Here is a 53478-nt window from a genome sequence, read left to right on the forward strand (position 1 = left end):
AGATGTGTATAAGAGACAGCTTTAATAGAGCGCCATGCAGCGGAGGGACCACAATCTTTTCATCACTACTAAATAGAGCCTGCGGCGGGATATCTTCTGCTAATAGCAGTTTTAGCCAATCGATGAGTTCAGAGGTAGAAGGTTTTTTCTTGAGGCCTGGCAAAGAGCGTATCTGGTAGAAGGCTTTTAGAGCAGACTCTAAAAGGTCTTGTTTGATATGGGGGTGGTGCACATCAACAATGCTTTGCATCGTTTTTGCATCAGGGAAGGTAATGTAATGAAAGAAGCAGCGCCGTAAAAAAGCATCAGGCAACTCTTTTTCATTGTTGGATGTGATGATGACTAAAGGACGATGTTTTGCTTTAATCAGTTCCCGCGTTTCATATACATAAAACTCCATACGATCAATTTCACGTAGGAGATCATTAGGAAACTCTATATCAGCCTTGTCGATTTCATCAATCAGCAATACAGTAGGCTCATCTGCTTCAAAGGCTTGCCACAATACTCCTTTGACAATGTAATTACGAATGTCTTTTACTTTCTCGTCGCCAAGTTGCGAATCACGCAAGCGACTCACAGCATCGTATTCATAAAGACCTTGTTGCGCTTTTGTAGTTGATTTGATGTGCCACTGCAATAAAGGCATTTTGAGGGCGGACGCAACTTCCTCGGCCAACATGGTCTTGCCAGTACCGGGTTCGCCTTTAATCAAAAGAGGGCGCTGTAACGCCATCGCAGCATTCACTGCTAATTTCAGATCATCTGTCGCGACATAGCTTTGACTCCCCTCAAAGCGGTTGGAGGATGCTGGTGGGGAATGGTTTGCTGAAGTGGACATAGGCAGAATCAGATGATGATTTATGAGACGTTTAAGTATAGGTAAATAGGGCTAGTTTTTCAGTATTTATACTGATTTTGAGGTCAAAAAGGGGTAAATCATGGTGGAGAGGGCTTCAGTCCGCTATACTCTCCCGAGTTGATCTAAATCAAACTCATAAAACTGATTTCTATGAAAAAACTCTCATTTATTTCGCGCCTACTATTGTGTGCTGGTGTAGTTTTCACAGCATATACAGCCCATGCTGAAGAAGTTAAAGGCAATGCAGCTGCGGGTAACGGTAAAGTCTGGCTTTGTGTAGGCTGCCATTCCATTCCTGATTACAGGGCCGATTATCCCTTGGTTTATCGTGTACCTATGTTGGGTGGCCAAAACGCTGCTTACATTGCTTCTTCTCTGTCTGAATATAAAAAGGGCAACAGAAAGCATCCAACCATGCGTTCAATTGCAGCAAGCCTATCTGATCAAGATATGGCAGATATTGCTGAGTACTATGCTGCGCAAACTGCCAGCTCACCTAACAATCCTTTGAAGTGATAGAGGCACGTTCATGAAATTCGCACTCATTACAACGGCATTACTCTCTAGCATTGGTCTTGTAAATATTGCCAATGCAGCCAATCTTGAAAAGGGCAAAGCTTTAGTAGAAAAAGCCAATTGCGCTTCTTGTCATGGCGCAGGTCTAAATGCCCCCATTCTTCCAGCCTATCCAAAGTTAGCTGGTCAGTATCCTGATTATTTGTACTACGCCTTAAAGGCCTACAAAGTAGGTAACGGAAACGCCCAGTACGGACGTAATAATGCCGTGATGGGTTCTCAAGTTCAGTCGTTTAGCGACGCCGATTTGCAAGACATGGCTGCTTATATTGCATCCTTGCCTGGAAACTTTGTTATCAAGAAGTAATTCATACGTGCTGTAAAGCAAAGCTTCGCTGAAATAATGGCTTAGATGAATCATCTAGGCCATTATTTTTTAGAGGAAATGAACTTTATTTGAGAGCCTCCAGACCTCTTGTTAGGTGCTTGCGCATCGCCGTCTCGGCTCCGGCCTGATCGCGTTTTAAGAGGGCATTCAGAATAGCCCGATGCTCAATGAGTGAGTTTTGCAACCTTCCGGTACTCATGAGCGAATCCTTGCGATGCAATTTAAGAACTTTTCGCAGGTCAGCGATGACGCCATTCATCCAGCGATTGCCCGCAATTTCTTGTATGAGCTCATGAAATTTGCCATTAATTTCAAAGAATTGCTCAATATCTCTATCCGCGGCGGCCTTCTCAAGACGGTGGTGCCAGTAGTCCAATTGATTAAGCTCTTCTTCCGTGGCTTTGGAAGCCGTTTCTCTTGCCGCTTCGCCTTCTAAGAGGGTAAGAACACAAAATATCTGCTCCAAATCCTTTTTTGCTACCTCAGTGACATAGGCGCCGCGACGCATTTTGATGGTTACCAGACCTTCAGACGCTAAAACCTTGATGGCTTCACGCATTGGGGTTCTACTAATGCCAAACTGTTCAGCCAAGCTTTGTTCGTCTAGCCAGCTTCCTGGGGCTAATTGTTTGGCAAAAATCTGCTCTCGCAGACGATCTGCGACATCTTCATAAAGAGGTCGATTATTCAATTTTGTATTCATAATTATGAATACATGATATCTAGACAAAATAGAAATAGTCAAGCAGAATTAACAAATCTTATATGCAACGCAACATAAATACGGGAGTGCCTTGTGAGTTCAGAAAAGAAAAATCTATCTAGTTCATGGCCATTATTTCCAGAAGCCAATTTGGAGGCTTGGAAAAAGTCTGCACAAAAATCTGCTCCTAATGGAGATGTAGATAAATTAGGATGGAAAACTCCCGATGGCATTCAGCTTAAAGCGCTGTACACCTCTGCCGATACCAAAGGGTTGAACTACATAGATACACTTCCAGGTTTTGAGCCGTTTGTGCGCGGTCCCCAAGCCACGATGTATTCCGTTCGTCCATGGACGATTCGTCAATATGCAGGTTTTTCGACTGCCGAAGAATCCAATGCGTTTTATCGAAAAGCGCTTGAAGCTGGTGGTCAGGGTGTATCTGTAGCGTTCGATTTGGCGACACATCGTGGTTATGACTCTGATCATCCACGCGTCACTGGAGATGTTGGTAAAGCGGGTGTTGCAATTGATTCTGTCGAAGACATGAAAATTTTGTTTGACGGTATTCCGCTTGACAAGGTTTCCGTATCAATGACGATGAATGGAGCCGTTTTACCTGTATTGGCAGGCTACATCGTAGCGGGTGAAGAGCAAGGCGTGAAGCAAGAGCAGTTATCTGGAACTATTCAGAATGACATTCTCAAAGAGTTCATGGTGCGAAACACCTACATTTATCCGCCAGAGCCTTCCATGCGCATTATTGGTGACATTATTGAGTACACCGCTAAGCATATGCCGAAATTTAACTCGATCTCTATTTCGGGTTATCACATGCAAGAAGCAGGTGCCAATCAGGTTTTAGAACTGGCATTTACCTTGGCTGACGGTAAGGAGTATGTGAAAACGGCCTTAGCAAAAGGGTTGGACGTAGATGGCTTTGCTGGGCGACTTTCGTTCTTCTTTGCAATTGGCATGAATTTTTATCTTGAAGTTGCAAAGTTGCGCGCAGCCCGCTTGCTCTGGTGGCGCATCATGAAGTCGTTTGAACCAAAAAATCCAAAGTCTTTGATGTTGCGTACACATTGCCAAACTTCAGGCTGGTCTTTGACAGAGCAAGATCCTTATAACAACGTTGTGAGAACCACTGTAGAAGCAATGGCAGCAGTCTTTGGTGGTACACAGTCGTTGCATACCAACTCTTTAGATGAAGCGATTGCATTGCCTTCAGAGTTTTCAAGTCGTATCGCCCGTAACACTCAGTTGATTCTCCAAGAAGAAACCCATATTACGAGTGTGATAGACCCGTGGGCGGGTTCTTACATGATGGAAAACCTCACCCAAGAAATGGCAGATAAAGCTTGGGAAATCATACAAGAAGTTGATGCCATGGGCGGCATGACTAAGGCGGTGGAAAGTGGCTGGGCAAAGCTCAAAATTGAAGCTGCAGCTGCTGAAAAACAAGCAAAAATTGACTCTGGTGCAGATGTCATTGTGGGCGTTAATAAATACAAGCTTGGCAAAGAAGATCTTGTTGATGTATTGATGATTGACAACGACAAGGTGCGCGAAGGTCAGGTTGCACGCTTGAAAGACATTAAGGCAAAGCGTGATAGTAAGAAGGTAGAGGCAGCATTAGAGGCGCTCACCAAGGCTGCAGAGGATAACTCCGGTAACTTATTAGAGTTATCTGTCAATGCAATTCGTTTGCGTGCTACCGTTGGTGAAGTATCAGATGCATTGGAAAAAGTTTACGGGCGCCACCGCGCCGATACTCAAAAGGTGACCGGAGTGTATGCAGCCGCTTACGACTCAGCAGAGGGCTGGGCAAAGTTACAAACAGAGATTGCTGATTTTGCTAAAGAATTTGGTCGTCGTCCACGGGTGATGATCGCCAAGTTAGGACAGGATGGGCATGATCGTGGCGCAAAAGTGGTAGCAACTGCATATGCAGATTTGGGCTTTGATGTTGACATCGGTCCTTTGTTCCAAACTCCTGAAGAATGTGCGCGTCAAGCGATTGAGAATGACGTGCATGCATTAGGAATTTCAACTTTAGCTGCTGGTCACAAAACCTTAGTGCCTGCGATCATTGCTGAATTGAAGAAGCAAGGATCTGATGACATTATCGTGTTTGTTGGTGGTGTCATTCCACGACAAGACTACGAGTTCCTCTATGAAGCTGGCGTAAAAGGGATTTATGGTCCCGGCACACCAATTCCAGCTTCGGCCAAAGATGTTCTGGAGCAAATTCGCAAGTCAGTTAAGCCAGTTTAATTAAGATTGAGCTCTTGAGAATGCTTGAAGCTGCTGATCTTGCTTTGGTAAGTGATCTAGCTGATGCGCCATCGCTAAAACAGCGTCGCGCATTAGCTAAAGTCATTACCTTACTTGAATCTACGCGCTTAGATCACCGCAAGCGTGCGGATGATGTTCTTAATACTTTGCTCCCTAGAACTGGTAATTCATTTCGTTTAGGAATTTCGGGTGTACCGGGTGTGGGTAAGTCCACTCTCATTGAAACGCTTGGGCTTTATTTGATTGAAAAGGGGCATCGTGTTGCTGTTTTAGCAATTGATCCCTCATCAAGTTTGTCTGGAGGATCCATTTTGGGGGATAAAACCCGAATGGAACGTTTATCGGTACTGGAAAATGCTTTCATTCGTCCAAGCCCATCTTCATTGACATTGGGTGGGGTCGCTGAAAAAACGCGCGAAGCCATGTTGGTCGCTGAAGCTGCCGGGTTTGACATCATCATTGTTGAAACAGTTGGTGTTGGCCAGAGTGAGATCGCCGTTGCCGGTATGACTGATATGTTTTTACTCTTGCAGTTGCCTAATGCGGGTGATGATTTGCAAGCAATCAAAAAAGGCGTAATGGAAATTGCCGACTTAATTGTGATCAATAAAGTTGACCTTGATCCTGATGCGGCAATGCGCGCACAGCTCTTTATTACAAGTTCCTTGAGATTGCTAGGTTTTCAGGGGAATCCAGATCACGCATCACATGATCAATCTCACTGGCATCCTACTGTCATGACGCTCAGCGCGCTTGAGGGGAGGGGCATCCCAGAGCTTTGGGAAAAAATTTCACACTTTCAAACTCTTCAAAAAGCCAATGGCAAATTTGAAGCGCGGCGCAAACAACAAGCTGGCGCCTGGATGTGGGATCGGATTGATGCGGGTTTAAAAAATGCTTTTAGAAGTAATGAAGCTGTTCAAGCATTGTTACCAAATTTAGTAGCACAAGTAAATCAGGGAACCATGGCGCCTTCAGTGGCAGCAAGACGCTTATTGGAGACCATGGGTCATGAATTTTTCTAAGGAGTAGGTAATGAAGGAAATCATTCAGCAACTTGAAGCAAAGCGCGAGCTTGCTCGGCTAGGCGGCGGGCAAAAGCGTATTCAGGCGCAACACTCAAAAGGCAAGTTAACAGCGCGTGAGCGTATTGAGCTCTTGCTTGATGCTGGCACTTTCGAAGAATGGGATATGTTTGTTGAGCACCGCTGCCATGATTTTGGTATGGGCGATCAAACAGTTCCAGGTGACGGCGTTGTAACTGGGTATGGAATGATTAATGGCCGCTTAGTTTTTGTTTTCTCTCAGGACTTTACTGTGCTTGGAGGTTCATTATCTGAAGCGCATGCAGAGAAAATTTGCAAAATCATGGACCAAGCACTTAAAGTTGGTGCTCCTGTCATTGGGTTGAATGACTCTGGTGGTGCGCGTATTCAAGAAGGCGTTGCATCACTAGGTGGCTATGCAGAAATATTCCAGCGTAACGTCACTGCTTCCGGCGTGATCCCACAGATTTCCTTGATCATGGGTCCATCAGCAGGTGGCGCTGTGTATTCACCGGCGTTAACGGACTTTATCTTCATGGTGAAAGATAGTTCATATATGTTTGTTACGGGTCCTGAGGTCGTCAAAACTGTGACGCACGAGGATGTAACTTCTGAAGAGTTGGGTGGCGCGGTTACCCATTCAACTATCTCTGGTGTTTGTGATTTAGCTTTTGAGAATGATGTAGACGCGATCATGATGTTGCGTCGCTTCTTCAATTACTTACCACTTTCTAATCGTGAAAAACCACCTCTTATTAAAGGTGCCAATCGTACCGAGGAGCCTGATTACTCATTAGACACATTGGTACCGTCAAATCCAAATCAGCCATATGACATGAAGGAGTTGATTGAGAAGATTGTGGATGATGGGGAGTTTTTTGAGCTCCAACCTGATTACGCTAAAAATATTGTTATCGGTTTTGCGCGTATAGAGGGCCGCTCCATAGGTATTGTGGCAAATCAGCCGCTAGTTCTAGCAGGTTGCTTAGATATCAAAGCATCTATTAAAGCGGCCCGTTTTGTGCGTTTCTGCGATGCATTTAATATTCCAGTGGTCACCTTGGTTGACGTGCCAGGCTTTATGCCAGGTACTGCTCAGGAATACGGAGGCATTATTAAGCATGGTGCTAAGTTGTTGTATGCCTATGCAGATTGCACCGTACCAAAAGTGACTTTAATTACTCGTAAAGCCTACGGCGGTGCTTATGACGTGATGGCGTCGAAACATTTGCGTGGCGACGTGAACTTTGCTTGGCCTTCAGCTGAAATTGCTGTTATGGGTCCAAAAGGCGCTGTTGAAATTATCTTCCGTGAAGAAAAATCTGATCCAGAAAAAATTGCTGCACGTGAGGCTGAGTACAAATCTAAGTTTGCCAATCCATTTGTAGCAGGACGCCGTGGATATATTGATGACGTGATCCTGCCTCATGAGACTCGCAAACGCATTGCACGCTCTTTAGCCATGCTCAAAGATAAAGACTTAAAGAATCCTGCGCGTAAACACGGCAACATTCCTCTGTAAAGGCGCTGACACATTATGACTACGAAAATGTTTAAGAAAATTTTGATTGCTAACCGCGGTGAAATTGCTTGCCGTGTGATTAAAACAGCCCAAAAAATGGGAATTAAGACTGTTGCAGTTTATTCCGAGGCAGATAAGGAAGCGCGTCATGTGCAGTTAGCTGATGAGGCGGTATGCATTGGGCCAGCACCTTCGCGTGAATCGTATCTTGTCATGGACCGCATTATTGCTGCTTGCAAAGATACTGGCGCTGAAGCAGTTCACCCTGGGTATGGATTTTTATCTGAAAATGAACAATTTGCTAAGCGCTGTGAAGACGAGGGCATTGTTTTTATTGGTCCAAAATACCAATCGATTGCCGCAATGGGCGATAAGATTGCCTCTAAAAAGCTTGCTTTAGAGGCCAAAGTAAATACGATTCCTGGCTACAACGAGGCAATTGAAACGACTGAAAAAGCGGTCAAGATTGCACAGGACATTGGCTATCCAGTGATGATCAAGGCATCAGCAGGAGGCGGCGGCAAAGGTCTACGTGTTGCGTTTAATGACAAAGAAGCTGCCGAAGGTTTTGCGGCTTGTAAGACTGAGGCAATGAATAGCTTTGGTGACGATCGCATCTTTATCGAAAAGTTTGTTGAGGGTCCAAGACATATTGAGATTCAGGTATTGGGCGATTCTCATGGAAATGTGGTCTATCTCAATGAACGAGATTGCTCGATTCAACGCCGTCATCAAAAAGTGATTGAAGAAGCTCCATCACCATTTATTGATCCAGCCACTCGCAAAGCAATGGGCGAACAAGCGGTTGCCTTAGCAAAAGCGGTCAATTATCAATCCGCTGGTACTGTTGAATTTGTGGTTGGCAAGGATAAATCATTCTATTTCCTTGAAATGAATACTCGCTTGCAGGTTGAACACCCTGTAACTGAATGTATTACGGGTCTTGATTTAGTTGAGCAAATGATTCGAGTAGCTGCTGGTGAAAAGCTAGCATTTAAGCAAGAGGATGTAAAACTTGACGGTTGGTCAATGGAGTGCCGTATTAATGCAGATGACCCATTCCGTAACTTCTTGCCTTCGACAGGTCGTTTGGTTAAGTATCGTCCACCAGAATCTGTTAATGGAGTTCGTGTAGATACTGGCGTATATGAGGGTGGTGAGATCCCGATGTACTACGACTCTATGATTGCTAAATTAATTGTTCATGGTAAAGATCGCGCTGAAGCAATCGAAAAGATGCGTTCTGCCTTGAATGATTTTGTCATTCGTGGCATTCACTCAAATGTCCCCTTCCAGGCGGCATTGTTACAGCATCCTCGCTTTGTGAATGGTGATTTCACAACAGGCTTTATTGCAGAGGAGTATCCAGAAGGCTTTAAGAAGGATTCTGTACAGCCCGCTGATCCTAAGCGTTTAGCAGCATTGGCAGCTTTCATGCGTTATCGCTATCTTGAGCATATCAAGATGATTGATGGTCAGCTTGCTGGCCATGAAATGGTGATTGCTAAGAAGTTTGTGGTGGTTACTGGCAAGAAATCAGGATCCATGACAGATCCTCATGAAGTGCCCATTCGTGTAGAGCTAAAAGAAGGCGTTTACTCTGTCTATATTGATGAAAAAGATGGCGTGAGTCGTTACGATATTGTTAGCGATTGGCGTCCAGGACAGATTTGTTTGCACGCCACAATTAACGGCACTCAAAAAATAACGGCTCAGGTCGAGCGTAAGGGCGTTAAGTTTTACTTGGTCTTAGATGGCGCTCATTACGAGTGCATGGTGCTCAGCCCCTTAGGCGCTGAATTGCAGCGTCGCATGCCGGTGAAGCTTCCTCCCGATACCTCTAAGTTGGTGATGTCTCCAATGCCAGGTCTTTTAACAAAGATTGCTGTAAAAGTTGGTGAATCAGTCACTGCTGGTCAAAAACTGGCTTCCATTGAGGCAATGAAAATGGAAAATACCCTTTCTGCGTCGCAGGATGGTGTAGTTGCTGAAATTTGTGCCAAGGAAGGTGATAGCTTGGCGGTCGATCAACTCATTATTCGATTTGAGTAGAAAGGTATTTATGAGCGCAAAGCCATTCAAAATCCTTGGCATTCAACAAATTGCCATTGGCGGTGAAAGTAAAGATCGTCTGAGAAAGCTCTGGGTTGATATGCTAGGGTTTGACTATAAAAGTACTTTTGTTTCTGAGCGAGAGAACGTTGACGAGGACATTTGTGCTATTGGCAATGGAGCTCATGAGATTGAAGTTGACCTCATGCAGCCTTTTGATATCAATAAAAAGCCAGCAGTGCATCAGACACCGCTCAATCATATTGGTTTGTGGGTAGATGACTTGCCTAAGGCGGTCGAATGGCTATCTGCGAATGGGTTACGATTTGCGCCTGGCGGCATTCGTAAAGGCGCAGCTGGATACGACATTACTTTTGTGCATCCCAAAGGTAATGATGAGTTTCCCATTAGCGGTGAGGGGGCATTAATTGAATTGGTTCAGGCTCCACCAGAGGTCATTGCTGGTTTGAGTTCATAATCGGGTTTACAGCCAATGAATCACTAGAAGCGATTAACCAATGCCGCAATTATTAGCCATCGACACCTCATCCGCTTGGTGTTCGGTGGCTTTATCTTTAGATCATCAGGATCCGATACTTCGACACGAAGAGGTATCGGCAGGCGCAAGTCGGTTATTGCTTCCTTGGATTGATGAGGTTTTGGCGCAAGCTAATCAATCGCTTGCATCGTTAGATGCGATTGCCATTGGTATAGGACCCGGAGCCTTTACAGGAGTCCGTTTAGGGATTGCTGCAGTTCAAGGTTTAGCTTTATCAACTGATTTGCCGGTGATCCCTGTTGTAAGTCTAGATGCAATTGCGGCGCAAGCAACAAAGAGTGCGCAATTTAAAGAGCATGATCCTCAGCATTTTGTTGTAGCCATTGATGCACGTATGGAAGAAATTTACTGGGCAAAATACCGTTCTAACGGAATGGATTGTTTGCCTATCCGCATTAGTGAAATTCAACTTTCAAAACCAGAGGATATCGATCTTGATCAAGTAGATTATCTCGCTGGAAGTGCATTGAAGGCATATGAGAGTAGGCTTTTTGGTCGCTATTCGCTACCTGCGCAAGCTTGTGATGGAGATATTGCGATTTCAGCTTTGGGTATATTGGATTATGCAAAGCAATTGTGGGCCGAGGGTAAGCAAATCCCGGTGACTAACTTAGAGCCTTTATACATTCGGAATAAAGTAGCTCTAACAACTGCCGAGCGTGAAGCAATCTTTAGCCAAGGGGTCGATGGTGGCTGAGCATGAACATGTGGCAGAGCTCTCATTCATGCCAATGCAGGCCTCTGATTTAGATCAAGTGCTTTCGATTGAAAATATCTCACACATTCATCCTTGGACACGGGGTAATTTTTCCGATTCTTTATCAGCTGGTCACTGGGCTTATTGCATTCGGCCGGCAGGAGCCCAATTGGATTTTGCGCCTGGAAGCTATTTAGATGAAGGTGTCTTGTGGGCATACTGCATTCTTTATCCAGCAGTCGATGAATTACATCTGCTCAATATCACAGTCGATCCAAAATTACGTAAACTCGGACTTGGCGCACGAATTATGTCTGCAATCGAGGGTGTTGCGTTTGAGCAAAATATGGCACGCGTGATATTAGAGGTAAGGCCTTCTAATAACCCAGCATTGGCCCTATATAAAAAATTGGGTTACGAGCAGATCGGTATGCGTAAAAATTACTATCCTGCAAGTGATATTGACGGCAATCGGGAGGATGCTATCGTGATGGCTAAATCGATTAAGCTAGAGCCATGAGTACACATACAGACTTCCTCCGGGAGATGGGCGTCACAGAGTGGATTTCCAGAGATTCATCTGTTTCACAGTTAACCCAGCCAAACTCCGTCAAGATGCAGATATCTACTGCATCCGAAACGCCTATGGATAACGAAGTTAAAGCAAGTCCTAAAGCCTTTTGGATGTTCTTTGGAAGCGAGCCAAAAGGCGATGCGCAGCAGTTGTTTCAAAACATTGTTCGAGCACTTGGTTTAAATCGCGATGAATGGGTTTGGAAAAGTCCTAATGACTCCGATAATAAAAATTTGCCAACCGAAATAAATGTGCCCATGGTTGCTATGGCGTTCGGTGGGCCGGCTGCGCAAAAAATCACTGGTGAACGTGACCCATTGCCACAATTACGTGAAACCATATTGGCACTTCATACAGAAGAGGATATTCCTGTGGTTGCTACATTCGATTTAAATCAATTAGTCAGAAAACCAATAGACAAGGCCTTGTTATGGCAAGACCTTTTACTTGCAAAATCTGTACTCCAAAATAGTTAGGATCTAAAGCAGATTAGTGCTTGTGTTCGCCAATAAGATGCATGGAGTCATACTCGGCTTGGTTTCGTTCATGACGTTTAATCACCAGCCACATGATGATGCTGACCGCTAAACCAAAGCCAATGATCACATATTGAATAGAGAAGTCTAACCATATGAGCAATGAGTAAATTGCCAGCATCGCTAATACAGAAATATTTTCATTAAAGTTTTGAACGGCAATGGAGTGGCCAGCGGACATTAGGACGTGGCCGCGATGTTGTAAAAGCGCATTCATAGGAACTACAAAATAGCCCGCTAGCCAGCCCACTAGGATAAGCAATCCATAGGCTGGCAATAAATTTAAGGTAATTTGCATTTTGCCAATCGACATTAGTGGTGTATTGGGCAAAAGATCTGCGTTATACAGTGCCATCAAGCAGACTATGAGACCCATTGCGACGCCATATGGCAAGACATTTAAAGACTTGCGGAGTGGAATTCGCCACGCTGCCCAGACTGCCCCACCAGCAACGCCAAATGCAGATATTGCCTGCAAAATAGCGCCCTGTGAGAGGTTCATGTGAAGAGCGACTTGCGCCCACTTAATCACAATAAACTGAAGCGTAGCACCAGCCCCCCAGAATAAAGTGGTTACCGCCAAAGAAATTTGACCCAAGCGATCATTCCAGAGGGTTCTGAAACACACTGCAAAATCTTTTATGAGTTCAATCGGATTGGTTTTCTGAGAAACATACCGAGCGCCAGTGTCTGGAATTTTGAGATTAATTAAAGCAGCAACCACATAAATCATCATGATGATCATGATGGCCGATTCAGCTGGGGTATCTATTCCGGTATCCATGCTAGGAAGGTCTAGCGCTAGAAGGCTTTGAGAAACAGTTGTGCTAATTAAGACGCCACCAAGAACGGTGCCCAAAATGATGGATCCTACCGTCAGGCCCTCAATCCAACCATTGGCAGCTACCAGTTTTTCAGGCGGGAGTAATTCAGTCAAAATCCCGTACTTTGCAGGTGAGTATGCTGCCGCTCCCAGTCCAACAATGGCGTAAGAAAGTAGGGGGTGTCCACCAAAGAGCATGGCAACACAGCCAACAAACTTGATGGTGTTTGTAATGAACATGACATTCCCTTTTGGTCGGGAATCAGCAAAAGCGCCCACAAATGCAGCAAGTAGTACATAAGACAATACGAAGAACAATTTGAGCAATGGGGTCATCCAGGCCGGAGCATTGAGCTGGACCAATAGGGCTATTGCCGCAATTAGGAGGGCATTATCGGCAAGCGACGAAAAAAATTGCGCCGCCATAATGATGTAAAAACTACGGTTCATTCGTACAATCTAGTCATTTATATTATTAAAGCATGAAAGGAGGGGCGGAAATGGGTGGGTCAGCTAATAGCTTGATAAATAGGCCAATTTTGGCCTCTATCCATACACAGGCCTTTCAGCATAACTTAAATCGCGTTCGTGAGCTTGCGCCAGAGTCCAAGATTTGGTCTGTTATCAAAGCGCGTTCATATGGCCATTCCTTGGCTGCTGCCCTTGAGGGCTTAGCCGCAACCGATGGGTTTGCGCTCTTGGATATCCAAGATGCGGCTTGGTTGCGAGAGCATGGATGGCAAGGCCGCATCTTACTCTTGGAGGGTTTATTTCATGAAAATGAATTGGATCTTGCTCAAGAATTGCATTGTGATCTGGTAGTTCATTGTGACGCCCAAATTGAGTGGTTAGAGCGTTATGCGGATAAAGTCCACAAGCCAATCAGTGTTTTTCTAAAAATGAATACGGGCATGAATCGCCTAGGGATGAAGCCTGCAGTATATCGCTCCGCTTTTCATCGACTACATGCGGCTGGGTATCGCATGCATCATATGACCCATTTTGCAAATGCAGATCAAATAGATCGTCAACCAACTGTCGGTAGTCAAGTTGAGTTATTTAATCAAACGATAGAGGGTCTTGATGGACCAACCTCTCTAGCCAACTCAGCGGCTGTTTTATGGCACCGAAACGCACTTGGTGACTGGGTGAGACCTGGAATTATGCTCTATGGGGCATCACCAACGGGTCTACATGAAGATATTGCGCACGCACATCTCAAAGCAGTGATGCAACTTCATAGCGAAATAATTGATATACAAGATGTACTTGCTGGTGATCGTATAGGGTATGGTGGTCGCTATGAGGCTCCTGAATCAATGCGAATTGGTATTGTTGCGTGTGGGTATGCGGATGGTTATCCCCGCCACGCCAAAGATGGCACTCCTGTATACGTCAGAGGTGGCAATGAGGGCGGCGTTGTATGTCCAATAGTGGGTCGAGTATCTATGGATATGCTGACCATCGATCTGCGTAATGCGCCATTTGCAAAGATTGGTAGTGTTGTAGAGCTTTGGGGTGATCAGGTACCAGTAGATCAAGTGGCTCAAATGAGCGACACGATTGGATATGAATTGCTTTGTGCGGTAGCTCCACGCGTACCAGTCAAAATTATTTGATTTAGAAAATAAAAATCCTCATTTAACGAGGATTTTTATTAGATGCACATAACAGGTCGAAAGAAGTTTTCTATTTATTCCAGATTTGCCACCATCTACGTTCTTTTTGAGAGCGCTGACCGGTTTCAAATACTTGGCTATCTGGGAAGTTCAACTTGAAAACTCGAATAGTGTCTTGGCTTAATTGCGTCATACCTAATTTCTCATAAGACTTTGCCAGGATATAAAGTGCTTCCTCAACGGCAGGTGCGCGATCATAATCGCGGATGACCAATTGCGCCCGGTTTGCAGAGGCAAGATATGCACCACGCTGATAATAAAAGCGGGCCACGATGACATCGGCTTCCGCAAGCGAATTGACGATATAACGCATACGGTCTAAAGAGTCAGGCGCGTATTTACTATTTGGAAAACGCTCAACAACTGTCTTAAATGATTCAAACGCTTCCTTAGCTGCCTTGGGATCGCGTTCACTCAGATCTTGCCCAGTGAATTTCCCTAGCCAGCCTAAATCATCATTAAAGGTAATGAGTCCCTTTAGGTAGTATGCGTAATCTAAGGTCGGGCTACCCTGGTGTAATTTAATAAAGCGATCGATCGCTACAAGAGCTTGAGTAGTTTCTTGGGCTTTCCAATAGCAATAAGCTGCATTAATTTGAGCTTGTTGAGAATAAGGACCAAATGGAAAGCGGGCTTCTAGCTTTTCAAAATATTTACCGCATTTTGCAAAGTCACCATCATTTAATTTATCTGTTGCTTCTGAGTAAAGTCTAGATTCCGACCAAATATCTGAATCGTCTTTTTGACCATCTCCACCTGCGCAGCCATTTAAGATTAGTAGCGCACAAATAAGGGTCAATCCAATAAAAAAGAGGCGATATGGTGTGTAGGGATGAGAATTTTGAGCAAAATTTGACCCAGCAAGCCTTAAACTGGCATCTGAAACTACTTTGGATATAACTGAAAGGCTTTTTAAGCGTGGCATTGCCGCAAACTCCGGATTCGAATCCTATTGATTATATCGATGAAGAGGATTTCATTTCCTTGGAAATTCCCATGGAATTGGCAGGCGAACGCCTTGATAAGGTGTTGGCGATGACTTTGCCCGATTTTTCCCGTAACCGACTCAAGGCCTGGGTTGAGGCGGGCGCCGTGATGGTTGATGGCAAGGTTACCAAGGCGCGGTATTTGCTTAAGGGTGGCGAGAGTGTCAAGGTCTTTCCTCAAGAGATGCCCGAGCAGTTTGCTTTTAGCCCAGAAGATATACCCCTTGATGTTGTTTATGAGGATGAATCCATCATTGTCTTAAATAAGCCACCAGGATTAGTCGTTCATCCTGCAGCTGGTAACTGGTCCGGGACCTTATTAAATGGGCTTCTTTATCGTTTCCCAGAGCTAAAGTCATTGCCTCGTGCTGGTATTGTCCACCGTTTAGATAAAAATACTTCAGGCTTAATGGTTGTGGCACGCACTGCGCAGTCTCAAACTGCCTTAGTTCGACAACTTCAAGATAGGACGGTAGGTCGACGCTACCTTGCGTGGGTCTGGGGAGATGCGCCAAGTCAAGGCAGGGTGTTAGCCAATATTGGTCGGGATCAACGAGATCGCTTAAAAATGGCAGCTAGCAGTTCTCAAGGTAAACCAGCTGCAACCCAATTTCGCCGTTTAGTGAAAGGCGCATTTAATGATGCACCAGTAGCACTACTAGAATGCCGCCTAGAAACCGGCCGTACCCATCAAATTCGGGTACACCTAGAATCACTGGGATTCCCATTATTAGGGGATCCTGTGTACCGCAAAAAAACGCCTGGTGCTGCAAAATCCCTGCCATTTAGTCGTCAGGCGTTGCATGCTTTTGCGCTTAGCCTGAGGCATCCTATCTCCCAAGAATGGGTTAGTTGGTTTCGTCTTCCTCCCTCAGACATTATTGAGTTATTACCCCAAGTCGGCATGAATGAAGCTGACTTACCAGACGAGGCTGCTGTTATAGAGTCAATTCATCAAGGGCGTACCAATGACACATCAAATACCTGAGGGTGCGTTGTTGTTTATTCGGCCTCAATGGGCTGCCCCTTCTTTCGTTCAATCCCTAGTAACAACACGAGAGGGTGGTATAAGTGAATTTCCATACCATTCTCTAAATCTAGGTGATCACGTTGGAGATTTGCCAGAAGATGTTGTCTTCAATAGAGCTTTATTGCACAAGCATTTACCCACAGAACCTATTTGGTTAAAGCAGGTACATGGAACGATCGTGAGCACCCCTTCAAGCCGAACCTGTGAGGCGGATGGGATTGTGAGCAATATTCCAGGAGAAGTGCTCGCCATCATGACGGCAGACTGTCTTCCAGTACTATTTGCTACTCAATCCGGCGGTGTAATAGGAGCTGCACATGCGGGTTGGCGTGGCTTATGTCAGGGCGTTTTAGAAAAAACGGCGCAATCCATGCGCGCGCTAGCCAATGACCCTAATGAGCCTATTCTTGCATGGCTTGGGCCAGCTATTGGTCCAACTGCTTTTGAAGTGGGTCTTGATGTAAAAGAGGCCTTTGAGGTATCTAATATTCCGTATCCATCAAATGCATTTATTCCCATCATAGAGAAACCAGGTAAATATTTTGCCAATTTGTATTTGTTGGCTCAATCTAGACTCAAGACAGTAGGTATAGAGAAAATTACTGGTGGTGATTTTTGCACTGTAAATCAGTCAAACCATTTTTTCTCTTATCGACGTGATGGTGTAACAGGTAGATTTGCTAGCTTAATTTGGATCGAACCTAAAAAAATACGTGCATAGTGTTTTTATTAACATCGTGCGGTGTGAGGGTTAGTACTAGATTGGGCCCTCATTTAGGGTTATTGCGTATAACTCTATAGGTCTTATGGATGGAGAATGATCTCTCACCATTTAAGAGACAATTATGTTTGCAGGAATGAATCCGAGTGCTACGCCATCTTTGGCACCGCACCATATGGCATTAATCCCCCAAGAGCGCCTCGCAGAAATTCAGAAAGAATATTTCACAGAGCTTGCCCACATCGCAACAAATCCAGAGGCGATTGAGGTAAAAGATCGCCGTTTCGCAGGAAAGGCATGGCATTCATCTTGGAGTAAGGTGATTGCTGCGACCTATCTACTCAATTCCAAGCATTTAATGTCATTGGCTAAGGCAGTTGAAACGGATGAGAAAACCCGTCAAAAGATTTTGTTTGCAACAGAGCAGATGATAGATGCCTTATCGCCGTCCAATTTCATGGCAACCAACCCTGAGGTCATTGAAAATATCATCAGCACCCAAGGCCAATCCATTCAAAAAGGTATCGTGAATCTGCTTGGTGATATGAAGAAGGGTAAAGTTTCTATTACCGACGAAAGTGCCTTTGAGGTTGGAAAAAATATTGCTACAACAGAAGGGCATGTCGTTTTCCGTAACGAGTTATTTGAGCTCATTCAATACACGCCATTAACAGAAACGGTTTTTGAGCGTCCTTACTTAATGGTGCCACCATGTATCAATAAGTATTACATCTTGGATTTACAACCTGATAATTCAGTGGTGCGCCATATGGTTGCCCAGGGACACACTGTTTTCCTGGTGTCCTGGAAAAATCCTGATGCCTCTATGGCAAAGGTGAGTTGGGACGATTATGTTGGTAAGGGCGTAATTAAAGCCATTGAGGTAGTTCAAGATATTAGCGAATCAAAACAAATCAATATTTTGGGTTTCTGCGTCGGTGGAACATTAACGACTTCTGCGCTGGCAGTATTGGCTGCCCGTGATGAACATCCCGCAGCTAGTCTGACGCTATTCACTACCTTACTTGATTTCACCAACACCGGCATCTTAGATGTATTTATTGATGAAGCGATGGTGGAGTTACGTGAAAACACCATTGGCGGTAAAACAGGTACTTATGGAATGATGTCTGGTTTGGATCTGGGCAATACGTTTTCCTTTTTGCGACCGAATGATCTTGTTTGGAATTATGTTGTTGATAATTACCTCAAAGGAAATTCACCACCCCCCTTTGATTTACTGTATTGGAATGGTGACTCAACAAATCTGCCTGGCAATATGTATTGCTGGTATCTGCGTCACACTTATTTACAAAACGATTTGGTCAAGCCTGGAAAGGTCACTATTTGTGGCGAGAAAATTGACCTAGGTAAGATTAAATGTCCTGCCTATTTATATGCATCCCAGGAAGATCACATCGTTCCGTGGCAATCTGCTTATGAGTCAACCCACATCCTCAAAGGTAAAAACCGCTTTGTGCTTGGTGCGTCTGGCCATATTGCTGGTGTTATAAACCCACCGGCCAAGAATAAGCGCTATTACTTTGAAAATAACAAGATTGCGCCAACCGCCGAAGAGTGGTTGGCAGATGCAAAGCAAATCCCAGGAAGTTGGTGGCCAAACTACACCAAATGGCTCGAGCAATTTGGCGGAGAACAAAAACCAGCCCCATCCAACTTTGGTAATGCAAAGTATAAAAAGATGGAAGCTGCACCAGGGGTTTATGTAAAAGAGAAAGCAGCCTGATTTAACAATAAACAAATTCATTCATCACAAAAGTTTTTTACAAGGGGAAAGTAATGTCTCAAAAAGTTGCATATGTAACAGGTGGTATGGGTGGCATTGGAACCGCTATTTGCCAGCGCTTAGCTAAAGATGGCTTTAAGGTGATTGCGGGTTGTGGCCCCAATTCACCGCGTAAAGACCGTTGGCTTGCCGAACAAAAAGCTCTTGGGTTTGACTTTATTGCCTCCGAAGGTAATGTCTCTGACTGGGATAGCACTGTTGCCGCCTTTGATAAGGTAAAGGCTGAGGTAGGTCGTGTTGATGTATTAGTCAATAATGCTGGCATAACCCGCGATAGCGTATTTCGCAAAATGACGCCTGATGCATGGAAGGCTGTTATCGACACCAACTTGAACTCATTGTTTAACGTCACCAAGCAAGTTATTGATGGTATGGTCGACAACAACTGGGGCCGCATCATCAATATTTCATCCGTGAACGGTCAAAAAGGTCAATTTGGACAATGTAACTATTCCACGGCAAAAGCAGGTTTGCATGGTTTCACAATGGCATTAGCGCAAGAGGTTGCCACCAAGGGCGTTACTGTGAACACCGTTTCTCCTGGTTATATCGGAACGGATATGGTCAAGGCCATTCGTGAGGATGTGCTCGAGAAGATCGTGGCCGGTATTCCTGTAAAGCGCTTAGGTACACCAGAAGAAATCGCATCCATTTGCTGTTGGATTGCCTCTGATGATGGTGGTTATGCTACCGGAGCTGACTTCTCCTTAAATGGTGGTATCCATACTGGTTAATTAAGTCAAAAAAGCAGTATTGTTGGGGCGCAACACAGCTAATTTTCCTTTTGTTCTGACTAGGGATACACTATGCTGATGTTGCGTTGCAGTATTTAGTAAGGAAAAAAATGGCTACCCGTGCAAAAAAAGCTGGTGAAGATCGGCTCATCAAGAAGTACCCCAATCGTCGTCTTTATGACACCCAAAGCAGTACTTACGTTACCTTGACTGATATCAAAGGTTTAGTGATGGGTAACGAGAGTTTTAAGGTCTTGGACGCAAAAACTGATGAAGATCTCACGCGCAATATCCTATTGCAAATCATCTTGGAGGAAGAGGCTGGTGGTGCACCTGTGTTTTCCACCCAAATGCTGTCTCAAATTATTCGTTTTTACGGTAATTCCATGCAGGGCTTGATGGGCAATTATCTAGAAAAGACAATGCAGTCTTTTGTTGATATTCACAATAAATTAGGCGATCAAACTAAGGGCTTGGGTGCTGGCAGCACTCCAGAGGCTTGGTCGCAAATGCTGAATCTTCAAAATCCTCTGATGCAAAATCTCATGGGAAACTATATGGAGCAAAGCAAGGATTTGTTTCTTAAAATGCAAGAGCAGATGCAGGGTTCGCAAAACATGTTTGGCGGCTTCCCATTTACCCCACAGCAAAATAAGACTGAAAAAGAATAGTTGTGGCTGGAAAGATTGGTTTTGTATCCTTGGGTTGCCCCAAGGCGTTAGTAGATTCTGAACTTATTCTTACTCAACTGAGTGCCGAAGGCTATGAAACAGCCAAGGATTATTCTGGCGCAGATCTTGTGGTGGTCAATACCTGTGGTTTTATAGATTCTGCTGTTGAAGAAAGTCTATCCGCTATTGGCGAGGCGCTTGCAGAAAATGGCAAGGTCATTGTCACAGGATGCTTGGGTGCTCGTAAGAATGCCGATGGCAGCGATCTCATTCAAAGCATTCATCCTAAGGTGCTGGCTGTTACAGGTCCTCATGCGACCAATGAGGTAATGCAAGCAATACATACGCATTTACCAAAACCGCACGATCCATTTACCGATTTAGTCCCACCTACAGGCGTAAAGCTGACGCCCAAGCACTATGCTTACCTCAAAATATCTGAAGGGTGCAACCATCGCTGTACTTTTTGCATTATTCCTAATCTGCGTGGTGATTTGGTCTCTCGACCTATTGGTGAAGTATTGCAAGAGGCAAAACGTCTATTTGAATCTGGTGTTAAAGAGTTGCTTGTGGTATCCCAGGATACAAGTGCTTATGGTGTCGATATTCAATATCGAACTGGATTTTGGGATGGCAAGCCAATTAAAACTAGAATGTTTGATTTGGTCAACGCCTTAAATCAGATTGCTCGTGAACACCAAGCCTGGGTGCGTTTGCATTATGTTTACCCATACCCCCATGTGGATGACATTCTCCCTCTGATGGCAGAGTTTTCTGAATATGGGTATGGTGTATTACCTTATTTGGATATCCCTTTGCAACATGCGCATCCCGATGTTCTTAAGCGAATGAAGCGTCCAGCCAGTGGCGAAAAAAATATAGAGCGCATTTTGGCTTGGCGAAATATATGCCCAGACCTGGTGATACGCAGTACGTTTATTGCAGGATTTCCGGGTGAGACAGAGGGTGAGTTTGAGTATTTACTCAATTTCCTGAATGAGGCCCAAATTGATCGTGCTGGTTGCTTTGCTTACTCGCCGGTTGAGGGGGCTATTGCAAACCAATTAGATAGTCCCATACCAGACGCGATTCGAGAGGCCCGTCGTGCCAAATTTATGGCCAAAGCCGAAGATATCTCTATAAAACGCTTAGCCAAAAAGGTGGGTAAGCGCATTCAGGTCATCATTGACCGCGTGGATGAAACAGGCGGCATTGGGCGCTCTATCGGTGACGCCCCAGAAATTGATGGTTTGGTACGGGTTTTGCCCCCCAATAAGCCATCTAAGCGCTATCGTTTGGGCGAAATCATCCGGGTCACGGTGATCGATGCCCAAGGGCATGACCTAATAGCGCAGACTTGACGATTGTTATAAAACTGATGTTTGTGTCTTTAAGTATGTACCAATTTAGCCTAATTTTTAGGCATAGCTAAGGGGATTGATATGAGTCGTGATGTCGTTGTCTTAAGTGCTGTACGTTCCGCAATTGGCAGCTTTAATGGTTCGCTTTCGAGTTTTGAGCCTTCAGAGCTTGGCGGAATCGTAATGAAAGAAGCGGTTGCGCGCTCTGGTGTAGATCCTGCATTGATTAATTACGTGACTGTTGGTAACACGATTCCAACAGATAGTCGTTATGCGTATGTCGCTCGTGTTGCTGCTATCCAGGCTGGTTTACCTATGGAGTCTGTAGCTATGGCCCTCAATCGTTTGTGCAGCTCAGGTTTGCAGGCGATTGTGACTACCGCTCAACAAATCATGTTGGGTGATTGTGACTACGGTATTGGTGGTGGTGTTGAAGTAATGTCTCGTGGAATGTATGGCTCACCTGCAATGCGCAGTGGTGCTCGTATGGGCGATACCAAAATGCTTGATTTAATGGTAGCTGTATTGACTGACCCATTTGGCGTCGGCCATATGGGTGTTACTGCAGAAAATCTTGTTGAGAAGTGGAAATTAACTCGCGAAGAACAAGATGCTTTGGCGGTGGAATCTCACCGTCGTGCAGCGCATGCTATCAAAGAGGGTCGCTTCAAATCTCAGATCGTTCCTATCACTATTAAGACACGTAAAGGCGATGTGGTGTTTGATACCGATGAACATTGCAAGCCAGATACAACGATGGAAACGCTCGGCAAGATGAAGGCAGTATTTAAGAAAGAAGGCGGGTCTGTAACAGCAGGTAATGCATCCGGCATTAATGATGGCGCCGCATTCTTTGTTCTCGCTGATGCTGAAACTGCTAAAAAAGCAGGCCATAAACCTATTGCACGATTGGTGTCCTATGCGGTTGCCGGTGTTCCAAACCACATTATGGGTGAAGGTCCGATTCCTGCAACTAAGCTTGCACTCGAGCGCGCCGGTCTTAAATTGGATCAGATCGATGTGATTGAGTCTAATGAGGCGTTCGCAGCTCAAGCGCTAGCTGTTACGAAGGGTCTTGGATTGGATCCTGCGAAAACGAACGTGAATGGTGGTGCAATTGCTTTGGGTCACCCAATTGGTTGCTCTGGTGCTGCAATTGCGACTAAAGCAATTCATGAGCTACAACGCGTTCAAGGTAAATACGCTTTAGTAACAATGTGTATTGGTGGTGGCCAGGGTATTGCTACTATTTTCGAGCGCTTATAAGCAAAACATTTTGAAGTGGTGCTCGCCTCTTAGGTAAAAAGCTTAGGAGATGAGCAATAAAGCTGCATCTAAGCCGACATGGTCAAAAGCCGCGTCGGCTTTTTCTTTGACAACAGGCTTGGCCTTGTAAGCAACGCTAATACCAGAGCCATTCATCATGATCAGGTCATTTGCGCCATCACCCATAGTCATTGAATGAGATTTAGAGCAACCCAAAGCGAGGCAGGCTTGATCTAGATGGGCTGCTTTTGCAATGCCATCAACAATATCGCCCAACACTTTACCTGTCAGCTTGCCGTCAATAATCTCAAGAGTGTTAGCTTGTGTTTGTTTGAAACCTAGCTGTTGACGTAATTTTTCTGTAAAGAAAGTAAAGCCGCCAGAAACGAGTAGGGTATAAAGGCCCCGCTGATGAGCGCCCGCTAAAAGTTCTACTGCACCAGGATTGGGGCGTAGTCTCTCGCGATAGACAGCTTCAAGAGCGTCTGCGTGAATGCCCTCCAGTAGGGCAACTCGTCTACGCAAGCTTTCTTTAAAGTCTTTTATCTCACCACGCATGGTCGCTTCTGTAATTTCTGCAACGGCCGATTTTTTGCCGGTAAAGTCTGCAATCTCATCAATGCACTCTATATTGATGAGGGTAGAGTCCATATCCATCGCTAAAACACGTATCTCACTTGGAATGACTTCAGATCGTAAAAAGCAGAGATCAGTTTGATGGTTGCTAGCTATTGAGCGCAATAACTCGCGTTGCTCAGTATCAAGAGGCTGAGGAATTAGCCAGCGCTCTTGATGATAGGCGCCATTGGAAATTTGTCCGCTAGTGCTGTGTAATGTCACACCGAATTGAGAGGCGCAATCCTTTAAATCAAAAACCAACTTAGTTGAGATAGGTTGGCGTGATAGGGCGACTAGAGTTGCGGGTAACGTTGATGGGTATTGCGTAGACATGTCTAAATAATAGTGTATGTGTAAACAAATAAAGCATTCATTAGCTGGCCTTGGTTGTACTCAGAACTGCGGATTCATTAAGTCGCCGCAGAACTTGGCGAATGGCCTCTAAACGCTGTTCAAGCCTATCAAATTCACGATCTTTTTGGGGTAGGACCTTTAACTTATCTTGACCATTGAGTTGGATATGTTTACTCGACTGGATGAGTTGAATAATGCGCAATGGATCAATCGGTGGGTTCGGGATAAATTGAATTTGAATGGACGCGGGGCTGGCATCAATCTTTTTAATACCAAAGCCTGTCATTTCTAGACGTAGGCGATGTGTTTCATAAAAAGATTTCGCTTGATCAGGTAGATCTCCAAAGCGATCAACTAGCTCTTCGCGCAATCCCATTAACTCAGAAAAATCATTGCAACCAGCAAAGCGTTTGTAGAGAGATAAGCGTTCATGTACATCAGGGCAATAATCATTGGGTAGAAGTGCAGGAATACCGAGATTGACATCAGTAGTCGCTTGTAACGGTGTCAGAAGATCTGGTTCCTTGCCACTGCGAAGTGCTTTTACAGCGCGATTAAGCATTTCTGTGTATAGCTGAAAACCGATTTCATGAATTTCACCAGATTGCTTGTCACCTAGCACTTCACCTGCGCCACGAATCTCTAAATCATGCATGGCAAGATAAAATCCAGACCCAAGTTCTTCCATGGCCTGAATTGCGTTTAAGCGTAACTGCGCTTGCTTGCTGAGCGTTTCAGGATCGGGCACCAAGAGATAGGCATAGGCTTGATGATGAGAGCGTCCTACGCGGCCACGTAACTGGTGTAATTGGGCTAAACCAAATTTATCTGCTCGGTGCATGATGATAGTATTAGCGGTTGGAACGTCAATACCAGTCTCAATAATTGTTGTGCACAATAATATATTGGTCCGTTGAGTCACGAATTCGCGCATAACCGATTCCAGTTCACGTTCGTGCATTTGACCATGTGCAACGCTGATACGTGCCTCTGGTATTAATTCCTGCAACGCACGTTTGCGATTTTCAATAGTCTCTACTTCGTTATGCAGAAAATAAACCTGACCACCACGTTTGATTTCTCGCAGGACGGCCTCTCTGATTACGCTATCTCCCTCACGTCTAACAAAGGTTTTGATGGCAAGGCGTTTTTGTGGTGCTGTTGCGATAATCGAGAACTCTCGCAATCCTTCCATAGCCATTCCAAGTGTTCTCGGGATAGGCGTAGCTGTCAAAGTTAAGATGTCCACTTCAGCGCGCAGGGCTTTTAGCGCATCTTTTTGTCGCACTCCAAAACGGTGCTCTTCATCAACAATCACCAATCCAAGATTGGCAAACTGAGTCTCCTTAGATAGCAACTTATGGGTGCCAATGATGATGTCTGCCTCGCCTTTGGCAATAGCTTCTAATGCAGCATTAATTTCCTTGCTGGTCTTAAAGCGTGAAAGTTCAACAATTCGTACTGGCCAATCTGCAAAACGGTCCTTCCACGTCGCAACATGCTGTTCAGCAAGTAATGTAGTAGGCGCAAGAATAGCCACTTGTTTGCCACCCATTACGGCTACAAAACTTGCGCGCAAAGCAACTTCTGTCTTGCCAAAGCCAACATCTCCGCAAACCAAGCGATCCATAGGTGTTCCACTTGTCATATCAGCAATGACAGCTGCAATAGCATTGGCTTGATCGGGTGTTTCCTCGAATCCAAAGCTTTCTGCAAATGCGGCATAGTCATGTGCTGAAAATTCAAATGCATGACCTTTGCGAATGGCTCTAGCAGCATAAAGACCCAATAACTCAGCAGCCGTATCCCGAATTTGTTGGGCAGCTTTACGTTTTGCCTTATCCCATTGTCCGGAGCCTAATTGATGTAATGGTGCTGATTCAGGGTCCGAGCCTGCATAGCGAGTAACCATTTGCAGTTGTTGAACGGGTACATATAAAGTCGCCTGACCTGCATATTGAAGGTGTAAAAATTCTTCAAAAATGGGGGCCTCTTTAGAGGGCGCTAGATTTAATAGCACCAGCCCTTGATAGCGACCTATGCCGTGCTCCGCATGAACAACGGGATCACCAATTTTGAGTTCAGATAAATCTTTAAAAAGCAGGTCGGGATCAGTATTTTCAGAAGATTTGCCTTTACGCCTCTGACGTGCCGTTGAGGTAAATAATTCTGCCTCTGTAAGGACTAGAAGATTTTCGGATTCCCACAAAAAGCCGTTGAGTAGTGGGGCGGTAACCAGTCCAAATAAAGAATTGCTCTTAACGAAGTCAGCAATGCCATCAAAACTTTCAGGTTTGAGTGGAAAGGTACTCTTGCCATCTTCTCCCGCAACGAAATTGCTTTCATCAAGCAATTGACGGATGGATTCTTTACGGCCAGCACTATCGCTGCATATCAGGACCCTGAGCTTCTGTTGCGCAACGATTTTACGAAGTCTTGCAATGGGGTCTGCTTCGCGACGATGAATGGCTACATCAGGAACCGGCAGAAAAGAATTTTTCTCAATTGCATCGTTTGCCTTAGATTCCAGCACCAATCGAGCATGAGGTTTGCAATAACTGAAATATTCATCGACATCTAGAAATAACTCTTTAGGTGCCAAGATGGGGCGATCAATATCGTGCTTGAGAAATTCATAACGTGAAAGAGTATCTTTCCAAAATCCTCTAATAGCCTCTTCAGTATTGCCAACACTGACTATCCATACGGGTTCACCAGATCTTGGAAAATAGTCGAAGAGATGAGATTTTTCCTCAAAAAATAGGGGTAGATAGGATTCAATGCCTGCACTCGGAATGCCGAGATTTGCATCTTTGTAGATGGAGCATCGAGTAGGGTCTCCCTCAAAAACCTCTCGCCAACGGCCTCGAAATGCGGTGCGTGCCTCATCGTCAAAAGGAAACTCGTGGCCAGGTAATATGCGCACTTCCTTGACTGGATATAGGCTTCGCTGTGTATCTGGATCAAATGACCTTATTTGTTCAATCTCATCACCAAATAAATCGAGACGATAGGGTAATCCTGATCCCATGGGAAATAGATCGATCAAGCCCCCGCGAATACTGTATTCACCTGGACGCATCACAGCACTTACCGGATCGTAGCCAGCTTGTTGTAACTGAAGCTTTAATGCAGCCTCATTTAGCTTGTCACCTTGACGAAAGAAAAACGTATGACCAGATAAAAATTGAGGCGGACCCAATCGTTGCAGAGCGGTTGTCACTGGAACTAAAACAATGTCACAGCTGCCATTGAGTAATTCATACAAAGTAGCTAGTCGCTCAGAAACCAAGTCTTGATGCGGTGAAAAATGATCGTAAGGGAGAATTTCCCAGTCTGGAAGTAAACGAACCTGAAGTTTTGGGGCAAATGCAGGTATCTCTTCTGCAAGTCGCTGCGCCTCTTGTGCTTGAGCACAAAACACCACCATTACTGAAAAATCTTGGCGATAGCGTAAAGCTGATTGAGCCAATATGGCAGCATCGGCTGATCCCACTAGCCCTGAAAAGGTAAAGCGCTGCCCATCCCGCGGTGCAGGCATAGGGGGTGCTAGATTTAATGCATCAGACATCTAGGCTCATTATAGAATCAGGCATGGCCTCTGAAAAACTATCTAACGCGCAATGTCATGTGGTTCTGCCCACGGCGGGCACGGGCTCGCGCCTTGGTGGTGAATTGCCTAAGCAATTTCAAGCAATGGCTGGTAAGCCGATGTTGTCTTATGCGCTCGAAGCGTTTTTAGATTGTTCTCATATCGAATCCATTTGGGTTGGTGTAGCACCAGGATTTATTGATCACCCCATTTTGAAATCTTTGGTTAGAGGTAATAAGCCCATCCATTTTTTGCCAACAGGTGGATCAACTAGGCAAGAGACGGTGCGCAATACCCTTGGTGCTTTATTACGGTCTGGTATTGCTGAGAATGATTGGGTGCTAGTGCATGATGCCGCAAGGCCGGGTATTACTGTTGCATTAATCGAAAAGTTAATAGCCGCAGTTCGAACTGGTACATCTGGCGGACTACTTGCAATTCCTCTAGCAGATACTTTGAAGCAAGCCGACTTGGATGCAGTAGTTGCTGGCAACTTGCCTCATATTGAAAAGACTATTCCCCGCGATCATCTCTGGCAGGCTCAAACCCCTCAAATGTTTTCTCTCAAGAATTTATATGATGCTTTGGAAAATGCCATCCGTCTTGAATCCGATGTCACTGATGAGGCAAGCGCAATGGAATTGATGGGTATCAAACCTTTATTAATTGAGGGGGCTACTCGTAACTTTAAAGTTACTCATCCGGCTGATTGGGAGCTAATGCAACTTCTTCTTAGCGCAAACATCTCAAAGTAAGGTACAAACAAAGATACTATGACGCAATCCAATCTCCATATTCCGCAGTTTCGAATTGGCCAAGGTTATGACGTACATGCTTTAGTTGCCAATCGAAAATTAATTTTAGGTGGCGTGCTTGTACCTTATGAGAAGGGCCTACTGGGACACTCTGATGCAGATGCATTGCTGCATGCCTTAACTGATGCGTTGTTAGGGGCTGCCGGACTGAACGATATCGGTCAACTATTTCCTGATACGGATGCTCAATTTAAGGACATGGATAGCCGAATATTGCTAAGAAGTGCATTGCAAAAGGTTCAGGCTGCCGGATACCATGTGGGCAACGTCGATGCGACCATCATCTGTCAGAAGCCTAAATTAGCGGATTTTTTGCCTGAAATGGTCCGAAATATTGCTGCAGATTTGGCTGTCACCCCTAGCCATGTGAATCTGAAGGCTAAAACCAATGAATCATTGGGCCATCTTGGCCGGGGAGAGGGCATCGCCGTGCACGCGGTTGCTCTGCTTTATAAGGCTTGATTGGTCCTTCAACAGCCCAGGCATTGTAGAATGTTGGTCTTTAGAGTGAAGTTTAAGCTTGGCAGTGTTTGCGGATATCGCGAGGATGGCGAAATTGGTAGACGCACCAGGTTTAGGTCCTGACGCCAGAAATGGTGTGGGGGTTCGAGTCCCCCTCCTCGCACCACAAGATTGCTACTTGGCTTGGACTTCACATTTCCAGATCTTCAATTAAGAGACGAGAATGGCTGTGCAGATAGAAAATTTAGGTTCGTTAGATCGCAAAATGACTTTGGAATTCGCTCGTGCCGATTTGGCAAAAGCGCGTGAAGCTCGTTTAGCTAAAGTTGGCAAGACCATGAAAATGGCCGGCTTTCGTCCAGGTAAAGTGCCTAAAAATATTGTTGAAAAACAATATGGCATGCAAGTTGATTTTGAATTGCAATTTGATAAAGCTTCTGAACTCTTTTTTGAAGCTAGTCAAAAAGAAGGCATCAAATTAGCAGGTCAACCACGCCTTGAACCCAAGAGCGAATTGAATGCTGACAAAGTGGTTTTTGATGCATTCTTTGAAGTTCTGCCGGATGTAAAGATTGGTGACTTTAGTAAAGCTGAAGTGACTAAATATGTCACAGAAATTGGTGATGCTGAAATTGATCGCGCACTAGATGTATTACGCAAACAGCAAGTTCATTACCATCCTCGCGGCGAGGCGGGTCCTCATGGAGATGGCGGATCTAACACTGCGGCCCAAAATGGCGATCAAGTGGTGATTGATTTTGTTGGCAAGATTGATGGCGTTGAATTTGCCGGTGGTAAAGCGGAGAACTTTGAATACGTTCTTGGCGAAGGTCGTATGCTGCCAGAATTTGAGGCTGCTACTTTGGGGTTGAAGGCGGGCGAAAGCAAGTCATTCCCCTTAAGCTTCCCAGCGGATTATCACGGTAAGGACGTCGCAGGTAAGACTGCAGAGTTCACAATTACTGTAAAAGCGGTTAACTGGCCACATATGCCAGCTGTAGATGATGCGTTCGCACTTTCATTGGGCGTCACTGAAGGTGGCGTTGCAAAAATGCGCGAGGAAGTAAAGCAAAATCTAGAGCGTGAAGTAAAACGTCGTATTACCTCTTTGCTTAAGGGCGAGGTAATGGATAAACTCAATGATCTTTGTGAGCTCGACGTGCCTAAATCATTGGTAGCGGCAGAGCAAGAGCGATTAGTTGAAGGCGCTCGCCAAGACTTGATGCAACGCGGTGTGCCCAATGCTAAAGATGCGCCAATTCCAGCTGAAATTTTTGCTGAGCAAGCGCTAAAGCGTGTTCGTCTCGGTTTGATTTTGGGTGATTTGGTTAAGCTCAATAATTTAGCGGCTACAGCAGACCAAATCAAAGCTGAAATCGATGAGCAGGCTGCAACCTACGAAGATCCTAAAGAGGTTGTTCGTTGGTTTTACAGCAACCCAAGCCGTCTAAAGGATATTGAAAACTTGGTGCTTGAAGATAATGTTATTAAGCATTTCACCTCTTTGGCGAAGGTAAATGACAAGTCTATTTCCTTTGAAGAGTTAAGCAAGCTAAACTAAGTCCATTCATTGAATAAGGGAATGCCACTATGAACCAAAACCAATTTCTATCTAACGATTTAGAGCCGAAGGGGTTGGGCTTGGTTCCGATGGTCATCGAGACCTCTGGACGGGGTGAGCGGGCATATGATATTTACTCGCGTCTCCTGCGAGAGCGCGTCGTTTTTTTGGTTGGCGAAGTAAACGATCAAACTGCTAACTTAGTCATTGCGCAACTTCTTTTTCTCGAGAGTGAAAATCCAGACAAAGATATTTCTTTGTATATCAATTCTCCAGGTGGCTCTGTATCTGCGGGTTTAGCTATTTACGACACTATGCAGTTCATTAAGCCCCATGTCAGCACCTTGTGCATGGGAATGGCAGCCTCGATGGGCGCCTTCTTGTTATGTGCTGGCGAAAAAGGAAAGAGATATGCATTGCCAAACTCTCGCGTCATGATCCATCAACCGCTGGGTGGCGCTCGTGGCCAGGCATCAGATATTGAAATTCAGGCCCGTGAGATTTTGTATTTGCGTGAACGTTTGAATAAGATCCTATCTGACCGCTCTGGTCAATCAATTGAAACGATAGCCAAAGATACTGATCGTGATAACTTCATGTCGGCCGAACAGGCGCGCGAATACGGATTGATTGATAAAGTCATCGAAAAGCGTCCATAAACCAGCACACCATTTAATTAGGCAAAAAGATTGAGCGATAACTCCAATACATCTAGCGATAAAGTTTTGTATTGCTCGTTTTGCGGTAAGAGCCAGCATGAAGTGAAGAAGCTTATTGCCGGCCCTTCAGTTTTCATTTGTGATGAATGTATCGATCTATGTACCGATATCATTCAAGAAGAAATTGCCAAGTTACCCAAGGTTGAGGGTGATGATGCGCTTCCCACCCCACATCAAATTCGTGAGAATTTAGATCAGTATGTTATCGGACAAGATCAAGCCAAAAAGACCTTGGCAGTTGCCGTCTACAACCATTACAAGCGCTTGCAGTACCTACCTAAGCCTAAAAAAGAGAAGTTAGATAAGGATGGTAAGGCTATTGAATCTCAAGATAAAAAGGATTCAAAGGCACCAGCCAAAGCCATCGTTGATGGAGTTGAGCTTGCTAAGAGCAATATTTTGCTCATCGGCCCAACAGGGTCTGGAAAAACTTTACTTGCACAAACACTGGCTCGTATGTTGGATGTGCCATTTGTAATGGCTGATGCAACCACCTTGACTGAAGCTGGTTATGTTGGTGAGGATGTTGAGAATATTATTCAAAAGCTTTTACAAGCCTGCGACTACAACGTAGAAAAAGCGCAACGTGGCATTGTGTATATAGATGAGATAGACAAAATTTCGCGTAAGTCTGACAATCCATCAATCACACGTGATGTCTCTGGTGAGGGCGTTCAGCAGGCTTTATTGAAGTTGGTTGAAGGCACGATGGCATCTGTGCCCCCACAGGGCGGGCGCAAGCATCCCAATCAAGATTTCTTACAAGTAGACACCACTAATATTTTATTTATTTGCGGCGGTGCTTTTGATGGTCTTGAAAAAGTAATTCAGCAACGTACCGCAAAGACCGGTATTGGATTTAATGCATCCGTACCAGGAAAAGATGATCGTGGCGTGAGTGATTTATTGATTGAAGTCGAGCCTGAAGATCTCATTAAGTTTGGCCTCATTCCTGAGTTAATTGGCCGCTTACCTGTGGTGGCAACTTTGGCTCAGCTCGACGAGGAAGCCCTCATTCAGATTTTGACCGAGCCAAAGAATGCGCTTGTTAAGCAGTACCAGGCTCTCCTGGCCATGGAGGGATCGGAGCTAGAAGTACGTCGTGAAGCACTTTCAGCTATCGCCAAAAAAGCGATTGCACGCAAAACTGGTGCTAGGGGACTTCGCTCAATTCTTGAGGGCTCTCTCATGGATGTCATGTATGACCTTCCATCGCTGAAAAATGTGCAAAAGGTTGTGATAGATGAGTCCACTATTGCCGATGGCGGAAAACCTTTGCTGGTATACAAGCAAGAACTTGAACAGTCGGATTTGAGCAAAAAAGCTTAAATTCCTAGGGTTTTCGCTATTTTTGGGGCATTTTTACCCCTTTTTTGTCATTTTTTCTCTTGAATTTCTCAAACTGCTACCCATATAGGTAGTATGCTATTTACCAATAATGTCTGTATTTAGTGGTTATACGTTATTGGATTACTAGTACTTGTTATTTGAGGATTGATTATTTTGGAGGAATTGCCTAATGCCTGGCCACTTATTACTACCCTCTGAGCCGATTCAACTGCCCTTATTGCCATTAAGGGATGTGGTTGTTTTTCCTCATATGGTGATCCCTTTGTTTGTGGGTCGCCCTAAATCGATTAAAGCTCTCGAAGCAGCAATGGAGACTGGCAAAAATGTATTGTTGGTTGCCCAAAAGACCGCTGCTAAGGATGAGCCAGGTATCGAAGATCTTTATGAAGTAGGGTGCATTGCCAATATTCTGCAAATGCTTAAGCTGCCAGATGGCACCGTCAAAGTATTAGTGGAAGGTGTGCAACGTGCTGAAGTAAGTCAAATTGAAGATAGTTTAGGGTACTTCAATTGTGAAGCTACGCCCACGGCTTTAGATGCGATTGATGCACACGAAACGGAAGCATTACGTCGTGCCATCATGGCTCAATTTGATCAATATGTAAAACTCAATAAAAAAGTCCCTCAAGAAATTCTGTCTTCTCTAGGCGGTATTGATGACCCAAGCCGATTGGCGGATACCATTTGCGCCCATCTACCTGTAAAGCTTGAACAAAAGCAACGTTTGTTAGAGATGACTGATGTTGTCCAACGGTTAGAAAGCCTTTTGGCAGATCTCGAGAGTGAAATTGACATTCTTCAGGTAGAGAAGCGTATCCGTGGTCGTGTGAAGCGCCAGATGGAGAAGAGTCAACGTGAGTACTACTTGAATGAGCAGGTAAAAGCTATTCAAAAGGAATTGGGTGAAGGCGAGGAGGGCGCAGACCTCGAAGAGCTTGAGAAGCGTATAAAAGCCGCTCGCATGCCCAAAGAGGTTCTAAAGAAAGCCGAGTCTGAATTGAAGAAGCTCAAGCTGATGTCGCCAATGTCAGCTGAAGCCACTGTCATTCGTAATTTCATAGACACCTTAGTGAATCTTCCTTGGAAGAAAAAAACCAAAATTAATAATGATCTCTCCAATGCCGAGAAGGTATTGGATGAAGACCACTATGGCTTGGATAAGGTTAAAGAGCGTATCTTGGAATATCTCGCAGTTCAACAGCGAGTAGATCGAGTAAAGGCTCCCATTTTGTGCCTTGTAGGGCCTCCTGGAGTGGGTAAAACCTCGTTAGGTCAATCGATCGCCCGTGCAACGAACCGTAAATTTGTGCGCATGGCATTGGGTGGCGTGCGTGATGAATCTGAAATTCGGGGTCATCGCCGCACCTATATTGGCTCCATGCCGGGCAAGATTTTGACAAGTCTTACAAAGGTTGGCGTGCGCAATCCTTTATTTTTGCTCGACGAAGTGGATAAGATGGGGATGGATTTTCGTGGTGATCCAGCAAGCGCACTGCTGGAGGTTTTGGACCCTGAGCAAAATCATACATTCCAAGATCACTATGTAGAGGTGGACTTCGATTTATCGGATGTGATGTTCGTTGCAACATCAAATTCATTGAATATCCCCGGACCATTACTGGATCGTCTCGAAATCATCCGTCTAGCAGGCTATACGGAAGATGAGAAAACGAGTATTGCTGTCAATTATTTGATTCCTAAACAAATCAAAAATAATGGCCTGAAGAAGGATGAGCTGAAGATTGAAGAAAGTGCCGTACGTAACATCATTCGTTATTACACTCGTGAAGCAGGTGTTCGTTCTTTAGAGAGAGAAATTAGCAAGATCTGCCGTAAGGTTGTGAAGCTCTTACTATTGAAGAAAGAGGCAGCCCCAGTTGTTGTGAATGCTGATAATTTGGAGAAATTCCTCTCGGTGAGAATGTTTGATTTTGGTCTTGCCGGAAAAGAAAATCAGGTCGGTCAAGTCACTGGTTTAGCTTGGACTGAAGTTGGCGGTGATCTTTTGACGATTGAGGCAGCAACGATGCCAGGCAAGGGGGTGATCACTCGTACTGGTTCTATCGGCGATGTCATGAAAGAATCTGTTGAAGCGGCGCGCACAGTTGTGCGCTCTAGAGCAACGCGTCTTGGTATTCCAGATGAGGCATTTGAGAAGAAGGACATTCACATTCACTTTCCAGATGGAGCAACGCCTAAGGATGGACCATCTGCTGGCATAGCGATTACTACCGCTTTGGTATCAGTATTTACCGGTATTCCGATTCGATCTGATGTGGCAATGACCGGTGAAATTACCTTGCGCGGTGAAGTGCTTCCTATCGGCGGACTGAAAGAGAAGTTGTTAGCTGCTCATCGTGGCGGAATTAAGTTGGCATTAATTCCGGAGGAGAATGTTAAGGATTTGATTGATATCCCTGACAACGTGAAAAATGCAATCGAGATCATTCCTGTGCGCTGGATTGATAAAGTACTTGAGCTTGCTCTTGAGCGTTTACCAACTACACTGCCTGAGCCAACCCCTGAGGAGTTAGCTAAAAAGGCGGCTGAAGCCAGCAAGGCGAAGGAAAGCGTCTCGTCTGGAGATGTTCTAAAGCACTAATTTAGAGCGCCTTGGTATCGCTAAAACTCACTAAAACTACTTGAATTATTGGGGTGGTTTTGGTGTTTTTTAACCAAATACTCCATTTGGGTTACAATTCCAGTCTGTAATATTTTGGGGCGCTTAGCTCAGTTGGTAGAGCGTCTGCCTTACACGCAGAATGTCGGGAGTTCGAGCCTCTCAGCGCCCACCAAATATTTACATCCTCATTCCATCAGGTCTGTCTGACATTGATCCAAACGCTGTAAACTCTTTGTGCCCATTCACTATTAAGCGTTAATACTTTCATAGGCTGCAAAACCAGTTATGTTTGACACGATTCGTAAGCATCAAAAAATACTCCAACTAGTGTTGATGTTGTTTATCGTTCCTTCTTTTGTACTTTTTGGGATCTCTAGTTACTCGGGATTTTTAGATAAAGAAACTGATCTGGTAAAAGTGAATGGCAAGCCCATTACTGCGCAGGAAGTAGATAACACGGCAAAACGCCAAGCTGAGCGTGTTGGTGGTAATTCCCAAATTGCTCAAACCCTCCAATTTAGACAAGCCATTCTGAATGAATTACTCCAGCAGCGAATTCTGGGATTTGCTGTAGTTGATCTTCGTTTGCAGGTCGGCAAGGAGGCATTGATTAAGAGCCTGCAAAATATCCCACAAATTCGTGCTTTATATCGCCAAGATGGCAGTTTTGATGATGCACGCTTCAAGCAATTGCTGGCTAATAATGGCTTAAACGAAGAGCAGTTTTATGCAAGCCAAGCATTTGACCTGAAAATTACTCAATTAATTAATTCAGTAGCGAGAACTGAAATTGGCTCCCCGAAGATTTCAGAAATTGTGTCAACTCTTTATGAAACAGAGAGGCAGATTCAGGCGTTGTCATTTAGCGCAAAAGATTACTTAGGAAAAGTTAACCCAAGCCAGGATGAGCTTGAGACATTTTATAAGGCCAATGCAAAATTATTTGAAAGCCCAGACTATGTGGATGTTGAATACATCGTCCTCAAAGCTGATCCCAAAGAAGATGCAAAAGTTTTTAGTGAAAAAGCAGATCAATTTGCTAACCTAACCTATGATCAGTCTGACAGCCTCAAGCCGGCAGCTGACAAACTAAGACTGTCGGTGCAAACGCAAAAAGGAATGACCCGTTCGGGGCCCCCTGGAGTTTCACGTGATCACCCCTTGGCTAATCCTAAAGTTATCCAGTCTCTGTTTGGAGATGACGCAGTGAAAAATCGACGCAATATTGAGGCGGTGCAGACTTCGCCAGGCGTATTTGTGTCCGCACGTGTTATTACATTTCATCCTGCCCAAGTCCTTCCTTATAAGGAGGTATCTGCCGAGGTCAAGCGACAAGTCAGTCAACGCGCTGCAGAAAAATTAGCCGTGGCGGCCGCTGCTGAAAGATTCGCCTCGCTAGAGAAGGATCCAAAAAACAATAGCGGTTTTGGAGGCCCGTTTTGGGTCTCACGCAATAAACCAGCAAATCTTGTCGGTCCCGCGTTAGATGATGTGATGTCTATCAACCCCTCTAAATTCCCTGCAGTTATTTCAGTAAATAATCCTGGGGTTGGAGTAACAATTTATCGTGTAGATCAAGTGCGTCAGCCCTCTGGTACGGATGCGAAGGTGCATAAAGCTCAAGCACAGCAGATTCAAGCCTTGGCTGCTCAATCTGAATTTGCTGGTTTTATGTCTTATTGGCGGGATGCGGCAAACGTGAAGGTGATTAACCCCTTAAAGCCCATTTCGAGTGGAGCAGGTAGCTAAAAATTCTACGGGGTTGGTTTTAGTAACTTCTGATATGGGGCCATTGAGCCCCATACGTTTTTGAACAAAATCATTTGCGCTGCTTCGTTGGGATGAATATTGTCCGCCTGAAATAATTGGGGATTGTTGGCAACGCCCGCTAAGAAAAAAGGTAATAATTCAACTTGCTCTTGAGTAGCAAGTTTTCTATACAGATCTTTAAATTGTTTGGTGTATTGCAAGCCATAATTGGGTGGAATCTGCATTCCAAAAAGCATCACCTTAGCCCCTGATTGCTTACTTAAACGAATCATCTTTTTTAAATTTGATTCAGTTTGTTCAATTGTGAGCCCTCTTAGGGCATCATTTGCACCCAATTCGAGAAATACTATTTTAGGTTGTTTTGCATCCAAAAGAGAGGGTAGGCGAGTCAGTCCACCTGAGGTGGTTTCTCCGCTGATGCTGGCATTAAAAACGGTCCAGCCAGCAGATTCTTTATGCAATTGGGCCTCGAATAACTTGACCCACCCAGAACCCCTGGGAAGGCCATACTCCGCCGAGAGACTATCCCCCATAACAAGAATGGTGGGGTTTGCTATTGAAGCTGTGGCAAATGAAATTAACAGGCAAAATAAGCTATTACGTATCAATTTTTTATACCAGCAATAACAAAAACCTTGATTCATTTATGAGCGATTCCACAAAAGTTTTAAGTGCTAATCATATAGAAAAGCGGGTGATTTCTAGTGATGGGTCCTTGACTATTTTGCACGACATTTGCTTTGATATCAGTCGCGGTGAAACTGTAGCAATTACTGGAGCATCGGGTTCTGGTAAAAGCACATTGCTTGGACTACTAGCAGGATTAGATTTACCTTCCTCAGGGGATGTCGTCCTGATGGGTCAGAATTTGCATTCCCTTAATGAGGATGGTCGGGCAATGCTGCGGGCTAAACACGTCAGTTTTGTATTTCAGTCTTTCCAGCTCCTTACGCATCTAACAGCCCTAGAAAATGTTCTCTTGCCTGCACAAATGATAGGGCACAAAAATGCCGAAATTGAGGCAGAGAAGTGGTTAGAGCGTGTCGGACTAAAAGAGCGCCTAAATCACTTCCCAAAAACGCTATCTGGCGGTGAGCAGCAGCGAGTGGCCCTTGCTCGGGCCTTTATTACTAAACCGGATATTTTGTTTGCAGACGAGCCCACAGGTAGTCTTGATGAGGGCAGTGGCGAGCGTGTTATTGAGCTGCTTTTTGAGCTCAATAGGGCAGTCGGATCGACCTTAATACTGGTCACCCATGATGCCGCCTTGGCAGGCCGGTGTCAGCGCCAGCTCCACCTACAGGGCGGACGGCTGGCGTAGGCAAAACCTTATAATCTAGGGATGCCTTTTTATCAATATTTGCCTGGCGCTGATGCGCTCTCACCATTTCGTCAACAACGACTTTTAGCCTCATTAGCAAGTGAAGGGGTGCCGCTGGAATCGATCGAAGCGCAATATTTGCACTTCGTATGGTCTGATTCAAAAATGAGTACAGACGATGAACGGATTTTGTCCAGTTTATTGACCTATGGCCAACCTTTTCATTCTCAATTTGGTCAGAGCAAGACTTGGTTTGGCAAAGGTACTGGGGACGTAGCGGGCGCTATTGTCATTCCGAGACTGGGTACTGTTTCTCCATGGGCCAGCAAAGCTACAGAGATTGCCAAACAATGTGGTTTGAATATTCTCAGAATAGAGCGAGGTGTTCAATATGCTTGGAAAAGCAAAAAACCACTTAATGCAGATCAATTGCAATTAGTCTTGGCTGCGATTCATGATCGCATGACAGAAGGTGTTATTGAATCTATTGAATTAGCTAACGCCCTTTATCAAACATTAGATGATCGCCCGCTCACCAGAATTCCCGTGTTAACCCACGGCAAAGACGCGCTTAATAAAGCAAATCAAGAGCTTGGTTTGGCGTTATCGGATGATGAAGTGACCTATTTAACCGATAACTTTACCCGTCTAGGTCGCAATCCTAGTGATGTTGAGTTAATTATGTTTGCGCAGGCGAACAGCGAACATTGCCGTCACAAAATATTTAATTCCAGCTGGACGATAGACGGTGAAGATCAAGAGCGCTCTTTATTTGCCATGATCCGCAACACCCATCAATTGCAACCATCTGGAACGATCATCGCATATTCCGATAACTCAGCAGTGATGGCGGGTTGCGAAGCAGAGACATGGACTCCACAGGGTGACTCACATCACTATGTAAAAGATTCCCGTTTAGTACACACTTTAATGAAGGTGGAAACACATAATCATCCCACTGCAATAGCACCATTTCCCGGTGCATCAACAGGTGCGGGTGGCGAAATCCGTGACGAAGGTGCAACTGGAGTTGGTGGGCGACCAAAGGCGGGATTAACTGGATTCTCAGTTTCCAATCTCAACATTCCAGGTAATGAGCTTCCATGGGAGCGCGAGCATTACGGCAAGCCCGAGAGAATCGCGACACCATTACAAATCATGATTGATGGACCATTGGGTGGCGCTGCATTTAATAATGAGTTTGGCCGCCCAATTTTAGGTGGTTATTTCAGGGTTTTTGAGCAAACCCTGGATGGCACACGCCGTGGATATCACAAACCCATCATGATTGCGGGTGGCATTGGTAGCATTGATTCGATTCATACACAAAAAAAGCCTATTCAATCAGGTCATTTATTGATTCAGCTTGGTGGCCCTGGTATGCGTATTGGCATGGGTGGCGCCACTGGAAGTTCAGTAGCCACAGGCACTAATACCGCAGATCTAGATTTTGATTCGGTACAACGTGGCAACCCTGAAATGGAGCGTCGCGCACAGGAAGTGATCAATGCCTGTCGAGCGCTTGGCGATAAAAACCCAATCGTTTCAATTCATGATGTTGGAGCGGGCGGCCTATCAAACGCCTTTCCAGAATTAGCTGATGGTGCTGGTCTAGGCGCAAAGTTCAAGTTGCGTAGTGTCCCACTTGAAGAGAGTGGTATGAGCCCTGCGGAAATTTGGTGTAACGAATCCCAAGAGCGATATGTCTTGGCCATTGATGCCAAGGATCTTGATGTATTTAAATCATTTTGCGAACGCGAACGCTGTCCGTTTGCAGTTGTGGGTGAAGCAACTACCGAGCGTCAGCTACAACTCCTTGACTCCAAACAAGGTGACGATAACGATGCGGCTTTACCTATTGATATGCCAATGGAGGTCCTACTTGGTAAGCCTCCGCGCATGCACCGCAATGTGCAGCGAGTTGAACAACAATTTACTGAGTTAAATGTTACTGATGCCGATTTAGCTCAATCGATTGCTTGGGTTTTGCAACAACCTACGGTAGCTAGCAAATCATTTTTAATCACTATTGGTGATAGAACTGTTGGTGGCTTAAATGCCCGCGACCAATTTGTTGGTCCTTGGCAGGTTCCTGTTGCTGACTGCGCGGTTACCTTGATGGATTACAAGGGCTATCGCGGTGAAGCAATGACCATGGGAGAGCGCACGCCTGTAGCAGTCATAGATGCGCCTGCTGCGGCTCGCATGGCAGTTGGTGAGGCAATCACCAACTTATTGGCCGCTGATATTTTTCGTCTAGAAGACGTAAAGTTATCTGCAAATTGGATGGCCGCTTGTGGTTCTCCTGGAGAAGATGCGAAGCTATATGACTCAGTAAAAGCGGTTGGTATGGAGCTATGTCCAGCACTGGGAATTTCAATACCCGTAGGCAAAGATTCTTTGTCAATGGCCACAGAGTGGAAAGAGGGTGGTGAGGCAAAGAAAGTGGTGGCCCCTGTTTCTCTCATTATTTCTGCCTTTGCTCCGGTGCAGGATGTACGAAAAACAATTACACCACTACTGCAGCTCAAAAATTCTGATGGATCTATTCTAGAAACTGAATTAATTTTGATTGATTTAGGACGAGGCAAGAATCGTATGGCTGGCAGTATTTTTGCCCAAGTTCTCAATCAATCTGGCAAATCAGCACCTGACCTAGACCACCCTGAAGATCTCAAAGCGCTCGCTTCAGCCATTATTGAATTGCGTAAGCAAGAGATGCTGCTTGCCTATCACGATCGTTCTGATGGTGGCCTATTCGCATGTGTTGCGGAGATGGCATTTGCTAGCCATACAGGCATCTCCATCAATGTCGATATGATTGCCGTCGATAAAGACCAAGAACCTGATTATGGTGATGCAAAAAATTGGGCACAACAGGTATCTGGTCGCCGTCATGAGCAAACTATGTGTGCGCTATTTAATGAGGAACTTGGAGCTGTTATTCAGGTACGCAGAAATGATCGCGATGCGGTATTTAGCGTTCTACGTAAACTGGGTTTAAGTGCCTATAGTCATGTGATCGGCAAGCCAAACACCAATGGCCGTATAGAAATTTGGCGCGATGCTAAAAATATCTTTGCAGAGCCCCGTGAAGTTCTACAGAAGATGTGGACAAATACAAGCTATCAAATTGCACGCTTAAGAGATAACCCAGCCTGTGCTGATTCTGAATATGCACTATTGGATGACATTGCAGACCCTGGCATCTCCCCAAAACTGACCTTTGATGCTGGAGATGATGTGGCTGCGCCATTTATCTCAAAAGGTGTGCGTCCTAAAGTTGCTATATTGCGTGAGCAGGGCGTAAATTCGCATGTTGAGATGGCATATGCTGTTAACTGGGCTGGGTTTGATAGCTACGACGTTCATATGTCTGATTTACTAAGCGGTAAATCAAAGCTCGATGACTTCCGGGGGTTGATCGCTTGTGGTGGATTTAGTTATGGCGATGTTCTTGGTGCGGGTGAGGGTTGGGCAAAAACGATTTTGTTTAACGAACAACTGCGTGATCAGTTTTCTAGCTTTTTCCAGCGCCAAGATAGTTTTGCCTTGGGTGTATGCAATGGTTGCCAAATGATGAGCAATCTCGCAAGCATTATTCCTGGCGCACAGGCCTGGCCTAAATTTACTCGCAATCAATCGGAGCAGTATGAAGCTCGGCTAGTGATGGCTGAAGTGCTAGCTTCACCTTCAATTTTTACCCAGGGAATGGAGGGTAGTCAACTGCCTATTGCTATTGCGCATGGTGAAGGATTTGCAAACTTTAGTCAGCAAGGCAATCTAGAGCAACTGAATAAGCAGGGCTTGGCTGCGCTTAGGTTTGTTGATCATTATGGTAAACCTACAGAGGTTTACCCAATGAATCCCAATGGCTCTCCAGGAGGTTTAACAGGTGTAACTACTCCAGATGGTCGTTTTACCGTCATGATGCCTCATCCAGAACGTGTATTCCGATCCGTTCAAATGAGTTGGCGTCCTTCAGAGTGGTTGAATACACCTGATGGTGCGAGCCCTTGGATGCGACTTTTCCGCAATGCTAGACGCTGGGCTAAATAGTCCTTCCTTTGATGCTCATGCAGATGGAACCAGTCACCTTCTCTGAAATGGGAGGTATCCGCTACCTCCATTTTGGTACGGATTTAATACAAGGGGCGATGCGTATTCGCGACCCCGATGAAATCTATCTTGAATATAACCAGCAGATGATGGCTTGGTTACTATTTTTAGAAACTAGGCCTGGGATGCGTGTGGCCCAATTAGGTTTAGGTACTGGCGCCTTGGCAAAATTTCAACATCGCTATTGTCCAGCCATCAAAACTACGGTGGTTGAACTCAACCCTGCCGTGATTGTTGCTGCACGATCCATGTTCCTCACTCCAGATGATGATCGAAGGTTAGAGACGCTACAAGAAGATGCCAAAGTGTTTGTCAGCTCTAAAAAATACAAACATCATTTTGATGCTGTACAGGTTGACCTCTATGATGCAATCTGTGACGGGCCAGCGGCAAGCTCACTGGAATTCTATAGAGGGTGCTTTGAAATCTTAAAAGAGCCTGGGGTAATGACCGTGAATCTCTTTTCACGACATAAAAGTTTCGATATAAATCTCAACAATATTTGTGAAGCATTTGATAATCGTGTCTTGCTTTTTCCAGAATCACACGATTGCAATGTAGTTGCCATTGCATTTAAAGGACCAAAGCTAGAAGTCCAATGGAGTGATGTAGTGAAACGTGCGAAAGTCATTTCTGCTAAAACGGGTCTACCCACTAGTAATTGGGCTGCCGGTTTACGTCGTGCAAATGCAAGACAAGAGGGTCTATTAAATATCTAAGCCAGTCTGAGATTCCTTAGCGGGCAGCACCAATAAAAAAGGCGATCAAAAGATCGCCTTTTTACAATTGACCCATTAGAGGGCCAGTAGATTACACAGTAACAGTATCAGCCACTTCGCTAAATGACTTGATCTTGTCAAAGTTCATGTAACGATAGACCTCTGCAGACTTCGCATTAAGCGACTCTACTTGCTCGAGATACTCCTTCGGTGATGGTAAGCGACCCAAGAGTGCTGCAACTGATGCCAATTCCGCAGAGGCTAAATACACGCGAGTATCGATACCTAAACGGTTAGGGAAGTTACGAGTTGATGTAGAAACCGCGGTAGATCCTTTGCGAATCTGTGCTTGGTTACCCATACAGAGTGAGCAGCCAGGTGTTTCCATACGAGCACCAGTACGACCCAAAATGCCATAGTAGCCTTCTTCGGTCAGAACCATTTGGTCCATCTTGGTTGGAGGTGCAATCCACAAACGGGTTGGAATATCCGACTTGCCTTCAAGCACCTTACCTGCTGCGCGGAAGTGGCCAATATTGGTCATGCAAGAACCAATAAATACTTCATCGATTTTTTCGCCAGCCACTTCGGAGAGGAATTTCACATCATCTGGATCATTAGGGCATGCCAAGATCGGCTCTTTGATCTCATTCATGTCAATCTCGATGATCTCAGCATAGTCAGCATTTTCATCTGCTTTGAGCAATTGAGGATTTGCAATCCAAGCTTCCATTGCTTTAATGCGACGACCTAAGGTGCGTTTGTCTTCATACCCATTTGCAATCATCCACTTCATTAATGTGATGTTAGATTGCATGTATTCAATAATTGGCTCTTTGTTGAGCTGAACAGCGCAACCACCAGCAGAGCGCTCAGCAGAAGCATCAGATAGTTCAAATGCTTGCTCAACCTTCAAATCAGGCAGACCTTCGATTTCAAGAATACGGCCAGAGAAAATGTTCTTCTTACCTTGTTTTTCAACAGTTAAGAGACCCTTTTTGATGGCATACAAAGGAATGGCGTTTACCAGGTCACGCAAGGTAATGCCAGGCTGCATCTTGCCTTTAAAGCGAACCAATACAGATTCAGGCATGTCTAATGGCATAACACCAGTAGCCGCAGCGAAAGCGACGAGTCCTGAGCCAGCTGGGAATGAGATGCCGATAGGGAAACGGGTGTGGCTATCGCCACCTGTGCCGCATGTGTCAGGTAGTAATAAACGATTTAACCAACTATGAATCACGCCGTCGCCTGGACGCAATGCAACGCCACCACGATTAGTCATAAATGCTGGCAGCTCATGGTGGGTGCGAATATCCACTGGTTTTGGATATGCAGAGGTATGGCAGAAAGACTGCATGACCAAATCAGCAGAGAAGCCCAAGCAAGCCAAGTCTTTCAATTCGTCGCGTGTCATAGGACCGGTAGTATCTTGAGATCCAACAGTAGTCATATGAGGCTCGCAGTAGGTACCAGGACGTACGCCTTGACCTTCTGGTAAGCCGCAGGCGCGACCAACCATCTTTTGCGCCAAGCTAAATCCTTTTTTGTTATCAGGAGGGCTTACTGGCACACGGAATTCTGTAGAAGCTGGCAAGCCTAGTGCTGCACGTGCTTTTGCTGTTAAGCCGCGACCAACAATCAATGGAATACGGCCGCCGGCACGCACTTCATCAAAAATGACGGGAGATTTCAATGAGAAAGTAGCAATTTCTTTGCCATTTTTAAAAGCTTTGCCTTCATATGGACGTAATTCAATTTCATCGCCCATGTTCATTTGGGAAACATCGAGCTCGATTGGGAGTGCGCCTGCATCTTCCATGGTGTTAAAGAAGATCGGCGCAATTTTTGAGCCCAAGCAAACACCACCATAGCGCTTGTTAGGTACAAAAGGAATGTCTTCACCAGTCCACCACAATACTGAGTTTGTTGCCGACTTGCGTGATGAACCAGTGCCTACCACATCACCAACGTAGGCAATTTGATTGCCTTTCTTTTGTAATGCATCGATTTGTTTCATTGGGCCGCGCACACCCGCTTCATCTGGCTCAATACCAGGGCGTGGGTTTTTTAACATCACTGTTGCATGCAATGGAATATCAGGACGGCTCCAAGCATCTGGTGCTGGCGATAAATCATCGGTATTCGTTTCGCCAGTTACTTTAAATACGGTTAGCTTCATGCTCTCTGGAACGGCAGGGCGGCTAGTAAACCACTCGGCATCGGCCCAGCTTTGCATGACTGCTTTAGCATTGGCATTGCCTTTTTCAGCAAGCTCTTGCACATCATGGAAATAATCAAACATCAACAAGGTTTTTTTCAATGCCTCTGCAGCCGCTGCGCCACACTCTGCATCTGCAAGCAATTCAACCAAAGGTTTGATGTTGTAACCACCCAGCATGGTGCCGAGTAATTCAGTTGCTTTTACACGAGAAATCAGAGGTGATTTTTCAGCACCTTTAGCAATAGCGTCTAAAAACTCAGCTTTGACTTTAGCTGCTTCATCCACGCCTGCTGGCACTCGATTGGTAATTAGTTCTACTAACTCGGCTTCCTTGCCTGCCGGAGGATTTTTAAGCAACTTTACTAATTCAGCAGTCTGATCTTTAGTAAGGGGGAGGGCTGGAATGCCAAGGGCAGCACGTTCAGCAACTTGGGCGTTATAGGCATCTAACATGGTGGTTCCTATGAGGTAAATGTGAGCAATAGAAGGTCCAATTAAGGATTTTCTCCCTATTTGGTCATTATAGTTACTAATTTAAGTCTTATATAAGAGTTTAAACCCTTAGCATTCCCACGAAAAGGGCTATTGGCAAGAAAATCTCAAAATATAGCTGGTTTGGTCCCAAAACCCCACTGAATTTAGTGGGGTCAAACTTGATCTGTCGGTTGATGGTTTGCCCAGGAAATCCTACTTCAAACGCAATTCGCTGCGGAAATTTCATTTTTAATAATTTTTATTAGTTCAGTCGCCAATCGTTATAATTACTTTTTCCAACAGAGCTTAAGCGATGACCAAATACGTTTTTGTCACTGGTGGTGTGGTTTCTTCTTTAGGGAAAGGAATTGCAGCTGCCTCGCTTGCCGCGATTCTCGAATCCCGCGGCCTGAAAGTCACCCTCCTAAAATTAGACCCATATATCAATGTAGACCCCGGCACGATGAGCCCCTTGCAACATGGGGAAGTTTTCGTCACCGAAGATGGGGCAGAGACCGATTTAGATTTGGGGCACTATGAGCGTTTCGTATCGGCCAAGATGCGAAAAAGCAATAATTTCACGACAGGTCAGATTTACGAGTCTGTTATCAGCAAGGAGCGTCGCGGGGAATATTTAGGAAAAACCGTTCAGGTGATTCCTCATATTACAAATGAAATTCAAGCGTTTATTGAACGCGGCGCCAAAGCGAGTCATGACGGTAAGGCGGATATAGCAATATGTGAAATTGGTGGCACGGTGGGCGATATTGAATCACTGCCATTTCTTGAGGCAGCCCGCCAAATGAGCATTCGCCTGCCCAAACATAGCTGCGCCTTTGTCCACTTGACGTTAGTGCCCTATATCAGCAGTGCTGGCGAGCTGAAAACTAAGCCCACACAGCATTCTGTACAGAAATTGAGAGAAATCGGGATCATGCCAACAGTTTTGTTGTGTCGTGCTGATAGACCAATTCCTGATGATGAACGCGCCAAAATATCCCTCTTTTCAAATGTACGTGAAGAAGCGGTGATTTCAGTTTGGGATGTAGATACGATCTATAAGATTCCAGAAATGCTGCAATCACAGGGAATGGATGACTTAATTTGTCGCGAATTACAAATTGATGCTAAACCTGCTGATCTCTCTGTTTGGGCTAAGTTAGTATATGAGTTAGCAAATCCAAAACATGAAGTGACCATTGGCATGGTTGGTAAGTATGTTGAATTAACGGAGTCATATAAATCCTTAATTGAAGCCTTGCGTCATGCGGGCATTCATACTCACACCAAAGTAAATATCAATTACATTGATTCTGAAGTCATTGAAAGGGATGGTGTGGAATGCCTTAGCAAACTAGATGCCATCCTTGTGCCTGGTGGCTTTGGTAAGCGTGGAACAGAAGGCAAAATTGCAGCAATCCGCTATGCAAGAGAGAATCAGGTTCCGTATTTAGGCATCTGCTTAGGAATGCAGTTAGCCGTAATTGAGTTTGCGCGTCATGTAGCCAATATATCTAATGCTAATAGCACTGAATTTGAGCCACAGACTGAGAGTCCTGTTGTAGCTTTAATTACAGAATGGTTGGACAGAGAAGGGCGAGTAGAAAAGCGCACTAATGAATCCGATCTTGGTGGAACGATGCGCTTGGGTTCTCAGCGATGCCCCGTAAAGTTGGGCACCCTGGCCAATCGAATTTATGGCAATGAGGTGAATGAGCGTCATCGCCATCGTTATGAAGTGAACAATCTCTATGTTCCTAAACTAGAGCAATCTGGCATGGTTATTTCTGCTAGAACGCCAAACGAATCTTTGCCTGAGATGATGGAGCTTCCAGAATCAATGCACCCTTGGTTCTTTGGTGTGCAATTTCACCCTGAATTCACTTCCACTCCACGCGATGGGCATCCATTATTTTCTGCGTTTATTAATGCAGCCCTTGTACATCAAGATGCTGTATTAAAGCAACTTGCTTGAAAGTAGATCATGAGCACATTTAAGCTTTGTGGTTTTGATGTCGGCCTTGATCAGCGCTTCTTTTTAATTGCTGGCCCCTGTGTCATTGAATCTGAACAGTCTGCTATTGATGTAGCTGGCAGATTAAAAGAAATGACTTCTGCATTACAAATTCCATTCATTTATAAATCATCCTTTGATAAGGCTAATCGCTCATCTGGATCCTCTTTCCGTGGTTTGGGAATTGAGAAGGGTCTAGCAATCTTGGCCAAGGTAAAAAAAGAGATTGATGTGCCGGTACTCACCGATGTGCATGACATTAGCGAAATCACTGAGGTATCTCAAGTAGTTGATGTCCTGCAAACGCCCGCTTTTTTATGCAGGCAAACAGATTTCATTAGGGCATGTGCTCAAAGTGGCAAACCTGTGAACTTCAAAAAAGGGCAATTTCTCTCGCCACATGAAATGCTCAATGTGATTCAAAAAGCGAGAGATGCTGCTGCAGAAATAAATCTTCCGGACCAGTTCATGGTGTGTGAGAGAGGCGCATCCTTTGGATATAACAATCTAGTTTCAGATATGCGTAGCTTGTCAATATTGCGCGAGTCAAATGCTCCAGTAGTTTTTGATGCTACCCATTCAGTTCAGTTGCCTGGCGGTAAAGGAAGCTCTAGCGGTGGGCAAAGAGAGTTCGTTCCCGTTCTAGCTCGAGCCGCTGTGGCTGTAGGTATTAGTGGGCTGTTTATGGAAACCCATCCAGACCCTGCTAAAGCGTTATCTGATGGACCAAATGCTGTCCCATTGCATCGAATGAAGGAATTGTTGGAGTCTTTAATTGCTATAGATTCTGTTGTTAAAACAAAAAACGTATTTTTAGAAGATAGCTTTAAGTAAACATCATTCATAAACCCAATTTCATATTGTTTTAAGGAGAAGGTGCATGAGCGCCATTGTTGACATTATTGGTAGAGAAGTCTTAGATTCACGTGGTAACCCAACTGTAGAGTGTGATGTTTTGCTCGAGTCTGGCGTGATGGGGCGAGCAGCCGTTCCCTCTGGCGCCTCTACGGGCTCCCGTGAGGCAATTGAATTGCGTGACGGAGATAAATCACGCTATTTGGGCAAAGGTGTTTTAAAGGCAGTGCAAAATATCAATGTCGAAATCGCTGAAACAATTTTAGGTCTTGATGCTAGCGAACAGGCTTTTTTAGATCGCACCCTTATAGACTTGGATGGTACCCATAACAAAGCTCGATTGGGCGCTAATGCAACCCTGGCAGTATCCATGGCGGTAGCTAGAGCGGCGGCCGAAGAGGCTGGGTTACCGTTGTATCGATATTTCGGTGGCTCAGGGGGAATGCAGCTACCTGTTCCAATGATGAATATTGTTAATGGTGGAGCGCACGCAAATAATAGCCTTGATATTCAGGAATTTATGGTGATGCCTGTAGGGGCAGAGAGCTTTCGCGATGCATTGCGTTGTGGAGCAGAGATATTCCATGAACTCAAGAAAATTATTGGCGCACAAGGCATGCCAACTACTGTTGGTGATGAGGGTGGCTTTGCTCCAAATTTCAAGAGCAATCATGAATGCTTGCAAACGATTATGAAGGCTATTGAAGGCGCTGGTTACCAGGCTGGAGAAGACGTATTGTTGGCATTAGATTGTGCTGCCAGCGAATTCTATAAGGATGGCAAATACCATTTGTCTGGCGAAGGGCTTCAATTAAGCTCTAGCGAGTTCTCTGATTATCTTGGTAATTTAGCCGATCAATTTCCCATTGTTTCGATTGAAGATGGCATGCATGAAAGTGATTGGGATGGCTGGGCTGATATTACTCGCAAGTTAGGTAAAAAGATCCAGCTTGTTGGCGATGATTTATTTGTCACCAACACCCGCATTCTGAAAGAAGGAATTGAAAAGGGTATTGCAAATTCCATTCTGATAAAGATCAATCAGATTGGAACCTTAACTGAAACCTTTGCTGCGATTGAAATGGCAAAAAGGGCTAATTACACGGCTGTTATTTCACATCGCTCAGGTGAAACCGAAGATAGCACAATTGCTGATATCGCCGTGGGTACAAACGCTGGACAAATCAAAACGGGTTCATTATCTCGCTCTGACCGCATTGCTAAATACAATCAATTGTTACGTATTGAAGAGGATTTGGGCGATGTAGCAACGTATCCAGGTAAATCTGTTTTCTACAACCTGAAGCGATAAGTACACGCTATTTATGCGCATAGTTATCTACTCCATGCTGCTGTTGCTGATTGCAATACAGTACCCCCTATGGCTAGGGAAGGGTGGATGGCTCAAGGTCTATGAAATGGAAAAGCAAGTAGAACTCCAAGAGGCTAAAAATAGCCTCTTGGCTCTTCGTAATGCAAAACTTGCAGGAGATGTCAAAGATTTAAAAGAGGGGACGCGTGCAATTGAAGAGCGGGCACGTGTTGAGCATGGCCTCATCAAAGAGGGTGAATTTTTTGTGCAGATTTTGCCCAATGATAAATCTGCCCCAGCACAAGTCACTAAAGATTAAGAATGAATGCTCAATGACTTCCGGACGGAGGTCTTGTGGCATCGCTTAACGAGTCTGTTTTAAATACCTGTAGACAATCTACTGGATCAAAACGGTAGGGCTTTAAGCAAAAATCACAAATTGTTTCCACGGTGCCTCGTTCTTCAAGGATGCTTTGCACCTCTGATTCGCCCAGCATTCGTAATACATCGGCAACTTTATTGCGCGAGCAGGTACAGGCAAAACGTATTTGCCTAGATGGAAAGCTTCGCACGCCATATTCAGTCGACTCTTCAAGAAAAAGTCGTCTGAGAATTGTTTCTGGTTGAAGTGTTAGAAGCTCTTCGTTCGTAATGGTCTGCCCCAAGGTTTGAACCCGATTCCAACCCTCAGCAGCCACTTGAGGCTCTAAATGAGCGTGTCCTCCCGAGTTGGGTAATTTTTGTAGCAATAAGCCTCCAACACTGTGGTCATTAGATGCGAGCCAAATACGTGTATCTAATTGTTCTGAGCGCTGCATATACAGGGCTATTGCCTCAGCAGCATTTGCAACAGGACGTGTAATGCCATTCACCTCATCCTGCAAAGCAACGATGCCTTGATGAGGAGGTTGGCCCGGTTCTCGATCAGCTGCATCAAGCGTAATCACCAATCTACCCGTATTGCCAGCATCCAAAAGTTCACCCAAAGTTGCATCATCTGAAATTGCCGATGGTTCGGTAGAAAGCTTGATGGTTGCTCTCATAGAGAGATCTGACTTGCATTCGACCACTAGCAACTGTATTGGCCCTTTGCTTTGGGCTTGAATAATAAGGGTGCCATCAAATTTTAGGCTGGCACTCAAAAGCGTAGCGGCACCGACAAAGTCGCCTAATATTCGACGCACAGCAGGGGGGTCATTGCGTCTCTCTAAAATAGCTTGCCAAGCAGAGCCAATGGAGACGATTTCACCGCGTACAGGCGCTCCATCACAGATAAATACGAGCAGTTCATTCATAGCCTAAAGTATCCACTTTTTTAAAAATTCCACCCTTTTTGCTGAACTGAGATAATGTTGGCTATGTCTATACGTACTCGATTTGCCCCAAGTCCCACGGGCTTTATACATTTGGGAAATTTACGAAGCGCCCTGTATCCGTGGGCTTTTGCACGTCATAACAAGGGTGACTTTATATTAAGAATTGAAGATACGGATTTAGAGCGCTCTTCACAAGAAGCGGTAGATGTCATTATTGAAGGCATGGCCTGGTTGGGAATGGATATAGATGAGGGTCCAATCTACCAAATGCAGCGCATCGATCGCTATCGTGAGGTTATAAAGCAGATGCTTGATAGTGGTCTAGCTTACCCTTGCTACATGAGCGAAGAAGAATTAAATCGCTTGCGAGATCAGCAAATGGCAAATAAGGAAAAGCCACGTTATAACGGTTTTTGGAGACCTGAACCGGGTAAGGTTTTGCCGCCAGCTCCAAGTGGAGTTCAACCTGTTATCCGCTTTAAGAATCCAATTGGCGGTTCCGTTGTATGGAATGACGCTGTTAAAGGTCAGATTGAAATCTCCAATGATGAGTTAGATGATTTAATCATTGCACGCCCTGATGGCACTCCAACGTATAACTTTTGCGTTGTAGTGGATGACCTAGATATGAATATTACCCACGTCATTCGCGGTGATGATCATGTCAACAATACCCCTCGCCAAATTAATATCATGAAAGCATTAGGCGGCATACCGCCTATTTACGCCCATTTACCCACCGTGCTCAATGATTCTGGCGAAAAGATGAGTAAGCGCAATGGGGCGATGAGCGTACGAGATTATCAAAAGGCGGGTTACCTGCCTGAGGCGATCTTGAATTACTTAGCTCGTCTAGGTTGGTCTCATGGTGATGCAGAGATTTTTACCAAGGAGCAATTTGTTCATTGGTTTGATCTAGAAAGTTTGGGTCGTTCACCAGCGCAACATAATCCTGAAAAATTGCTTTGGTTAAATCATCAATACATACAAAATACCGATCCAGCTAAATTAGCAAATTTGGCGAAGCCTTTTGCGAATCAATTAGGAATAAATACTGAAATCGGCCCAGATTTTGTACAGGTTGTGAGTTTGATCAAAGACCGCGCCAACACATTAGTTGAGATTGCAGAGGCGGCAAAGCTTTTTTATATGCCTGCACCAACATTCACGCCAGAGCAGATTGCCGCAAATATACCGAGTGCAATAGTTCCCGCGCTGAAAGATTTAATTGAAGCCATTAAGAGCTCACCAGAGACAAAGGAAGCTTATAGCGCTGCATTTAAGCAAGTATTGGCTCAGCATCAACTGAAAATGCCTGCCTTAGCGATGCCCGTACGATATGCATTATTTGCCACTACACAGACTCCAGCCATAGATTCTGTACTGGTCGTTTTGGGCAAGGAGGAGGCATTAAATCGGCTCTCCAAGGTGGTCCAATAGCCAATTTGCGCAGTTGCACAAAAATAGGCTAAAATCTTGGATTGTTTTGATTGTCTTGTGGTTTTATTGCGAGATTTCGGGGGTATAGCTCAGCTGGGAGAGCGCTTGCATGGCATGCAAGAGGTCAGCGGTTCGATCCCGCTTATCTCCACCAAGCTTTCAAAACGGTAGTTGTTGTAGCTAGGTCCCCATCGTCTAGAGGCCTAGGACATCACCCTTTCACGGTGAGTACGGGGGTTCGAATCCCCCTGGGGACGCCAGTATTTTTGGCAACAGTTAGTTGTAATTTGGAGCGGTAGTTCAGTTGGTTAGAATATCTGCCTGTCACGCAGAGGGTCGCGGGTTCGAGTCCCGTCCGTTCCGCCAAATTCATAAATAAAAAGCCTCCTTTTGGGAGGCTTTTTATTTGGTGATGATTATGAAATTACTTCTTTGGCGCTGTAATGGATGCAGCCATAGCGTCGTAGTAAATTACTTTTACTTGCTCGCCTACTTTGACGTCCGCCAATAATGCAGGATTTTTCACGGTGACCGTAGTTATTTTTCCACTAGGACCTTTAACCGATACCAACTTCTTGTCACGATTCACCTCCACAATATCTGCAGTAATAGTGGTTTTATTAGCAATCGTCTCTGATGGTTTTTCATTTGCTTTAGATGAGGTAACAGTATTTGTTTCCACTTTGCTACGAACACCATCGCTCTTCGTTTTAATGAGCTCAATAGCAACTGCAAGCTCATAAGAAACACTTAAACGATCACCTTTTTTAATTTGGTCAAAATTCTTAATCTCAGGTCCAGCAACAAATTTGGATTCACCTTCTTTATTTTTGAAGGTAATGGTGCGAGTTTTTTTGTCAATTTTGACTACCTCGCCTTCATATAGAAGGTAGCTGTTATCTATGGCAGCTGCATCGATAATTGTAGGCTTGGTTTGAGCATGGCTAGTGAGCGTGTAGGGTAGGGCAATAAATGCCGCCAAAGAGAGA

Annotated in this window: 43 protein-coding genes and 5 tRNA genes; 38 read left to right on the forward strand and 10 right to left on the reverse strand. The window is 44.9% G+C overall.

The genetic code is table 11. The annotated features are described in order from the left end of the window. The coding region (locus tag KIH43_RS06055) for a MoxR family ATPase (protein ID WP_297718802.1) at nt 1-841 on the reverse strand (841 nt) is incomplete at its 3' end. Nucleotides 842-1012: 171 nt separating this feature from the next. On the opposite strand from KIH43_RS06055, the gene KIH43_RS06060 reads away from it, so the two are divergent. Beyond that, complete coding sequence (locus KIH43_RS06060) at nt 1013-1378, forward strand: cytochrome c (protein WP_297718805.1); 366 nt, start codon at nt 1013-1015, stop codon at nt 1376-1378. A gap of 13 nt (nt 1379-1391) precedes the next feature. Beyond that, nucleotides 1392-1745 carry a cytochrome c gene (locus KIH43_RS06065; RefSeq protein ID WP_297718807.1) on the forward strand — a complete coding sequence of 118 codons (354 nt, stop codon included), beginning with the start codon at nt 1392-1394 and terminating at the stop codon, nt 1743-1745. 85 nt (nt 1746-1830) lie between these two features. Here KIH43_RS06065 and KIH43_RS06070 read toward each other — a convergent pair whose 3' ends face one another. Beyond that, the gene (locus KIH43_RS06070) at nt 1831-2469 is read right to left on the reverse strand and encodes a GntR family transcriptional regulator (protein WP_297718810.1); all 639 of its coding nucleotides are present in this window, start codon (nt 2467-2469) and stop codon (nt 1831-1833) included. Between the two features lie 93 nt (nt 2470-2562). Between KIH43_RS06070 and scpA the strand changes: the two genes are divergently transcribed. Genes scpA through KIH43_RS06110 form a run of 8 tightly spaced genes read left to right on the forward strand, consistent with a single transcriptional unit; the run spans nt 2563 to nt 11693 of the window. After that, complete coding sequence (gene scpA / locus KIH43_RS06075) at nt 2563-4746, forward strand: methylmalonyl-CoA mutase (RefSeq protein ID WP_297718813.1); 2184 nt, start codon at nt 2563-2565, stop codon at nt 4744-4746. 20 nt (nt 4747-4766) lie between these two features. Next, a complete protein-coding gene (gene meaB / locus KIH43_RS06080; RefSeq protein WP_297718816.1) occupies nt 4767-5792 on the forward strand; it encodes a methylmalonyl Co-A mutase-associated GTPase MeaB in 1026 nt (341 codons plus the stop codon). A gap of 10 nt (nt 5793-5802) precedes the next feature. Next, the gene (locus KIH43_RS06085) at nt 5803-7335 is read left to right on the forward strand and encodes an acyl-CoA carboxylase subunit beta (protein WP_296967519.1); all 1533 of its coding nucleotides are present in this window, start codon (nt 5803-5805) and stop codon (nt 7333-7335) included. Between the two features lie 27 nt (nt 7336-7362). Then, the gene (accC, locus tag KIH43_RS06090; protein WP_296967643.1) at nt 7363-9387 is read left to right on the forward strand and encodes an acetyl-CoA carboxylase biotin carboxylase subunit; all 2025 of its coding nucleotides are present in this window, start codon (nt 7363-7365) and stop codon (nt 9385-9387) included. Between the two features lie 10 nt (nt 9388-9397). Then, a complete protein-coding gene (locus KIH43_RS06095; RefSeq protein ID WP_297718819.1) occupies nt 9398-9865 on the forward strand; it encodes a VOC family protein in 468 nt (155 codons plus the stop codon). Between the two features lie 40 nt (nt 9866-9905). Beyond that, nucleotides 9906-10643 carry a tRNA (adenosine(37)-N6)-threonylcarbamoyltransferase complex dimerization subunit type 1 TsaB gene (tsaB, locus tag KIH43_RS06100; protein ID WP_297718821.1) on the forward strand — a complete coding sequence of 246 codons (738 nt, stop codon included), beginning with the start codon at nt 9906-9908 and terminating at the stop codon, nt 10641-10643. Then, nucleotides 10606-11163 carry a ribosomal protein S18-alanine N-acetyltransferase gene (gene rimI, locus KIH43_RS06105; protein WP_297718824.1) on the forward strand — a complete coding sequence of 186 codons (558 nt, stop codon included), beginning with the start codon at nt 10606-10608 and terminating at the stop codon, nt 11161-11163. Before tsaB ends, rimI begins: the two co-directional genes overlap by 38 nt. After that, nucleotides 11160-11693, forward strand: coding sequence for a DNA polymerase III subunit psi (locus tag KIH43_RS06110; protein ID WP_297718827.1), 534 nt, complete (start codon nt 11160-11162; stop codon nt 11691-11693). The genes rimI and KIH43_RS06110 overlap by 4 nt, the downstream gene beginning before the upstream one ends. Nucleotides 11694-11706: 13 nt before the next feature. Here the strand turns inward: KIH43_RS06110 and lplT are convergent, their stop codons facing one another. Further along, nucleotides 11707-13026 (reverse strand): lysophospholipid transporter LplT, encoded by a 1320-nt coding sequence (gene lplT, locus KIH43_RS06115; RefSeq protein ID WP_297718831.1) that lies wholly within the window; start codon nt 13024-13026, stop codon nt 11707-11709. A gap of 74 nt (nt 13027-13100) precedes the next feature. Here lplT and alr point away from each other — a divergent pair, with 74 nt between their 5' ends. Further along, the gene (gene alr / locus KIH43_RS06120) at nt 13101-14195 is read left to right on the forward strand and encodes an alanine racemase (RefSeq protein ID WP_296967644.1); all 1095 of its coding nucleotides are present in this window, start codon (nt 13101-13103) and stop codon (nt 14193-14195) included. Between the two features lie 70 nt (nt 14196-14265). Here the strand turns inward: alr and KIH43_RS06125 are convergent, their stop codons facing one another. Next, nucleotides 14266-15180 carry an outer membrane protein assembly factor BamD gene (locus KIH43_RS06125; RefSeq protein WP_297718833.1) on the reverse strand — a complete coding sequence of 305 codons (915 nt, stop codon included), beginning with the start codon at nt 15178-15180 and terminating at the stop codon, nt 14266-14268. On the opposite strand from KIH43_RS06125, the gene KIH43_RS06130 reads away from it, so the two are divergent. The 7 genes from KIH43_RS06130 to KIH43_RS06160 all read left to right on the forward strand — a co-directional run bounded on the left by KIH43_RS06130 (nt 15174) and on the right by KIH43_RS06160 (nt 22831). Then, nucleotides 15174-16229 carry an RluA family pseudouridine synthase gene (locus KIH43_RS06130; protein WP_297718836.1) on the forward strand — a complete coding sequence of 352 codons (1056 nt, stop codon included), beginning with the start codon at nt 15174-15176 and terminating at the stop codon, nt 16227-16229. The two genes, KIH43_RS06125 and KIH43_RS06130, sit on opposite strands and share 7 nt — an antisense overlap. Then, complete coding sequence (gene pgeF / locus KIH43_RS06135; RefSeq protein ID WP_297718839.1) at nt 16210-16992, forward strand: peptidoglycan editing factor PgeF; 783 nt, start codon at nt 16210-16212, stop codon at nt 16990-16992. The genes KIH43_RS06130 and pgeF overlap by 20 nt, the downstream gene beginning before the upstream one ends. A 124-nt stretch (nt 16993-17116) precedes the next feature. Continuing rightward, nucleotides 17117-18739 carry a class I poly(R)-hydroxyalkanoic acid synthase gene (gene phaC, locus KIH43_RS06140; RefSeq protein WP_296967536.1) on the forward strand — a complete coding sequence of 541 codons (1623 nt, stop codon included), beginning with the start codon at nt 17117-17119 and terminating at the stop codon, nt 18737-18739. A gap of 53 nt (nt 18740-18792) precedes the next feature. Then, nucleotides 18793-19533, forward strand: coding sequence for a 3-ketoacyl-ACP reductase (locus KIH43_RS06145; protein ID WP_296967538.1), 741 nt, complete (start codon nt 18793-18795; stop codon nt 19531-19533). Nucleotides 19534-19643: 110 nt separating this feature from the next. After that, the gene (gene phaR / locus KIH43_RS06150) at nt 19644-20204 is read left to right on the forward strand and encodes a polyhydroxyalkanoate synthesis repressor PhaR (RefSeq protein WP_296967540.1); all 561 of its coding nucleotides are present in this window, start codon (nt 19644-19646) and stop codon (nt 20202-20204) included. A gap of 2 nt (nt 20205-20206) precedes the next feature. Beyond that, complete coding sequence (gene rimO, locus KIH43_RS06155; RefSeq protein WP_297718844.1) at nt 20207-21565, forward strand: 30S ribosomal protein S12 methylthiotransferase RimO; 1359 nt, start codon at nt 20207-20209, stop codon at nt 21563-21565. An 81-nt stretch (nt 21566-21646) separates the two neighbouring features. Next, a complete protein-coding gene (locus KIH43_RS06160) occupies nt 21647-22831 on the forward strand; it encodes an acetyl-CoA C-acyltransferase family protein (protein ID WP_296967544.1) in 1185 nt (394 codons plus the stop codon). A gap of 42 nt (nt 22832-22873) precedes the next feature. On the opposite strand, the gene serB is transcribed toward KIH43_RS06160, so the two are convergent. Both serB and mfd read right to left on the reverse strand, forming a co-directional pair. Continuing rightward, entirely contained in the window at nt 22874-23782 is a 909-nt protein-coding gene (gene serB, locus KIH43_RS06165; RefSeq protein WP_297718846.1) for a phosphoserine phosphatase SerB, read from the reverse strand. Nucleotides 23783-23822: 40 nt separating this feature from the next. Next, nucleotides 23823-27374: a transcription-repair coupling factor gene (gene mfd / locus KIH43_RS06170; RefSeq protein WP_297718850.1), complete on the reverse strand. Its 3552-nt coding sequence runs from the start codon at nt 27372-27374 to the stop codon at nt 23823-23825. 23 nt (nt 27375-27397) lie between these two features. On the opposite strand from mfd, the gene ispD reads away from it, so the two are divergent. The 9 genes from ispD (at nt 27398) to KIH43_RS06215 (ending at nt 36674) form a co-directional block, all read left to right on the forward strand. After that, nucleotides 27398-28150, forward strand: a complete 753-nt coding sequence (gene ispD, locus KIH43_RS06175; RefSeq protein ID WP_297718852.1) for a 2-C-methyl-D-erythritol 4-phosphate cytidylyltransferase — start codon at nt 27398-27400, stop codon at nt 28148-28150. A gap of 18 nt (nt 28151-28168) precedes the next feature. Then, entirely contained in the window at nt 28169-28672 is a 504-nt protein-coding gene (gene ispF / locus KIH43_RS06180; protein WP_297718854.1) for a 2-C-methyl-D-erythritol 2,4-cyclodiphosphate synthase, read from the forward strand. Between the two features lie 79 nt (nt 28673-28751). After that, a tRNA-Leu gene (locus KIH43_RS06185) sits at nt 28752-28838 on the forward strand. A 57-nt stretch (nt 28839-28895) separates the two neighbouring features. Beyond that, nucleotides 28896-30233: a trigger factor gene (tig, locus tag KIH43_RS06190; protein WP_297718857.1), complete on the forward strand. Its 1338-nt coding sequence runs from the start codon at nt 28896-28898 to the stop codon at nt 30231-30233. Between the two features lie 29 nt (nt 30234-30262). Next, a complete protein-coding gene (gene clpP, locus KIH43_RS06195; RefSeq protein WP_296967557.1) occupies nt 30263-30892 on the forward strand; it encodes an ATP-dependent Clp endopeptidase proteolytic subunit ClpP in 630 nt (209 codons plus the stop codon). Between the two features lie 30 nt (nt 30893-30922). Next, complete coding sequence (gene clpX, locus KIH43_RS06200; protein WP_296967559.1) at nt 30923-32281, forward strand: ATP-dependent Clp protease ATP-binding subunit ClpX; 1359 nt, start codon at nt 30923-30925, stop codon at nt 32279-32281. A 190-nt stretch (nt 32282-32471) separates the two neighbouring features. After that, on the forward strand, nt 32472-34904 hold the full coding sequence (gene lon, locus KIH43_RS06205) for an endopeptidase La (RefSeq protein ID WP_297718860.1): 2433 nt from the start codon (nt 32472-32474) through the stop codon (nt 34902-34904). 117 nt (nt 34905-35021) lie between these two features. Beyond that, nucleotides 35022-35097, forward strand: a tRNA-Val gene (locus KIH43_RS06210). 113 nt (nt 35098-35210) lie between these two features. Continuing rightward, complete coding sequence (locus KIH43_RS06215; protein WP_297718863.1) at nt 35211-36674, forward strand: peptidylprolyl isomerase; 1464 nt, start codon at nt 35211-35213, stop codon at nt 36672-36674. A gap of 5 nt (nt 36675-36679) precedes the next feature. On the opposite strand, the gene KIH43_RS06220 is transcribed toward KIH43_RS06215, so the two are convergent. Then, the gene (locus KIH43_RS06220; protein WP_366069225.1) at nt 36680-37228 is read right to left on the reverse strand and encodes an arylesterase; all 549 of its coding nucleotides are present in this window, start codon (nt 37226-37228) and stop codon (nt 36680-36682) included. A gap of 113 nt (nt 37229-37341) precedes the next feature. On the opposite strand from KIH43_RS06220, the gene KIH43_RS06225 reads away from it, so the two are divergent. From KIH43_RS06225 to KIH43_RS06235, 3 genes are read left to right on the forward strand one after another with little or no spacing between them, the layout of a single operon-like run. Beyond that, the gene (locus tag KIH43_RS06225; RefSeq protein ID WP_297718869.1) at nt 37342-38016 is read left to right on the forward strand and encodes an ATP-binding cassette domain-containing protein; all 675 of its coding nucleotides are present in this window, start codon (nt 37342-37344) and stop codon (nt 38014-38016) included. A 21-nt stretch (nt 38017-38037) separates the two neighbouring features. Continuing rightward, a complete protein-coding gene (gene purL / locus KIH43_RS06230; RefSeq protein ID WP_297718872.1) occupies nt 38038-42075 on the forward strand; it encodes a phosphoribosylformylglycinamidine synthase in 4038 nt (1345 codons plus the stop codon). 23 nt (nt 42076-42098) lie between these two features. Continuing rightward, nucleotides 42099-42854, forward strand: a complete 756-nt coding sequence (locus KIH43_RS06235) for a spermidine synthase (protein WP_297718875.1) — start codon at nt 42099-42101, stop codon at nt 42852-42854. Between the two features lie 91 nt (nt 42855-42945). On the opposite strand, the gene KIH43_RS06240 is transcribed toward KIH43_RS06235, so the two are convergent. Further along, entirely contained in the window at nt 42946-45531 is a 2586-nt protein-coding gene (locus KIH43_RS06240; protein ID WP_296967573.1) for a bifunctional aconitate hydratase 2/2-methylisocitrate dehydratase, read from the reverse strand. Between the two features lie 334 nt (nt 45532-45865). Here KIH43_RS06240 and KIH43_RS06245 point away from each other — a divergent pair, with 334 nt between their 5' ends. Genes KIH43_RS06245 through ftsB form a run of 4 tightly spaced genes read left to right on the forward strand, consistent with a single transcriptional unit; the run spans nt 45866 to nt 50052 of the window. Next, nucleotides 45866-47527: a CTP synthase gene (locus KIH43_RS06245; RefSeq protein WP_296967575.1), complete on the forward strand. Its 1662-nt coding sequence runs from the start codon at nt 45866-45868 to the stop codon at nt 47525-47527. 9 nt (nt 47528-47536) lie between these two features. Continuing rightward, nucleotides 47537-48400, forward strand: coding sequence for a 3-deoxy-8-phosphooctulonate synthase (gene kdsA / locus KIH43_RS06250; RefSeq protein WP_297718878.1), 864 nt, complete (start codon nt 47537-47539; stop codon nt 48398-48400). A 46-nt stretch (nt 48401-48446) separates the two neighbouring features. Then, nucleotides 48447-49733, forward strand: a complete 1287-nt coding sequence (gene eno, locus KIH43_RS06255; RefSeq protein WP_296967579.1) for a phosphopyruvate hydratase — start codon at nt 48447-48449, stop codon at nt 49731-49733. A gap of 13 nt (nt 49734-49746) precedes the next feature. After that, a complete protein-coding gene (ftsB, locus tag KIH43_RS06260) occupies nt 49747-50052 on the forward strand; it encodes a cell division protein FtsB (RefSeq protein WP_296967580.1) in 306 nt (101 codons plus the stop codon). Nucleotides 50053-50062: 10 nt separating this feature from the next. Here ftsB and KIH43_RS06265 read toward each other — a convergent pair whose 3' ends face one another. Beyond that, complete coding sequence (locus KIH43_RS06265) at nt 50063-51028, reverse strand: Hsp33 family molecular chaperone HslO (RefSeq protein WP_297718882.1); 966 nt, start codon at nt 51026-51028, stop codon at nt 50063-50065. Between the two features lie 54 nt (nt 51029-51082). Between KIH43_RS06265 and gltX the strand changes: the two genes are divergently transcribed. From gltX to KIH43_RS06285, 4 genes are all read left to right on the forward strand, one after another. After that, nucleotides 51083-52489 carry a glutamate--tRNA ligase gene (gene gltX / locus KIH43_RS06270; protein ID WP_297718885.1) on the forward strand — a complete coding sequence of 469 codons (1407 nt, stop codon included), beginning with the start codon at nt 51083-51085 and terminating at the stop codon, nt 52487-52489. A gap of 78 nt (nt 52490-52567) precedes the next feature. Next, nucleotides 52568-52643 (forward strand) — tRNA-Ala (locus KIH43_RS06275). Between the two features lie 30 nt (nt 52644-52673). Continuing rightward, a tRNA-Glu gene (locus KIH43_RS06280) sits at nt 52674-52749 on the forward strand. 29 nt (nt 52750-52778) lie between these two features. Beyond that, nucleotides 52779-52855, forward strand: a tRNA-Asp gene (locus KIH43_RS06285). Between the two features lie 58 nt (nt 52856-52913). Here the strand turns inward: KIH43_RS06285 and KIH43_RS06290 are convergent. Next, nucleotides 52914-53478 (reverse strand): hypothetical protein (locus KIH43_RS06290; RefSeq protein WP_366069226.1); only part of this gene is annotated, 565 nt, incomplete at its 5' end.

Origin of the sequence: Polynucleobacter sp., assembly GCF_018500155.2 — a bacterium.
Lineage (GTDB): Bacteria > Pseudomonadota > Gammaproteobacteria > Burkholderiales > Burkholderiaceae > Polynucleobacter.

What these genes read in the sequence shown, in the direction of transcription:
- KIH43_RS06215 (WP_297718863.1), top strand. Translation starts at nt 35,211, where the DNA reads ATGTTTGACACGATTCGTAAGCATCAAAAAATACTCCAACTAGTGTTG.
- clpP (WP_296967557.1), top strand. Translation starts at nt 30,263, where the DNA reads ATGAACCAAAACCAATTTCTATCTAACGATTTAGAGCCGAAGGGGTTG.
- KIH43_RS06225 (WP_297718869.1), top strand. Translation starts at nt 37,342, where the DNA reads ATGAGCGATTCCACAAAAGTTTTAAGTGCTAATCATATAGAAAAGCGG.
- serB (WP_297718846.1), bottom strand. Translation starts at nt 23,782, where the DNA reads ATGTCTACGCAATACCCATCAACGTTACCCGCAACTCTAGTCGCCCTA.
- KIH43_RS06085 (WP_296967519.1), top strand. Translation starts at nt 5,803, where the DNA reads ATGAAGGAAATCATTCAGCAACTTGAAGCAAAGCGCGAGCTTGCTCGG.
- KIH43_RS06125 (WP_297718833.1), bottom strand. Translation starts at nt 15,180, where the DNA reads ATGCCACGCTTAAAAAGCCTTTCAGTTATATCCAAAGTAGTTTCAGAT.
- KIH43_RS06240 (WP_296967573.1), bottom strand. Translation starts at nt 45,531, where the DNA reads ATGTTAGATGCCTATAACGCCCAAGTTGCTGAACGTGCTGCCCTTGGC.
- pgeF (WP_297718839.1), top strand. Translation starts at nt 16,210, where the DNA reads ATGACACATCAAATACCTGAGGGTGCGTTGTTGTTTATTCGGCCTCAA.
- KIH43_RS06070 (WP_297718810.1), bottom strand. Translation starts at nt 2,469, where the DNA reads ATGAATACAAAATTGAATAATCGACCTCTTTATGAAGATGTCGCAGAT.
- accC (WP_296967643.1), top strand. Translation starts at nt 7,363, where the DNA reads ATGTTTAAGAAAATTTTGATTGCTAACCGCGGTGAAATTGCTTGCCGT.
- purL (WP_297718872.1), top strand. Translation starts at nt 38,038, where the DNA reads ATGCCTTTTTATCAATATTTGCCTGGCGCTGATGCGCTCTCACCATTT.
- mfd (WP_297718850.1), bottom strand. Translation starts at nt 27,374, where the DNA reads ATGTCTGATGCATTAAATCTAGCACCCCCTATGCCTGCACCGCGGGAT.
- phaR (WP_296967540.1), top strand. Translation starts at nt 19,644, where the DNA reads ATGGCTACCCGTGCAAAAAAAGCTGGTGAAGATCGGCTCATCAAGAAG.
- meaB (WP_297718816.1), top strand. Translation starts at nt 4,767, where the DNA reads ATGCTTGAAGCTGCTGATCTTGCTTTGGTAAGTGATCTAGCTGATGCG.
- KIH43_RS06145 (WP_296967538.1), top strand. Translation starts at nt 18,793, where the DNA reads ATGTCTCAAAAAGTTGCATATGTAACAGGTGGTATGGGTGGCATTGGA.
- KIH43_RS06160 (WP_296967544.1), top strand. Translation starts at nt 21,647, where the DNA reads ATGAGTCGTGATGTCGTTGTCTTAAGTGCTGTACGTTCCGCAATTGGC.
- lplT (WP_297718831.1), bottom strand. Translation starts at nt 13,026, where the DNA reads ATGAACCGTAGTTTTTACATCATTATGGCGGCGCAATTTTTTTCGTCG.
- KIH43_RS06265 (WP_297718882.1), bottom strand. Translation starts at nt 51,028, where the DNA reads ATGAATGAACTGCTCGTATTTATCTGTGATGGAGCGCCTGTACGCGGT.
- eno (WP_296967579.1), top strand. Translation starts at nt 48,447, where the DNA reads ATGAGCGCCATTGTTGACATTATTGGTAGAGAAGTCTTAGATTCACGT.
- phaC (WP_296967536.1), top strand. Translation starts at nt 17,117, where the DNA reads ATGTTTGCAGGAATGAATCCGAGTGCTACGCCATCTTTGGCACCGCAC.
- kdsA (WP_297718878.1), top strand. Translation starts at nt 47,537, where the DNA reads ATGAGCACATTTAAGCTTTGTGGTTTTGATGTCGGCCTTGATCAGCGC.
- KIH43_RS06060 (WP_297718805.1), top strand. Translation starts at nt 1,013, where the DNA reads ATGAAAAAACTCTCATTTATTTCGCGCCTACTATTGTGTGCTGGTGTA.
- KIH43_RS06220 (WP_366069225.1), bottom strand. Translation starts at nt 37,228, where the DNA reads ATGGGGGATAGTCTCTCGGCGGAGTATGGCCTTCCCAGGGGTTCTGGG.
- lon (WP_297718860.1), top strand. Translation starts at nt 32,472, where the DNA reads ATGCCTGGCCACTTATTACTACCCTCTGAGCCGATTCAACTGCCCTTA.
- ispF (WP_297718854.1), top strand. Translation starts at nt 28,169, where the DNA reads ATGACGCAATCCAATCTCCATATTCCGCAGTTTCGAATTGGCCAAGGT.
- KIH43_RS06095 (WP_297718819.1), top strand. Translation starts at nt 9,398, where the DNA reads ATGAGCGCAAAGCCATTCAAAATCCTTGGCATTCAACAAATTGCCATT.
- ftsB (WP_296967580.1), top strand. Translation starts at nt 49,747, where the DNA reads ATGCGCATAGTTATCTACTCCATGCTGCTGTTGCTGATTGCAATACAG.
- KIH43_RS06110 (WP_297718827.1), top strand. Translation starts at nt 11,160, where the DNA reads ATGAGTACACATACAGACTTCCTCCGGGAGATGGGCGTCACAGAGTGG.
- ispD (WP_297718852.1), top strand. Translation starts at nt 27,398, where the DNA reads ATGGCCTCTGAAAAACTATCTAACGCGCAATGTCATGTGGTTCTGCCC.
- KIH43_RS06235 (WP_297718875.1), top strand. Translation starts at nt 42,099, where the DNA reads ATGGAACCAGTCACCTTCTCTGAAATGGGAGGTATCCGCTACCTCCAT.
- tsaB (WP_297718821.1), top strand. Translation starts at nt 9,906, where the DNA reads ATGCCGCAATTATTAGCCATCGACACCTCATCCGCTTGGTGTTCGGTG.
- KIH43_RS06065 (WP_297718807.1), top strand. Translation starts at nt 1,392, where the DNA reads ATGAAATTCGCACTCATTACAACGGCATTACTCTCTAGCATTGGTCTT.
- tig (WP_297718857.1), top strand. Translation starts at nt 28,896, where the DNA reads ATGGCTGTGCAGATAGAAAATTTAGGTTCGTTAGATCGCAAAATGACT.
- gltX (WP_297718885.1), top strand. Translation starts at nt 51,083, where the DNA reads ATGTTGGCTATGTCTATACGTACTCGATTTGCCCCAAGTCCCACGGGC.
- KIH43_RS06245 (WP_296967575.1), top strand. Translation starts at nt 45,866, where the DNA reads ATGACCAAATACGTTTTTGTCACTGGTGGTGTGGTTTCTTCTTTAGGG.